We start from the raw sequence: 57,671 nt of genomic DNA, 5'->3' as shown, positions 1-57,671 counted from the left end.
CAAAATTCAGTTATGGCGCACCAATCCAGATGGTCAGCAGACTCAAATGCAGGCCTTCTGGCCCCTCTCGCTTACTCCACGACTGCTGCTATGGTCCCCTGATGGGACGCAACTGGCTATCGTTGTAAGTGCTGCCGGATCAGTAAGTCCGACGACACTGACCCAACCTTGCCTTGAGATCTATCTTTTACAAATGCACAATCTGCACTTGCAAAAACTTGTTCAAGCTGGTGACTTTAGCATTGGGGCATTGGCCTGGTCACCCAATAGCCAGTCCCTCACATATGAAAAGATTTCAGCGACGAAACAGACTACATTACAAACGCTAAATATCCATACCAAACACATTGAGTTTGAGGTACCGATTAAGGCAACGCTACAAGGCTGGAGCTGGTCACCAGATGGTCGAGCTCTTATCTACAGCGATGGGGGGATCTTACGAATATATGAGGCCCAAACGGCTCATATTACATTGCCGAAGCTTACAGGTATTCAAGACACGCCTTTCTGGCTAAAAGATGGGCGTATTCTCTTTCTCCAGATTATCGGGTCCTCCTCCCAGTTAGCATATCTGACTCCTGATCACTAGCTCATCAGGCAGCTATGCAACAGTTAAAATCAATTTCTACTGTATGAAATCCGTCGATCTGAGGAGTGCTAGACGCAAAATGGAGTCTATAGGAAGCATTCCCTTGAGAAACAAGAAAGGTCATTGTCCCTCTGGTGGTGGTCGCTGGTTCAAAGCTCACTGGTATTGTGCTGTTCTGAAGATTAAACGTTGATGCTCCACTCTGCAAATGGGCATAATTAAAAGCTGAGCCAGGGATAACTACTTGTGTAAGAGAGTTTCTGACCGTTAACACGACAGTAAGTTCCCATGAAGTGGATGTCTTCGGGTGCAGACTGACTGTGGTCAGGATCCAATCCAGGCCAGCATAGCTAAAGGGTCTTTGCAGTGTGATAGTTTTTGTATCTGTGACTGTAGGTTGCGTTTGCGATGGCTGTTCTTTTACTTGCATATTTGATTGTACAGATACATCGGAAACCTTTTGCAGGGTAAGCCATAGAGTCCATCCTAACGAGGTTGTGAGGGCAAAAATAATACCTATCAGGCAGAGTAAGAGGAAGAACTGTTTTCTCTTGAGATGGGGGAGAGGGGACCGCAAACGTCGGGAGAGGGGATGGCCGGTGCCAGAAGGCAAAGGCTGGTCTTCTGGAATAATCTCTGTTTCCAATTGCTGTTCTGGTGGGGATGAATTGAGCACTGTTTGAGAAGGATGGATTGGGAGAGAAAGAGAGATAAACGACTCGGAGAGAGCGATAGGCTGCCCACAATTACGACAAAATCGTTTGCCACGCCTGATCATTGCCCCACAGTAAGTGCAGGAGGGAAAGGGCTCCTGAACCATGCTCTACACTCCTCTTTACTATGCACAGATTGCGATATACCACAGAGCAGTTCTTCAAAAAACACTTCTATAGATGCTCTCTGTCGTCGCTCCATTATAGCGCCTTCTGCCCTCCAATGAGAATGTATCGCGCCAGAAACCCTATCCCTTCAGACTGCTACAGATCAGCACTACGTGAGCTTTCCCACTGTATCTGCAAAATCAGGGAGATTCAATGTTCCCAGACCAGTTGCATAATCCCAGCCCGAAGTTGCTTTATAGTACAGGTTATCGCCCTGGGTCACATCATAGTAGGGATGCTTGCCATTGTTTTGCGTTGCCGCTTTATAAAAGAGATCGGGTGTCGAACTTACTTTATGGCTACGCTGAGCAAGCTGCTGATTCACCAGAGCCAGTCCGGTTGCCCAGATCGGCGCAGATGCACTTGTGCCTCCCACGGCACCCCACTGCCCCTGGAAGTAGACTGCCAATCCATAGGCCACCGCTGAGACATCTGGAACCTGACGTCGTCCTTGCGAATAACGATTATCGACGCCAGGGGCTTTCTGCCAATTTGATCGCTGGTACAGCTTGCTGTTACCACCACCACTTCCCCAGTTATTTTGACATTGTGACCCCGCCTGTTCCGACCAGGCCCCTTCGGAGACGCGATTCGCATTCTGGTCAATGCGCAGAATGGTTCCACCAACAGAAATTGACCAGGGATCGCTAGCAGGAAAACTGACTGAAAGATCACCATAACGTCGGCTGGTAAAAGCTCCACAGTCCCCACTCGCCACAAACACCGCAAGGTGTTCTACCTGTGACAACTGACGCAGACTGCTATCAATCGCTTTTACATCACTCGTGGTCATCTCTCCTTCTGCCGCTCCCAGACTAATACTTACAACATTCCCAGAATTTGCGTTATTTACGTTGTCATTCAAGAGCTGCTGGAGCTCATCATTAACATTCACCCAGACATCACTATTCTGATCGCTAGCATCAGTCTGATAGACTTTAATATTGCTAGAACGAGCCAGTCCCGCAACCATCTGAATATCTAATGTTGACTCACCCAACGCTTCCTTTGGAGAACCATCCACATTGACTGTAGTTAGCTTCCCTTTAAATTGGATACAATCAAAGTAATTTTGAATATCGTCTCTATATGACCCATCAATCTCTACAAGGTTAATGGTCATGTTCTCTCCATGCAGGCCACGATTCCAGAGCTGATCAAAACCATAGGTATGAGCAATCTCTTTGGGAAGCAGGGTCTGATCCTGAGGCGAACAATCGGCTGCTGGCTGCGCGGGCTGCTGAACATTGAAATGAAGATCTTGCTTTGGCACAGCACTGTAATTATCCAACCCTGTAATTGCATCAATAGAATTCGCTAAAAACTGTGGCACTTTCGCAGGTTTGTTTGTATCTGGAGCGTAAAAACTTTTTCCATTATAGTTATGGACGACAAAATCTGTCTGTAACAATCTGGCAAGAGTACTGGCTTTTGCTTCGATCGCCAGATGGGTGCGTAATTGACTTAAATTGATATCGATTCCCTGGGTATGAAAAAAGGCTTTGATCTTCTGATATTTGGCATCATCAATACCAATTTTATTGGCAAATTGTTCTAGATGAGAGCTCTGTCCCGGCTGCATTGTCTGCTGCTGAGACTGATTGAGAAGGTTTGGATCAATTTTAAAGGTAATGCGTACATGTAATTTTGTATCGCCAGCCAGGGGTCCTGTAACTGGTGATTTTAACGACTCGGCTGGAATACCCAGATCCAGGGGCGTTGGCTGTAACGAGGTATCCGGACCTTGTGGCGTGTTACAACTAGCAAGAGGCACTAACAACAGGCAGCAACATATGACGCCAGTCAGCCAGCTTCCTATGGCCCGACCTGTACGTGCAACTTTACTCATAGATGGGTCTCCCTCCAATCAACATCAGCAAAAAATGATCGATTCGAACTGATATTTGCTTCTATCAATGAAATGGCATAAGAGCATTATGGTTATTCGCTCTCTTCTATCACGAATCATCAACTCAAATCAATTCAACATCATCGTGGGCACCACCTCCACGCTCTTTTCGCCTCAACTTCTAGAGGTTTTCAAGATATACTTGCATCCAGCCCTGATGAGGACCTCTCTCTTCAATACAGAGAGGTCGCTGCCGACACAGAAGGTTAGCTATATGACGTCCCACAGTGAGCACAGAACAATGCACCCTCCAGCGTCGGACGTGGTGTCCCACAATGGGAGCAGACCCTTGCCTGTGAAGCTCCACAATACATGCAATAGGACCATCCACTCTGTAACTCTCTTCGGCAGGTTGCGCAAAAATGCTGCAACTCAGATCCAGAGGCCAGGGATACGTTGGTGATCTGCTGTTCAAATCGCCCTATCTTTAAGAGGACGGGATCAACCAGATGTGGGTGCTCGGTTGATGCAATCACGACCATGCGATAGTGTTTATCTATGCTCTCCAGTTCAACTCCCAGTTGACTGATCAATTCTGCTCGCCCTTCTCCATGTTCCAATCGTGTAAGAGCATCCAGACCTTCTAATGCAACAATCACGGGAGATAACGTCTTCGCCTCCTGAAAAATATGTTGCAGATAGCGCTGCCCTCTCTCAGCACTTCCTCCTTTGCGTAGAAGCACATATTCGCGGCCAGGCAACTCCAGGTCATCAAGCTGAAGCACTTGCGCCTGGAGATCAACCAATAATTCGACCAGAGCAGTCAATGAGAGGGTAAGCAATGGCACCACGGCCTCTCCTGCGGTTGCACGTACCAGAAGACGGCTCTCATTTATTGATGTCGTCGCTAAGAGGATACCACGAGGAAAACGTCCAGCACTCGCCTGAAAAGATGGATACCCTTTAAGAAAGCCAACCACATCCATTAACGCTCGCTTCTCTGCTTCCATTCCCTCGATATCAACGAAAAGCTCGGTTGGCCGCTCTAGCTTGCGTAACACTCTGCGACCGGGCCCACGCTGATAATAGACCAGGCTCTGCTCGCGTGCGCGGCTCTGGATTAACTGATCCATATAACTGCTGTAGGCCGGTCCTACAGCCTCAGAGATTCGCGTCTGAAGCGTTGCAACTTCTGGTACGAGAAAAGAGAGTAATGGTTGTGTGCGCGGGTGACGTAACACTCCTAACAAGAGGTGTTCAGGCTGAATAGTAGAGGTATGCATCTGTGAAATAAAGCAGAGCGTCCATTCAATACATTCACGGGTTTCTCGCGATAGTGGCAATGCAAAGAGAGGATCATCCACTTCAACACTTTTCTCCATATGTGGCTGGATCAGAGCCTCACTCTGTGCTCGCAAAGATGAGAACTCCATGCCAAGTTGATTCAGCGCTTTTAGCACTCGCTCATCCGATTGGAGAACAAGGGCCAACAACATATGCTCTGGTGCAATACTACTTGCTGCCATCTGCATTGCTTGCTGTTGCGCTAATCTGATAACTTGCTGAGTGGTAGGGGCAAAGCGGTCCAGCTCCTGGGGTTTGCTAATTGTGCTCATAGCATTAACCGTTCCTTTCCATCCTATTGAAGCAAGAGAAGAGGCCTCTCACATTCAGCACCACGACCTGACAACACCAAGTGTTTCAACTTGTACTCGATAGTCAGAGAGTGCCGTTATCCATTCAGGATGCCTTCAGGACGCTGACCACAGGAACTACAAAATTGTTTCATTCCCTCTAAGATGAGCTCAGAACCACAGACGCTACAGACCCTCTTTAAGAGGTGACGACAATAAACACAGTAGCGCCAGTCCCTTTCAATATCAGATCCACAATCTGGACATTGTATATCTTGCGCTCTCTCACATGGGCTGTTCGATGATGTCATGAAAAGGTGCTGCTCAAAATGGGGTCCGCTGGAGGATGTGCGTGAAGGAAGATTCACGTCCCTTTCCTGCGAAGTAGTGGCCAGGAGAATACTCCGCCGACCCAGGCGGGACTGTTCAATCTCTCCAAAAAGGCTATCCAACAATTGATCGCGGACGCTATGAATGCGTACACGGTCAATATATTCTCCACCATCCAGCTCTTCCCACAATACAACGCAGGGGGAGATCTGCCGAAGACGAACAAAGAACCGCTGGATGATGCACCGGGCCAGGAAGAGACCATGAGGAGAAAACTGGCGCTCACGACCACTCAAACGCTTATCGTTATAATAATTCAGGGTCGGGTAGGTTGTAAAAGGGAGGCACATGGCAACAAGTCCAGCGAATGAAAAGATGCAGAGCCGCCGTCCCAGTGCAAATGCAACCCCTTCAGCCAATTCTCGACCAAGGGTACGCTCAGCTCCAATGAAGAGCAACTCCTGAGGCCGCCGACGATCGGGAGAAGCCTCCGCAATCTGGACGACGTCGCAGAGCTCTCTCTTCACCTCTTCATAGCCTGCGATATGATTAAGGGCAATGGACGGCTCCCGTACACTGCTCAGAGAGTGCACCAGATTCTGTATATATAACAACATTCTGAGCTCCTGTTGAGCCAGTTCTGCGCAAAATTGCTGGAGATCAGACCACTCACGACTCGTGCCGAGCTGCTCAACGACCTTATCCAGGGTCATCTGCCAATGATGATTCAATATGCACAACAGGAGGTGCTCAGGAGTAACAAACATTTTCCCGGTACTGTGCACACCTGCTACTGATAGTTCTACACATGCTTGTAGCTCCAATGAGAAAGGAAGCTGAATACGCTCAGGCATCTCATCCCTGGAAAGGCCTGGTCCAAGCCGCATCTGAAGCCGCTCTTCTAATATAAATGGCTCTATTTTGAGAAACAACAAAAGCTCTATCACACGGTCGTTATTCTGCACCAGCGCTGCCAGCAGGCAATGCTCTAACAAGACTTCAGTACACCCACGTCCAGCCGCTTCACGCTGCGCCAACAATAAAAGGGCATGCACCGAATCCTCTAACCAACCATGTTGAGGCCCCCTCATACCAAACACAAATGGATTCATACTCCCCTCCCACAAAACAGCAATCCCATTTCCCGCTCTTAAAGTCTCGCTCTACAAACATAACAGAAGCAAGCCAGTTCTCTATCTGTCCTGCTAGAGTCGCGCTCTACAAACATAACAGAAGCAAGCGAGTTCTCTATCTGTCCTGCTAGAGTCGCGCTCCACAAACATAACAGAAGCGAGCCAGTTCTCTATCTGTACTGCAAAATTCGCCACATTGACTACAGGCTTTACGCAATTCATACCCACAATACCTACAGTAATTCCAGATCGCTTGAATCGAGCACTGACAGATGGGACAGCCCTGTTCCACCGGCCAGAGCTGTAATGGTTGATAGGGAACACGTGTTTCCGCAACAACATTCCCCACATGCTTCTCCGATTGTAAAAAAGTCTGTGAGGCCTCATTCTCTGGTTGTGATCTCCCTCCCTCCTGTTGCTGCCCATGCTGGAAGGCTGCAAGGATTAAGTCCTCAATCACCTGGCTCTGCCTTCGCCCTTTCCCTGGATAACGCTGAGACGTAAGCTCTTCTAACATCTGCTTCGCGCTCTCACTTAACTGGATATGCTGCCGATGATGCTGTGTCATGTCATACAATGCCTTTCGCTTTTTTTAGTAGTATAGCCCATATTGTGGGCTTTTCATAGGCCTTAAAATAAAGATCGCATTAAAAATAAAAATAGCTCCACAGAATGCTTGTAGTTATACTCTGCATTCTTTGGAGCCTCTCCGGTTCTCTTCAACCTACATCTTCACGGCTAGCCTTCTCGCGATACGCTATTTAAAGATGAGACAGGGCTGGCCTATCGAACTCCGGAGGCGATGAAAAGGCCACTCTCTTTTGTGATATGGATGACGCCATGGGCAGACAGTTCTGCGTCGATAATGGCACGTAGGGCTGCTAATTGGGCCTCGCTGATGCTTTCAGCAGCTCGAATTGACAGTATGAACGCAACAAGTGGTTCAGCCTCTGTAACGGCCAGACCTCCTTCAAATCGTCTGCACTCGATCTCTGAGAACCAGGGGGCCAGTTGGGCAGCACCATTTTGCAGGCTAAAGGCAGAGCTGGTAGCCACTCCCAGGATGCCACTCTCATCCAGACCAGCTTGTTGGCGGAGAAGATCCATTTCGCGCAGATGCGCTTCGCCATTCGTTGCTGCATAGAAACGGCCCTGCGGTCGGAGAACGCGACGAATCTCCGCCAGAGCCTGTGCGCGATCAGGTACATGGTAGAGCATATGGTTCGCAATCACATAATCGAAGGTGTTGTCAGAGGCAGGAATGGACTGAACGTCAATGACCGCAAACTGAAATTGCGAGGCATGCTCTCCCAGATTCGCACGTGCGGCCTGAAGCATACCCGCCGAGAAATCCGATAGCGTAATCTCGCAGCCAGCGGGAATGTGTTCTAGATTATGCACCCAGAGTTGGGCAGAACCGCTCCCTATTTCAAGAATGCGACTCCCAGGAGAAAGCTCAAGCTGATCAAAGACCCAATGCTGCCAATTTAGAGGATTCGTACTAAAAAGTTCATGAAGACGTATGCGGGCATCAAGATTTTTTGATGTATTGTATTGCTTGTCCAGAAGATATTGCTGATGAGAAATCTGTGTCATGATGAGATACATATCCTTTCTCATACAAAGAGGAGAAAATGCTTATTCCACTTTTCTACAAAAGATTTCCAAAGATAATTATACCATATTAAAAGCTTTATCAACAGAATAAGCATGACCTCTGCAGGGCGTTTCAGTTCTTGCAGAAGAGGCCATGAGCCAGGAAGAGCAGCATACTACTCGGGTCATTGAAAAATATATTCTCTCTCATGAGGATATAAGGAAGCAGCACATGCCAGAATTTGTGGTATAATACTCAGGTCATTGGAAAAAATATTCTACCTCATGAGGATATAGGGAAGCAGCGCATGCCAGAATTTAAAGTAGAAGCCCCCTTTGAGCCAACTGGCGATCAGCCAGATGCGATTACTCGCCTTGCCGAAGGCATCAAAAATGGATACAAGTATCAGACATTACTCGGTGTAACTGGAAGTGGTAAGACGTATTCAGTGGCCAAAATTGTGGAGCAGGTGCAGAAACCGACTCTCGTCCTGGCCCCCAATAAAACGCTCGCCGCTCAGCTCTATAGCGAATACAAAGAGTTCTTCCCTAATAACGCCGTCGAATACTTTGTCTCTTACTACGATTACTATCAGCCAGAGGCCTACATTCCCCGCAGCGATACCTACGTCGAAAAAGAGAGTATGCTCAACGAGGAGATCGAGAAGCTCCGCCTCTCAGCCACCCGTAGTCTCTTTGAGCGCAAAGATGTTCTGATCGTTGCTTCAGTCTCTTGCATCTACGGTCTGGGAAGTCCAGAGGAATATGGCGAGGTCGTTCTTACGCTCAAAGTTGGCGAGGAGCGCCGCCGTGATCGTATTTTACGCCACCTGACCGAGATCCTCTATGAGCGTAACGACGCCAATTTTATTCGTGGCCGCTTCCGCGTTCGTGGCGATGTCCTCGAGATCTTTCCAGCCTATGAGGATGTTGCAGTCCGCATCGAGTTCTTTGGAGATGAGATCGAGCGCATGACCGAGATTGACCCCCTCACCGGTGAGGTCCTGGGCAAACGGCAACGACTGGATATCTATCCTGCAAAGCACTGGGTAACTACCAAAGAACGCTTAAATACCTCCATTAAATTAATTGAAGAAGAATTGGAACAACGTCTCGCCGAGTTGGAGACGGAAGGCAAACTTCTAGAGGCTGCTCGCCTCAAACAACGCACAAACTTTGATATTGAGATGTTGCGTGAGACTGGTATCTGCTCAGGAGTCGAAAACTACTCTCGCCACCTTGCAGGTAGAGGTCCAGGCGAACAGCCGTGGACGCTGCTCGATTATCTTCCTGAGGATTTTCTGCTGGTGGTCGATGAGTCACACGTTGCCTTACCGCAGGTCCGTGGAATGTTTGCTGGCGACCGTTCTCGTAAGCAGGTGCTGGTCGACTATGGTTTCCGGCTCCCTTCGGCACTGGATAATCGACCTCTGATGTTCCCAGAGTTTGAAAAGGAGCTCAATCAGGCTCTTTTTGTCTCGGCAACGCCTGGCCCCTTTGAATTCGAACATAGCGATGCAATCGTTGAACAGTTGATTCGTCCCACAGGGCTGATCGATCCAGAGATCAGCATCCGCCAGACACAAGGGCAGATCGATGATCTCCTGGCAGAGATTCGCATACGTATAAGCAAAGGTCATCGCGTTCTAGTCACAACCCTGACAAAAAAGATGGCCGAAGATCTTGCAGACTATATGCAAGAGCTCAATATTAAGGTCCATTATCTCCACTCAGAGATCGATACCATTGAACGTGTTGAGATTCTTCGTGACCTCCGCCTGGGTGTCTATGATGTCGTTGTTGGTATCAATCTCCTGCGTGAAGGTCTGGATCTGCCAGAAGTCTCGCTTGTAGCGATCCTGGATGCTGATAAGGAAGGCTTCTTACGTTCTGAAGGGTCGCTCATTCAGATCATTGGCCGCGCCGCGCGCCACGTTGAGGGAAGCGTCATTATGTATGCCGATAAAATTACACGCTCGATGCAGAAGGCCATCGATGAGACCAATCGTCGCCGCGTTCTGCAGGTTGCGTATAATGAAAAACATGCTATTACCCCTCGTGGCATTAAAAAGGAGATCAAGACGCTCTCTGAGCGCTTGAAATCCATGGCCGGCCAACAAGAGTCTACTGCTGCTGATGTCACTACGCTATCAGGGATTCCAAAAGATGAAGCATTACGGCTGATCAAGGACCTTGAGTCACAGATGCGAGCAGCAGCCAAACAGCTTGAATTTGAAAAAGCTGGTCAATTACGTGATCAGATCATCGAAATTCGTCGTATGATGATCGAATAGAAGCTCTCTCTCAATAGATCCGCTCAATAAGGGCAAGACTCCTCATCTGTCTTGCCCTGATTTGTTATACTTGGAACAGTTGAACTCTATTGCTTGCTCAAATGGTTAACTCATATGTTAGCTACGAGGATCAAAAGACGTTAGCTAGCTACGGTGTCTTTCCTGCGCAAACATTTTATACTGCAAGTAGACCTTATTTTTCAGCACAAGCGAGGAAACTGTGATTCAACAGAATAACAGAGAAACAGAGATTGTTCAAAAGGTTATCAAACCCCTTCTCCGTGGTTGGTTCCATGCTTTTGCAGCCGGAGGGGCGGTCGTCCTTACGATCATTCTCTGCTGGTTAAGCAGAAATGATATGCCACGACTCTGGTCAATGCTCATCTTTGGCTTGAGTATGGTTGAACTTTACACGGTGAGTGCTGTCTATCATATCGGTAACTGGCGCCCTGGCCTGAAAAAGACATTACGTGCGTTTGATCATTCAAATATTTTTATCCTGATCGCTGGCACCTATACGCCGCTCTGCTTTAATCTTCTTACTGGCTGGGTGCGGATCGCATTGCTCATTACGATCTGGATACTGGCAATCCTTGGCGTCAGTCTGACGGCTATTCCTCTGACGCTACGCTTACCTCGTTGGGTCAATGCCATTCTTTATATTGCAATGGGCTGGGTAGCGGTTCTTGCCTTTCCAGCTTTCCTGGCGGTTCTCCCCTGGACGTTTGTAGCAACGATGGTTCTAGGTGGGGTCCTCTATACCATTGGTGGCATTATTTATGCACTCCGCAAACCAGATCCTATTCCACATATCTTCGGCTTTCATGAGATCTTTCATCTCTTTGTGATTGCTGGAAGTATTGCCTTTGCAGCCAGCGTCTGGATCTGGGCCCTTCCTTTTCCGCGCGCCTGAACAACGCTGAAGACAAACATTTGGCCTGTTGAGGATTTACACAAGACAGATTCTTCTCGAGGATCTGTCTTTTTGTTTGTCCACGAGATTACCTATGAGCTCAAGCCTCTTGACTGCTAGTGCGAATATAAGAGTGCGTCATCTGACGCTGTTAGAGAAAGGACGACCATCTGAATGTTTCATCATCACGACTCAGAAGCCAATGACAACCAGGAACCAACACAGCATGAGCTGTTGAGTGGTCCTCAGATTATCCCTCACCGTGTCCGTCCCAATATGACGGTAGCAGAGCTTGTCGATGAGCAGTTTCAAGCCTACAATTCAGCACGCTTGAACGAAGCCGCTCGACTTTTTGTTGAGAAAATGCTTGTTCCTGAGCAAGATGTAACGATTGGCATGACCGTCGCGGGTGCCCTTACTCCTGCTGGCCTGGGTGGGTGCCTGCTTACATTGATGGAGTATGGCTTTGTGGATTTCCTCATTAGTACGGGAGCCAATCTCTACCATGATATCCACTATGCTCTTTCTATGTCACTCCATCGAGGCGATTTTCGCTTAGACGACATCAAATTACAGGATGAAGGTGTCATTCGTATCTATGACATTCTCTTCGAAGACAAAGTCCTCCTCGATACCGATGCTTTTGTCCGCGAAAGCCTGAAGAGCCTGCCTGAACGCCCTATCTCAACCTCTGAACTCCATCACCATCTGGGAACACTCCTGCTCAAGCTAGGTGTGAAGCCTGAATATTCCGTCCTGGCTCAGGCTGCGGCCTGGAATGTACCGATCTACACGTCATCCCCTGGTGACTCTTCCATTGGAATGAACGTTGCACGCAATGCTCTGGATGGAAGCAAGCTTACGCTCGATCCGCTCGCCGATGTTAACGAAACAACCGCAATTGTTCACCATGCCACCCGCAATGGCGTGATTATTCTGGGCGGAGGAAGTCCAAAGAACTTTTATCTCCAGACCCAGCCTCAATTATGGGAGGTGCTGGGTATTCAAAAAGGTGGTCATGACTACTTTGTGCAGATTACCGCAGATGCTCCCCATTGGGGCGGCCTCTCGGGGGCAACCCCCTCAGAAGCTGTCTCCTGGGGAAAAATCAAGCCAGATCAACTCAAAGATGCGGTCGTGGTCTATGGAGATTCGACGATAGCTCTTCCCCTATTAACAGCATATGCCGTGAGTAAGGCACAACCACGACCACGCAAAGAACTGTTTGCCAAAAGAACAGCTTTGCTTCAGGAACTGCAAGAAGCCTACGAAACGGGAAAAATGGTCCGTCCATAAGGTTCGACTCGATCTAATCCAAAGTCACCTTTCCCATTAGATAGACAGCTATCTGCCAATTAGGTTGATAGCTGTCTTGCGTTTAGGTTGATTGGCAGGTGGGTATTAGATAGAAAAGAGCTTGCTATTAGATACAAATTCAGGCAAAAGATTGGCATTAGCTTGACAACCTAATGTATAATATCAAACAGTGTGCAGGATTGAGAGCACAGAAAAAACATTGCAGGACATAGCCTTTTTACGGGGCAGCAAACTGCACAATTGACACCTTAGGAGGAAGAAGCATGCTTGTCCACTTGATGTTAGAGCTTTACAATATCGATCGTGAGATTCTGAGCAACGAGCCACTCTTACGTCAGGTCCTGGACCAGTACCCAGAGCGCGTCGCAATGGAGAAGGTCAGCCCCGTTCACCTCTACGATATCGAAACATCGAACCCGCTGGACGCTGGTATGTCTGGTTTTGTTGTTATTGCACAGAGCCACATTAGCCTTCATGCCTGGCCTGAGTACGGCGAAGTTGATATCGATATCTGCTCCTGCAAAGAGTTTAGCCAGGAAGATGCCATCAATTTTGCCAAAGAGATCTTTAAGACAGACGATGTAGAAGCACACTTTGTCGTACGTGCAACCCGTTCTCTTCGCCCAGAAGAGCCCGATCCCGTTCGTTTTGCTCAGGCAATGGAAGAGCGTCGCCTGGCCAAATCGGGGGTGCGATAAGGGCAATAAGCGCAAGGCGAAAAGTACAGGCGCCATAGATTCAATTAATAGTGGAATTTGACAGCAAAAATCACCCATGTGAGAAGCCTGTCATCTTCCACTATAATTTTAATTAGTCCGCGAGATGGCATTCTTCTTTTTGTATAATTATTGTTAAATAGAGACTGGTTACACACTGCTATTTTTGTGATTCTTCGAAAAATACATGTACTTCATTCCGCTATACGCGTAGTCCAGACTGGTCTTCTTTCTGCCGGATTCATGGCTGGCTTCGACCACTCAAAGGGCTCTCCTCTCTATGTGATACAGTACACAAAGATTGGCCTGAACAGACCAATCCTCTTTGCCTTCTTACTCTCCGGACTGGCACATCTCCTGGTGAGGGGCTTTTTCTTGTAGGATTTTCTTGTATAAAAGGAACAAGGACTCAATGGAGCAGATACATACGACTGAAACTACTCAGTTTGGGGCGCCAGATGCCCCGTTTTGCAATCGCGAGACCGCTCGCTTCACGATTATTCCCGCTCCTCTTGAATATAGCGTCTGCTATATGGAAGGGACCCGTCATGGACCACAGGCAATTCTCAATGCTTCCAGCCAGATGGAACTCTACGATGAGGAACTTGATTGCTGTCCCATCGAGGTTGGAGTCTATACACATCCGGTTCTTAATTATCAAGGGATGGATCATGCTGCCGCTCTTCACCATACAGGAGAAGCTGTACGCGAGGTTCTCGAGCGTCATCAGATTCCTCTGACTCTGGGTGGCGAACATTCTCTGTCCGCTCCTATCATTGCTGAAGTGTACAAAAAATATCCCGATCTGACGGTGGTGCATATCGATGCTCATGGCGATCTGCGCGATGAGTATGAGGGCACGCCACTCTCTCACGCTTCGATTGAGCGTCGCGTGGTCGATATGGGGATTCCATTGCTCGAGATTGGTATCCGCAGCTTTAGCCCGGAAGAGGCTGCATTTTTAAAGACTGGCCCCAATGTGGCTGTGGTCTGGGCGTATAAGATTGCGCGTGGGCTCGCCAGCATTCCCTGGGAGCGGCTCAGCCAGCATACGTATGTCACGATCGATCTCGATGCCATTGATCCCAGCGAGATGCCCGCAGTCGGAACACCCGAACCCGGTGGCCTCTCCTGGTACCAGGTGCTCGATCTATTCAAAGAGATCTGTCAACGTACAACTGTTGTTGGAATGGATGTCGTCGAATTATGCCCCATGGAAGGCCAGACACGCGCCGATTTCCTGGCCGCGAAACTGGTCTATAAGCTCATCGGCTACCATTCGTCAATCAAATAATAATGCAATAGTCCTGAATGACTCTTCTCTTCTGTACAAATAAACAATAACTGGTTACACTCATTGAGAGAATTTGCGACAGAATGCGCTTTCTAAAGCAGAGCTAGAATGCGATTGTCACGTGTACCAGGAGAGGTTATATGCAACAGAAGAGAAGTATCATTCACTATTCCTGGAGAGGGCTCCTCTCAGCTGGCTTGAGCTTTCTCTTATATGCTTGTCTTGTTAGTAGCTGTACAACGGCAACGGACAGCACTCCCCTTCCACCAACTTCATCTCATCAATCGCTTACGGTGAGCTATCGCCATGATTCCCATGCCCTTATCATGCGTACATTTGTCGCAGGTGGAGTCTATGGGACGCTTAATCTCGCTCCTCAGATAAGCCTCTATGGCGATGGAACCTTTATCTTCGGCACGCAACAGCAGGGACAATTAACCGGGGCACAGCTCCAATCAGTCCTGACGACAATGCTTCAGACTGACGGCCTTTTAACCTTCAAGCGTCACCAATTTTCAGACCTTCCTGATCAAAACGCAACCTTTTTAGAGCTCAACGTGAATGATAAGCCGCTGGAGCTCATGTATGGGTCCTTTGGCAATCAGAGTGAAAGCGATCAGGACCTCACAGAATATCATCAACTTGCTCATGCACTGACAACTCTGACAGAGAGCCTTACCGCTCCTGTTCATCCTTATACAAGTAACCAGGAGGCACTTTTCGTGCGCCGCTCTTTTAGTCCAGACCCCGCTCATACCCGGCACTATGCTGATACAAGCTTATCTCTTGCTCAGCTCGCTGACTTTGAATGTGGTCCACTGCCCAAAGACGAGGATCTCAATCCCGAGGGAAACTGTCTCAAATACACCATCCCCGAGCACGCATTTATCCCAGATACACAACAGCTTGCGTCCATAAAGAACACATTACAGAACGAACTGCATGGTGAGTTGAATGAAGATGAGCTCTTCTATGAAGTCACGCTCAGGCCTCTTCTCCCTGATGAAACAGATCAAAAACAGGTCGCTATGTTTGGGAGCGCCCAGAATACCTATCGTGCAGTTCCATTGCAGATTGGTGAGCTCCCACGAAGTTGATGGCTCTGTAGATCATGAGCCAGAGTATTGAAATCTATTGGACACCTACCTTTTTGGGAGTGAATTGAAAGGCCTGGCTGGCACCCTCCTCTATAAAAGATACAGACAAGGTCGGGCAAAATATGGTATACTACAAGAGACGCGTCCCCATGAAACAACGCATTATGCAGAATGCAGCGCGTCATCATTTGAGAGTAGGGCGGACTGACCGACGGGAGGAAGTCACAAAAGATCTTATCGATCTGACCACTACTTAGAAGTACCATCCCCATACTGCTTAATTGTGAAAGGAAACATGACCAGAGAATTCAATAATCAAGGCAGAGATGACGCGCGTCCGTCATTTCGCAATCAATCCTCCAATCGATACGGAGAAGAGCGATCACCACGTCCAGCTCGTCCTCGCCTCAATCGAGAGACAGTAGATCGCGCCTGGGAGAACGGTGCCCCACGGGTACATGGGGATTACCACCCACGCAATACACATTCAAATGGGCCAGCCCCCAGAAACAACTGGCGCAATAATCAAAACAATGAGTATTCTTCGCAGAATGGTCCGCAGGGCAACCGCTCCTATAGTTACCGTCAGGGACCACCACGACAGAACGCGCCACAACGCCCATTTACTGGTAATCCAGGCACTCGACCTTATGACGCAAATAATCGAACCTTTAACAACTCTTCACGCTTCGATAATCAACGTGGCGGCAATGGCAGCTATGGATATAATGGAGATCGGGGTGAGCGCCCATCGTTTCGCTCGCCTTCATCCAATACACCGCCTTACGAACAGCGTGATCGTGGCTATTCACAGCGTAACTCAGGACCATCCCGCCCTGAGGGCCGAAGCTTTCCACCACGTGGCAACAACGGCCCGGCACGTCCCGAAGGGCGTGGCCCACGCCCTTCTCGGCCTGAGAATACCTATGGCAGCGAACGACCTCAGAATCGTAGCAACACCACCCGTGACCAGGCCAATGGTTTTGCCCGCCGTGGCGCTGAACGTCATGAACGCAATAATCCACCAAAACCATACTTTGACCGCAACCGCTATAATCGCAACCATAACGATGAGCGTCCCGCCCGCCCATTAAATGCACGCGCCCAGAGCCGTATGTGGATCAAACAGAATCAGAATGAAGAGCCCGTCGATGAACAGTTCGAAGGAGATTATGAGGCGCTCGGCAACGATCGTGGACCACGCAACTACGATCGAGATGCATCTCCTCGCAACTATGAAGATCAACGCCGCAGCCCTCGACGTCCTGAACGCTCGGCCCCTGAAGAGCTCCACGTTACCCGTCTACCCGACGGTCGCGTTCTCAAGGGCTCGCGTCCAGAACAACGCAAAAAAGCTGAGTTCTGGAATGGTGTGACGGAGAGTACCGATACGCTTATCGGTGGCATTCACCCCCCTCAGGAGACTGAGGCCGAGGATTCACAAACGCCCTCTCCTTCACGTCGACCAGTGAAGCGAACCGCCAGCGCTGTCCGCAGAAATAAGGCCGACAAAGGAGCTGTCAAAAAACCCTATCATGCTGGCGGCCCTAAACCATCACAACGTGGTTTCAAATGGCCCACTGGCGCTGAATAAGCTGTTCGCTTATGATCACTTGTGTGTCCAGTTTTTGCGAACTGGACACATTTTGTGAGTGGTCCCATCTGTAACCACCACTTTGCTTTCCGGAGTAGCTCGTTATGTCTTATCCCAGCTATCTCAATCTGTATGCAACGGGCGAGCTCGCAGCGCGCGCAGAAGCGGCCTGGGAGGTCCTACGCAGTTGCACTATCTGTCCTCAAAATTGCCGCTGTGATCGTGTCGCTGGCAAAACCGGTGTGTGCCATTCAGGAACTGAGGCTATCGTAGCCTCCTGGAATGTCCATCGTCGTGAGGAACCTCCTATCAGCGGGACCCGTGGCGCTGGCACGATCTTCTTTGGATATTGTCAGGCTCGCTGCACCTATTGCCAGAACTTCTCTCTGAGTCAGGGTGGCCTGGGCCATCGCGTTGGACCCGAACGTCTGGCCGACATGATGCTCTACCTTCAGAAGAAACGCTGTCATAATCTGGATCTTGTTACGCCAACTCACTTTGTCCCCCAGATTCTGGCGGCGCTGGTCATTGCCTGTGACAAAGGACTACAGCTGCCTCTCGTCTATAATTGTGCTGGCTATGAGAATCTTGAGACGCTGAAATTATTAGATGGCGTGGTGGATATCTATCTTCCCGATGCCAAATATTCAGATAACAAACATGCTCTACGCACGTCCAAGATGCCACGCTACGTTGACTATAATCAGAGTACGCTGCGTGAGATGTACCGGCAGGTCGGGCCCTTACAGATGGATGATGAGGGCATTGCCCGTCGTGGTCTGCTGATTCGCCATCTGGTTATGCCCGAGGATATCTCTGGTACACGCGAGGTCTTACGCTGGATCGCTGATGAACTTGGACCCGATACTCCTATTAGTCTGATGGATCAGTATTTTCCAGCCTGGAAGGCTGTTAATGATCCTGTCCTCAACCGCCGCTTAACCTGGAGTGAATATCGTGGCGCTCTGGATGCTCTGGATGAGTTTAATCTCACTGCCGGCTATGTCCAGGAGGACCTGATCGAGGTAGACACAACGGCTGATCTTTGATCAGCCCACTCGAACAACGTCCATCAATGGTAGATAGTGCATTCTCCTTTCTCCTGCAAAGGAGATACTCTACCAGGACATGGACATGGCACGGTATAATCTGTAAAGGATGATGACACGTCACACTTGCAGTCGGCGTGTGTTCTTGCTCTTGCGCTCTTTTTAATGATGCGAGCAAAGATGTGACCTAGCGACGTGCCAGAAGATATGCGAAATGGAGAATCCTATGAACACTACGGCCACGTTGAGCCGACTTTTTGCAGGAATCCAATCTGATATGGATCAGGTTGATTCCCTTTTCCAGGAGCGTGCAACTTCTGGACTGCCAATTCTTAACTCTGCATCAATGCATGCACAGGGCTCTCCTGGGAAGCGGCTACGTACAGCTATTACGCTTCTCTCCGGAAAGCTCAAACACTATCGCTTCGATAAATTGTTGTTACTCAGTGTCGCATATGAAATGCTGCATCTGGCTACACTGGTTCATGACGATATCGTTGATGAGGCCACGACACGGCGTGGTAATCCAACCGTCAATGCTCTCTGGGGCGATAAGATCGCTATCTTACTCGGCGATTACTTCTTTGCAAAAACCGCTGGCTTGATTGCTGATATTGAAGACCCCCGCATCGATCACCTCTTCTCCGATACGGTCGCTACCGTTTGCGAAGGCACGATTCTCGAGATTATGACCGCTGGACGCATCGATCTGACCATTGAGACCTATTATGAGAAAGTGAAAAATAAGACTGCTTGCCTCTTTGCCGCTTGCTCTAAAGGCGGTGCGATCGTGAGCCAATCCTCACCAGAAGAGATTGAGCTCCTGTATACCTATGGTATGAATCTTGGCATTGCCTTCCAGATCATTGACGATATTCTCGATTATACTGAAGATCAATCAACTATTGGCAAACCTGCTGGCAATGATCTGCGTCAAGGAATGGTTACATTGCCACTTATCTATGCATTGCAAGAACCAAATACCTACCAGGAGCAGATTCAGCATCTCTTAAACGGCAGCGCCCGCACAGAAGAGGAGATCCTGGCCATCGTCGATTGGGTCAGTACTGGCTCTGGTGTGAAACGCTCACTGATGGATGCCCATACCTATGCCAATAAAGCACGCGAAGCTCTGTATCATTTTCCCGCTTCTCCCGATCGCGATGTCCTTGATGAACTCATCGATTTCGTGGTGAGACGCAATCGCTAAGTTACACGCAGAAGAAAATATAAACGAGAAACGTTCATGAAAATATCTTTAGAAGAAAAGTTCCGTGAGATGGGCGGCAAACGCCCGTATGTTCAACGCTTGTTTGGACGCATCGCTGGTATCTATGATCTGATGAACCGCTTAATGAGTCTGGGTCTGGATCGCTCATGGCGCAAACAAGCTGCTCGCTATCTTGCTCTGAATACGGGTGAGACAGGACTGGATCTGGGGACTGGAACGGCTGACCTCTGCATTGAGGTCCTCCGTCAGAGTGGCCCTGGCACACGCATGATTGGGATGGATATTACGCCCGAGATGCTTGATGAGGGTCGTAAAAAACTGACGCGGATGGGCCTTCAGAAAAGTATTGAGCTACGCATTGGAGATGCCGAGCATATTGATCTCCCAGATAATAGCGTCGATGGTTGCTGCTCTGCTTTCATGGTCCGTAATCTGTCGGATATCCGACAGGGCTTCCGTGAGATGCTCCGCGTTGTCCGCCCGGGCAGCCGTGTGGTCTGCCTCGAGATCAGTCATCCTCCCGGCAAGATCTTTGGTGCACTGTTCTACTTCTACTTTTATCGGCTGGCTCCTCTCTTTGGCACCATTATTGGAAAAGCGTTTGAAGAGTATAACTACCTACCAAATTCTTTAACGACCTTTCCTAAGGCCCCTGCCGTAAAGGCTATTATGGAAGAGGCAGGCTGGATGGACGTACGCTATTACTATCTCAATGGTGGTATCGTTGCGCTCCACGTTGGCACCAAACCTGATCCTAACGCAGCATAGAGCTCATCAAGGCCAGCACAAGAATAAAGACGACAATTGCAATGATCCAGGCCAGCAAAAAACTTAGCTTCTGTGGCCTGGGCAGATCCTCATTCTTCAAGAGCATCGCGCGCTCTTTGTCTCGACCTTTTATATTTGAGGTCAGGAGATCAGAGGGGGCAGATGCTGAAGAGGAGGTCGGAGCCTGGCTTGTGACGATAGGACTCTGCTCTCCCCACTCTATGGCTCCCTGCTGGCCAGATCCAAGTTCTATCTGTAAACGCTTGATAGCTAAATGCACCTGCACCAATGCTTGAAAACGCTTCTCCGGCATGACGTGTAAGCCCCGACCTAACAGTGCCGAAAACGAGGCTGAGAGTGCAGGATTACTCTGCTGGGCTGCTGCGATAAAGCCACTTCCACTATCAGGAACGGGAAGGTGTCCCGTTGTCAGGTGGTAGATCGTCGCCAATAAGCTATAGATATCAATGCGCTCATCGATAGCGGTCCGACCCAACTCTGGCACGCTGTATGGAGTAAGCAGACCCGGTTCAATTCCGCGCCACAAGGCTGGCACTTCACCAGCAAAGACGAGCGAAGGATGATGAAGAAAATAGTTTTGTCCTTCTACATCAACGCGAATATGTTCCGGTCGAATCAGGCCATGCACCAGTGGTGGAAACTCTTGAGCTAGCAACTGAAGCTGTTCAATGATCTGCACCATACACTGCAGAGCATCTTGTTCAGATAACAGGTTCCCCATTCGTCTGCAACGATTAGCAACTGTTTCAATTCCTGATCCATCAAACACAAAAAAATTCCGACCTGCCTCAGCAAAAACATCTATGAGCGTGGGCATCTGTGCATGACGACCTGCCGATAAGAATGACCGCGTGGCTTTCCGCAGAAGTGATGGTTCAATCTCGCGTGCCACCTCTGGCATCAATAATTCGGTCAGAAACAATGGTCTCGCCAGGTTATTGCGGAGATCCTGGACCGTCCACACAATCTCTGTCACTCCCACACGCCACTCCTGAGCACTTATCACCTTGATCAATTTATACTGTTGCTCATGTAATAAGATCCCTGGCGGGATCTGCGATGTTATGCTCCTCTTGTAAGGCACGAAAAGAGATGAAAGGGTGGGGCGCGCAAAAGGTTGAGATGGATATTTCGTGGTGAGTGGGGCTGTCACAAGCCTCTTCGGGCGCAAGGTCGCTACTGCAGGCACTGGCATAGAAGGGGCTCGCTGCGATTCTGACCACTGGGGCGAAAATCCACAACGAGAACAAAGCATCTGGTCAGTATTCCCATCCTGACCACAATGTGGGCATGTCATAGAACATTCCTCTCACTTTGCTTAAATAGGTGCTGTCCCACTCCCCAAAATGTTGGATGCACTACCTGATTGTGAATCCAGTATGCATAGATTCTATAAAAAGAGAATGCTTTTTCAGATTAACAGAACGCTTTTTCTAGCTATACACATCACGATTCAGAGACTGATGACTCCATACACATTCTCTCTATTTACTCTGTTTATTGACCATTGGGACAAATGATTCTACAAAAATGATGACAGCACAGAAGAAGCAATTTTACCAGGATAGTATAATCGAATGCTCGCTTTATGTCAATATTCTTAAAGGAAAGCTATTCTTCGATAAAACTACTTCTTCTGCCCATACTAAGCAAATTCTAGAAGATTTGCCTCAACTTTTCTTACGACCAAACAATGCAAGATCCCCCAGAAAACCTTCAATGGTTCTGGCCAGATCTTGTAGTTGGGCTGCTTCGCTGGCCGAAACTTCGTGTCCAATATGCCCAATACGATATAAAAGCTGCACAACTCCTGGCTTCCCTGCTGAGGCCGGGGCGTCTGGATTTGCTGTGCCGAAAAGGGAGGCTCGCATCGCATCGACATTGGCGTTGACTTGCTCTAGTTGGGCGATATCAATAAAACTAGGGGGTCTGCCTGCACTCTTTCCCTGCGTCGCTTCCCATTGCCTGCGTCCGCTCTTTCCAGCAGCACAAAAACAAAACTTTGGATCATTGGCATCTGTTGATAAGATACCTGTGTCATCACAAAGAGGACAGATTGGCATCGGATTGCTCCTTCGTATGTCTCTATTCAGTGATCTCTTCTGAAAATGACGTTTTTATTCTGGATGGTGAAGCCCTTTCATGAAAGTCTCCTCTCCTGAAAATGACGTTTTCATTCCAGGTGCTGAAGCCCTTTCATGAAAGTCTCCTTCCCTTTGTCGTTGACTTTACCTTGCTCCTACTGTTAAGACAGACATTGTTGCCCACTCAGATAATCTTTGAGCATCTTCTCACAGTCAAAAGCCATCTGGCCAAAGACTGCCTCTGGCTCACGCCAGCAGGTCTCTCCTTCGCTCGAACCTCTTTCCATGCCCGCCAGGATGCTGCCACGATAGGCAATGGAGACTGCACGAAAACGAGGATCTCGCTCGATTGCTGAATAAATACCAACCAGACCGTTGATCTGGATGCGGTAGCCAGTCTCCTCTTCGGCCTCGCGTATAACACACTCTTCGACGGTCTCTTTATAACGCACTATCCCTCCTGGTATGGTGTAGCCCAGACCATCTGAACGTTTAATAAGCAAGATCTTTCCTTCATGCTCAACAATTATACAGGCACTCAAAATTGGAGAGATCTGGCCTAATGTACAAAGAGCGATGAAGCGAAAGATCAGTCCCGCCAGCAGGCCTTTTATCTTCTCTTTCATCTCTGTGGAATCCTTCCTGTTATGAGCATATACCATCTTCAACTTTCACAATCTAGTATAGAAAGATTGTACATGCCTGACAAGGCTTCGATAGATAAAGCCGTAGATTTTTTCTACCAATCGATCAATCACTGCAAAAAAACTTGTCAGAATGGAGCCTCTCCCCTATACTAAAAGGACTTCTTTCTCACCAATGTCTATCGAGCGAGAACTTTTATGCATCTACTCAATCAATCAGCGAGGTGGTTGCGAGACGCGATGCAACTCTAACTGAATTCTTTATTTCATAGGAGATCCCCACACACCAGCTCTCTATTCTTTACTTTGCCAACGAGAGGATATATCTATGACGACACAAGAACCCTGGGATATTGAAACTATCCTGGTCCATGGTGGCCGCAGCTCCTCTACAGGACCTGCCAGCGGAAAACCCACTGTCCAGCCCATTTATGCCAGCACAACGTACCTGCATGACAGTGTTGAAGCGCTCGATCAGGCCTTTAGCGGCAAGACCCCTGAGGGGGAGCCTGCTTTTGTATACGCTCGCCAGGCCAATCCCAATGCCAATGCCTTTGAGGAAACGATGGCGCTGGCCGAAAAAGGGGTTGGAGCCGTCGCTTGCGCTTCCGGCATGGCCGCTATCCATGTTGCTCTTTTAGCGGCTGGTCTGACGACTGGTACAAAAATTGTGGCCTCGCAGGATCTTTATGGGCCGACCATTGGTATTATCCGTAAGCTCTTCCTTCCTATCGGGGCCGAGCTGGTTCTGGCTGATCTCTGTACACCTGAAGGCATTGCCGTCATTCAGGAGGAACAGCCTGATGTCGTCTATGTGGAAACGGTCTCTAATCCGCTCACCAAAATGGCTGATCTGGCAGCTATCAGCGCGGCTGCTCAGGAAGTTGGCGCTATAACGATTGTCGATAGTACATTCAGTACACCGTATCTGGTACGACCAATCGAATATGGCTTCGATCTGGTTCTTCATAGTGCAACGAAGTATATTAGTGGACATGGCGATAGTACTGGTGGCGTGGTGATCAGCGCCAAAAATACGCTGCTCGATCAGTTACGCAGCTATAGCATCCTCCTGGGCGCAATGCTCAGTCCCTTTGAATCTCACTTGCTCCTTCGTGGTCTCCGTACGCTCTCGTTACGCATGGAGCGACATTGTAGCAATGCTTTACACGTTGCTCGTTTCCTTAAAGATCATCCAGCTATTGCACGCGTCCATTATCCTGGGCTGGAGGATCATCCTCAACATGAGCTCGCTAAACAACTTATGGGCTCATTTGGTGGTCTGCTGGCATTTGAGTTGAAGGAACAGACACGCGAGGCAGCATTTCATTTTATGAATGCGCTTCAGTTGTGCTTACCTGTAACTTCGTTGGGCGATGTGTTCTCTCTTGTCAGCTATCCAGCTATCTCTTCACATCGCACGCTAAGCCCTGCTGAACTTCAACATATGGGGATTACTGAAGGTTGTATCCGTATGTCGGTTGGAGTAGAACATCTGGAAGATATCCTTCAGGATCTCGATCAGGCCCTGAACCATTAAAACAGCCGTTTTGCCAAACGATAGGATTGCAGAATAGAGAAGATAGTGGAGGCTTTATACAGAGGACAAGAGGGGTACAGATACGTCCTCTCTCTTGCCCCTGTATAAACCCTCCACTATGACAACGGCGATAGCAGAAGCCGCAGACTACGGTTTTTTTCCAAAGAACCCTGCACGCTTGCGCACTGAGGGAGGAAGGAAGCGATCTGTCTGTGTGGCCAGCGCACGACCATTCAGGATAATCTCATGGGCCCAGAGCAGATCATCGCGCTGAATCTCATCGCGATCTTGATCGAGCGCACGCATTGCCCCGGCAATACAGACTTCGCGGAAATGACTGCCTGGCTGCCCTACCAGCAGAGGGGCCACCGAGGCATGCTCTTCTTCTTGATAGGTCGAGCCCAGAAAATGTTGTAAGAACCTCACTGCCAGTTCAACATCCTCAACTGGTCCAATCTCAATCAGGACGTCAACGCGTCCTGGCCGATCACGAATGCGATGATCGATCTTTTCAGGATCATTGCTGGTCGCCAGTAATAACGTGCCTGCCGGATTATCAGGGGTCGCCACTCCATCAAGGGTATTCAATACCATCTGAAGCTCATGGGGATCGGAGACAAACATCTCGAAATCTTCTACTAAGACCAGTGTTGGTAGATTACTTTCGGCTGAGCTGCGAAGTGCGTACGAGAGTTGCTGCCACGACGTTGCACTCTGATTCTTTGGTGGCGCACACACGTAAAACACCAGGCCGCCCTGTTTCACATGATGAGCCCCCTCAGCCTTTAAGAGCGTCGTCTTCCCCGTCCCAGGCGGGCCGATCAGCAAGACTTTCCGCAGACGTGGCACACGCAATGATGCATACCGGCTTAACATTTTAGGATCAAAGATGCGGCGCTGAGCTACCACCTGAGCCAGTGTGGCCTCTGGCAAGACAACATCATCAAAGGTGGTTCGTTCAATCACCTCTATCAGGTCATCGCTTCCGCCGATAATCTCGATGCGACCATGGCGCTCACGGCTGGCAATCTCTGTATGCAGATTGTCCAGAAGCTCAATAAAGGCCAGCCAGTCATCTTGACGTCCTGGAGGAAGTGCCACCAGACGCCGCGACTGATCGCTTTCATTAGGATCATAAAAGTAGACCGAAAGAGCGCTCCAACCAGCGACAAAGTCCTGTTTAAGCCAGCCCATCGCTGTAGCGGGCACCGTTCCACGATCTCCTGGCTCTGCTTCCCGCAGGAAATTGGCTTTATAGAGAAAATTGGCCTCTTCCGTCGCTCCAATACCATGAGCAGCCGCTGGCGCCTCCAACCGTTCCCAGGCAGCCAATTGACCAGAACGCTCGCGTTGCCCTTTCTGACCTTCCTCGATCAAGAGATGTAACAAGGTAGGATGATGCTCTGTGTACATACGGCCATGGACGGGCGGAATAAAGATGAGGGGCTCACCCTCCAGCTCTAGCTCATGCCAGAGACTTCTCAAAGCGGCCGATACCACCTCTACACGCAAAATCGGCATAGCTATCGAAAGATCTTGAAACACAGCGTCTCCATGAGAGCCTGCCAGTCTACCATTCAAAGAGGGAATATGCTCAAATTTTTCCATTATGCTGCTTTGCCCTGGCTTCAGTCCAGCCAGCAGGACACTAGAGGTAGATCTTAGAGATTTCCAATGTAAACGATTCTTCTACAAATAGATCGTTTTTTACGGGATGATGGCATGATTACTGTTCAGGTAGGAGGTCCTTTTAATACTATATCACTTCTTTTGCTTTATGCAAAAAAAGGTAAAATGGCCTCCAAAGAGGTGATCTGTGGGACTCTTCTCAAAATACAGGTTTCATACAGGGTGGTGAAACCCTTTCAGGAACGTCTACTTTGAAACCACTTTGAAACCACTCTGAAACCACTTTGAAAGAAACATGAGCCCTGCATCCTTGAATGATACAGGGCTCATGTTTCTTTCAAAGTTTATTTTGTATGACGTGTATAGGTACCAGGAATGATATCTTCTGAGTCGCCTCCAGCAGGAGCGGACATGACTCCCAAAAGGTCGGTCTTCGCATTGATAACCAGATCATTGTTCACGCTACGAACATTGGGGAAGTTCTCAGCAATCTCAGTTGCCGCAGCTTTCTGCTGGGCATTATGAACTGCTCCACTCAAACGAACGTTTCCCAGACGTGGATAGACACCAATTGGCAGGTCTCGGGTGCGCTCATCACGTCCTAACGCCTCTGCCAGATCAGCCGCAAGCATATCATCGCCCACGAGATTATTCTTGACCTCCAATAATCCCTGAACCCCCATCACCTGACTTTGCACCATATCGCCGCGCAACGAGCTCGAAATGTTGCCATCCAGGTATAGTACACCATCCAATACGCGCGTAGTCATACCAGGGAAATCGATATGAAGGGGAGCCAGGTCAAACAAAATATCTTCAATCTCGCGCTGTAATTCTTCATCCGAGCGGTAAGGAGGTAACGTCTGCAAAGTTGCCTCTGGCACATTAATAGTAATCTGGTCAGCACTCACACCTGTGACAAATTCCTCAGAAATGAGGAGATCCATAGTAGGACGCAGATTCCGTACGATAAGATAGGCCAGTTCGCCCGTCTTTGGATGGATCGCAATCACTTTGACTGTTCCCTTCGCCGCCGTAGCTGTGTTCTGTACGGTGCTGCGTTGATCAATAATTGCCGCCGCTGGAACGTCTGTACTGCTAGCAACCAGTTGATCATGGGTCAAACTAAGATGAACACCGCTCGCAGCAGCATCCACCAGGATAGTTAAGGGAACAAAGACCGTCTTGCCCCAGAAACGACCAGTTTTAACTCCGATATAGGTCACGCGACGAGATGCAGAATTAAATCCTACATGCGTTACTATCGCTTCCTCACCATCGGCACAAAAAACTTTACTGCCAAAATGAAATTTTTGCATTTCTGCAATTGATGTTGCTTTTTCCATCTCTCAAACCAACCTTATAAGACATAATGAATCAAGAGAGCATGCCAATTGGCCTACTTTCTACTAGCAAGAGTGTAGCACTTTCTGCTTACGCCTGACAAGACGCCTTATCACCACCTCTGTGGATAACCTCCCAATGAGGTGGGCGGCTGCTGATTTACAGCCAGCTTACGCTGCTTGCGCCGCTTAAAAATTCGAATGAAGCGTGGCAGCAGCAAGGCAAAGGTGAGGACGAATAGTATGACGACACCAACCATAATATAGGGGGCCAACAAGGCCAGGAAGACACCAATCACCGCCACAATATCTTCAATAATACTTAACACAATATTTCCACAACCCGCCGTGGTGACAGTGGAGGTCACACGCGTCGCGGATTTCGTGATATGGGTCGTTGTCGCCAGACCAGCCCCTACGGCTAACAGGACGGGCATCCAGGCGCCTGTCGCATGCGGATCAGCGGCAGCCGAAACAATTGCACCTGCGGCTGGACGCAATACGGTATGAATGAGATCCCAGACATGATCAACACCTGGAATCTTGTCTGCCAGGAGATCGGCCAGCGTGAGAATAGCTAAAATGGCAATCACCCATGGCGAACCCAGAATGGAAAAGTCCGGATTGAGTTTAAAGCGATCCGGCCAGAGATCTGCGGCCAGAGCCAACGAAAGCAATGGCAGATACGCGTTTATCCCTGAGATAAATGCCAGGCCAGAGGAGGTACCAAAATCCATTCAACAACTCCAAATCCGCATTCCTTGTCGTCTCTCGTTGACGCGAATGCACATAGCTGAAAAGAACTGAAAAAAGCCCCATAAGTTCCTACTGCTATAAACGAATAAGGAGCGGATTTTCACAATCTATCGGGGCTTCCTGTGGCCTCTATCATCTCGCCTTCGCTATGCACGAGCACATATACCTAAGACCAGATGATAGAGGCGAGTGGATACGTTGCTTTTACGTCGTAGTAGACACGTTCTACTTCTTCCTTACGTTTCAGAATGCAAGGAAGGGACAGAGCAGAGAGGCATTGATTGCCCACAATTTTGTACCAATGTTGTAGGAGTACGTTCTACACGAGAGAGGAGATGCTCATGCAGCTTCAACTCGCCAATCAGAGGCAGAAGCTAAAGAGGGCCCCGCTTGCATGAAACAAAGCGGGGCCCCCTACCTACTTGAACGAACAGAATTAGTCGCGGATACTGCGAGCTGGCAGCGGGCGAACCAGCGGGCTCATGACCGGAAGGTCCTTCTTGCCGCGTGGCAGGCGCTGACGCACCAGGTAATCTGGAGCATTAGCCAGATCGTTCTTCTCCAGCGTCACATCATCGCCAAAGCGATTGAAGAAGGAGAGCTCAAAGTTTGGCGTCTCGCCCAGAGCACCGTGAGGGCAGACCTCGACACAGTCGCCGCAGAAGATACAACGATCCAGTGCGAAGGCGTAACGGGCCAGTTTGCGCTCAGCCATCATCAGTGATCCAGTCGGGCAGACCTGAACACAGGCACCGCAGGAGACACAGTCCGTATCATGCAGGCTGACGTTGAAAGGAGTCGATACAATCGTATCAAAGCCCTTACCAAACATACCATAGCAGTCAGGACCAATCACATCATGACAGACGCGGACACACTGTGTACAGTTAATACACTTGTTGGGATCGCGCAGAATAAAGCTGTGCGACAGATCCGTATCATAGTCATGATAGTCACGAGCCTCTCCATCATGGAAGCGGTTGTCGGCCAGACCATGCTCAATACTATACTTCTGGAGATCGCATTGACCAGCCGCAGGACAGGCGCACTGTAAGCAGCGAGAAGCCTCGCGCTCAGCCTGCTCTTTGAGATAGCCCATCTCGATGATGCTGAAATTACGATGGCGCTCTTCATACGGCAGCATCGGCATCTTTACTTTAGGCTCGACCGGCTTATACGGCACGATATCAAAGAGGTCGGGACGACGCTCTTCCAGTTCCAGACGGCGAGCCACCTCGTTCATATCCTCGCCCATCAGGTAGGAGTGAATCGAGCGAGAGCCGAGCTTACCTTGAGCCACACACTCAATGATCGTCTTCGCGCCCATCTGACAGTCACCACCAGAGAAGACACCCTTGCGATCAGTCATAAAGTTGTGAGGATTGGTCTGAACTGTCTTCCACTTCGACCACTTCACGCCAGAGGTCTCATCCAGGACGCTGGTATCAACCGCCTGACCAATGGCTGGAATAACCGTATCGCACTTGATAATAAACTCAGAACCAGGGATCGGCACCGGACGACGACGACCGCTGGCATCTGGCTCACCCTGCTTGGTGCGCTGATACTCAACACCGACAACCTTGCCATTCTCAACCACAACACGTTGCTGAGCAATGCGCAATTGGAGATCGGTTCCTTCGGCCTCACCATCCTCAACCTCTTCCATCGTAGCACCCATATCGCTACGAGTACGATAGTAAGAAGTATGAACTTTCGCACCCAGGCGGAGCGAAGTACGTGTACAGTCGAATGCAGTGAAACCACCGCCAACGACAATGACTTCCTTCGTATCATCCACCGGCACTGGCTTGCCTTCAACCTTTTCGCCGAGGAACTTAATCGCGTTCACTACGCCTTCAGCATCCTCGCCGGGGATTCGCATCTTATTACTGGTCCAACAACCAATCGAAAGGTAGACGGCATCGAAGCCACTGGCAAAGAGATCATCAATCGTAAAGTCTTCGCCCAGCTTGACATTGGTATGAATATCAACACCCAGTTGGGTCAACTGATTGATCTCACGATCCATCATATCCTTCTGCAAGCGATATTCAGGAATGCCATAGCGCAACATGCCACCAATCTGAGGCTGCATGTCAAAAATTTTACAGTAATGTCCACGCAGTGACAGGTAGAACGCACAGGTCATACCAGCAGGGCCGCCACCAACAATCGCGACGCGCTTACCTGTTGGAGCATCCTTCACATAGGGAACCGGAGGATCGAGCAGCGAATACTCAGCAGCATGACCATGCATACGGCAGATGGCGATCTCTTCGTCCACCAGCGTACGACGGCAGGCCTTCTGACAGGGGGCTGGACAGGTCAGACCCAGAATAAATGGGAAAGGCAGCACCTCTTTAACTAAGCGGGCAGCCTCAGTCATCTCGCCCTGCGCAATTAATTCTAGATAGCCAGGGATATCGATATGCGTTGGGCAATCGACCTGACAGGGAGGCTGACAATAGGCATTGTGATCGGAGAGCATCATCTCCAGATTGGTACGACGAATATGGAAAAGCTCATCAGAGTTCGTCGTCACCACCATGCCTGGCTCAGCCGGTGTATTACAGGAAGGCAGAGGACGCTCGGCACCTTCGATATGCACCAGGCACATACGACAGGCCGAGGTTGGCTCTAGCTTTTCATCATTACACAGATTGGGGATATCGCTAATCCCGTTATCAATCGCCACGCTCAAGATCGTCTGGCCCTCATAGGCCTGCATGACCTTGCCATCGATGGTGACAGTAAAGCTGGGATGACCAACTTCATTGCGAACCAGAGGGCTACGTGGCTCCTGAATAGAGGGAGAGAAATTATCTCGGATTGATATTGCCATGTACTTCCTCTTCCGAAGCTCCTAGTTTTGTCTGTATTCTATCCGTAGATGATACGATCTATGGCAGAACATGTTTCGTAACGAAACGATGTGAGCGGACAGGAACGCAGGTGCCTGTTGGACACTGCAACTCCTGAATGTGCATCGTAAAATGCTCAGGCCAGTAGCGTTTAGCAGTCTTAAGCGAATTGGGAGCCTGGACGCCAAAACCGCAGATTGAGCCATTTGAGACATATCCGGCAAACTCATCGAGCACATCCAGATCTCCGTTCACACCGAGATCACTGACAATACCCTCAAGCAGACCCGTGATACGCTTGACGCCCAGACGGCAGGGGACACACTTTCCACACGATTCTTTGCTTAAATAACGACTACGCTCCATAGCCCACGAAACCATACAGGTAGTAATAGGAAGCAACTCAATAATACCAGAGCCAATAATGGCCCCCGCTTCCTCAATTGGATCAAAGTCAAAGGGGGTATCGAGCAGCGTTGGCGGCAAAGCACCACCCTCAGCACCACCAACCACAATCGCACGAATATCTTGTGGAGACCGGGTCAGACCAGCCTGCTCCAGGATTGCGCGGAGTGGGGTTCCGAATGGGACTTCAATTACCTTTGGCTCAGTAGATTCCGGGCTGGAATAGACCGTGACAATCTTTGTGCCGCCCGTGGTCGCAGAACCAACCCGCGCAAAGGCCTCAGGACCCTCACGCACCAGCGTTGGCACATTGGCCAGTGTCTCCACTGAATTGATAGCCGTCGGTTTATCCCACAGGCCATATTGAGCAGGGAAAGGGGGGCGCTGCTCAGGCATACCACGACGCCCTTTGATCAGTGCCATCTGAACGGTCTCTTCACCACCCATAAAGCCCGCATCAACACCCAGCACATTAATCGTGCAGCTAAAATCTGTGCCGAGAATATCTCGACCCACAATCGTAGCATCAAGCGCTTCTTGCAAAGCCTTCTGGACAGCCGCAATACCTGCGGTATAGAAACTCCTCGTAAACAGGTACGCCTCAGACGCACCAACCGCATAGGCAGCTAACAGAATACCTTCGATTACCTGATGCGGATTCTGCTCTAACAATGTTCGAGCAGCAAACGAACGATTATCGGCATCGTAGGCATTGCAGATGACGTATTTCTGGTCATCTTCGCTCTGACGCACAATACGCCATTTCTCACCAGTCAAGCGGCCAGCACCACCCAGGCCGCGCAATCTGGCGGCGGTGACCTGCTGAATCACCTGTTCTGGTGTCTGCTCGCGCAACACTTTTTCTAGCGCGGCGTACCCATGAGCACCACGATAGGCGCTTAGAGCGCTGACATTTGCAGCATTAGGCTGTCGCAATACGCGATACGTCTCTTCAAAATTAGGCATCGGGCTGCCTCACATGATTAATATTACCCCATACTCCGCGCTGGCTGGCGGCACGACCACGTACAGGTTGATCGTCGCGCATAATACCTCTGGCGGCGGGAGCAGGTTTAAATTTTGGACTCATAGTAGCAATACCATAGATATCGCTCAGATCAACGCCACGAGCCTGCACGATTCGCTTGGCCACTGGCAGGGAGAGATAACCATAATGGTCCATCACTGCATCCAGCAGGCCAGGAAGAGCGCCAGCTTCATGCGACCAGGTCCCCAACAGGGTATCGACATAACTGAGGTCAATCGCCGGCTCCAGGTAATCCTTCACAGGAGTTGCCACACAGGGTGCAACTGGACGATTGACATAGTCGACCGCATATTCGGAGATACGGGTCTTGTAAAAACCAGCCTTGGGTGAGCCTGTGGCGGGTGCAAGCTTACGGGGAGTAAACTTCTCAGAGCCCTCACGGATGTACGATTTGTACCAGGGGCGCTCTTTCCACTCGTTCAGTGGCTCATATTCGATTGTGATCGCACGAGGAGGACAGGCCTTCTCACAAAGAAGACAGGATTCACACTTTAAGTTGAACTCTGTCTTCAGACCTTCCTGGGCGATCAGTTGAATCAAACCTCGGCTCCGTGGCGGCAGTTTTGGCTTCTCATAAGGATAGAGGCGAGTTACCTTTGGCCGAAACATATGGCTAAAGGTCAGGCCCAATCCTTCCAGAATTCCTCGCATAGACTATACCTCGATCTCCTTCTCGCCGCGCACTTTCAGTCCTTGTTTGGCAATCTTTTCGCGTAATTTCAGAATACCTTCAATAAGTGCTTCTGGACGTGGCGGGCAACCAGGGACATACACATCAACGGGGACAATGGTGTCTACACCCTGGACGGTATAATAGCTATCATAAAATTCACCGCCAGAATTGGCGCATTGTCCCATACTGATAACCCACTTGGGTTCAGGCATCTGCTCCCACAGAAGGCGAAGGCGCGGCCCCATCTTCACAGAAACAGTACCAGCCACGATCATCAGATCAGCCTGACGAGGGCTAGAACGGAACACTTCGGAACCGAAACGCGACAGATCATAATGCGACTGCGCGGATGCCATCATTTCGATGGCGCAACAGGCCAGGCCATATCCCAGCGGCCAGACCGATTTGGAACGTGCCCAGTTCTGTGCCCATTGCAACATATCGGCCAGGCTTGTTAGCTGGACAGGAAGCTCCTGATCTCCTGGAACATACTCATGAGGACCAGCGGCCATTACAATGGGAACTGGCTTACGACGTGTCCCAGCATCTTTTATTTCGCTGCTCATATAAAATTCTTACTCCTGTGCAAAGGTTCAGCAGCACCTCTTGCTCGGTTTTGGATTGTTGTAGGGTTCTCTGGTGACGGGGGGCGATGTATCTACACTCCATCATCTTGGACCTATTATAGCACGTTTCCCTCGAGCGTGCTATAAAGACAGGAGCCAGTCCAGCCGCTTCTCTCTTCCTATCAAAACAGCCAGACTACGAAAAATTATCGCTCCACCCGCCACAATTTCAGTCAGAATGATCTTGAACGAACCATTATGAGACGCGCTGCGCCGCCACAATGGGCCCTAGAAATGCTCTCTCAATTCTCTGAAGCTCTGAATGGTCAGTAACTGGCCCGATCCCTGAGGCTGAAGCTCTTCATGCTCTAACTGCCACGTATGAGGATGAGGGATATAGATGGCATGCAGACCCGCCGCCTGCGCTGGATTGATATCAGAACGCGGTGAGTTACCAATCATCCAGGTAATGGCAGGATCGAGGCTGAGCTCCTCAATCAGATGCAGATAGGTGGAGACGTTTTTCTCAGGCACGACTCTCACATGTTCAAAATAGTCTTTGAGGCCCGAACGCTCTATCTTTAGCTCTTGCTCCTGGGTGTTTCCTTTGGTTAAGAGCAAGAGATGCTGTCGCGGCTGAAGGATTGCAAGTGTCTCTTCAACACCAGGCAGCAGTTCCATTGGTGCATGGAGGATCAGATCGGCAAAGGCTGCAATCTGTTGAAGATCTTTATCGCTGATCTCACGCTCGCTGAGTCGATGATAGGTTGCCTGAAGGCTACGAATATAGCTAGCTGTTCCATAGCCATAGGCCACCATCTCTCGCTCAACTTCACTTAGAACCGCACGTATCTGCACTGGTGTCAATGTAGAATGGTTCAGGAATTCAATAAAATTATGGGTTACCTGCTCAAAATAGATATTGTTCTCCCACAAGGTATCGTCGGCATCGATGATGAGGTATTGCTGTTGCATAGATGTACCTTTTTCATGATAGGCTGCTTGCTTCTGCTCCGTCTGTTCAGAAGCAAGCCTGGTCCATTCATAGGATGATGGTTGGTTATACGATGATAGATAAGCTAGTGCTGTTCAGCCAGCCTGGCCTCAAAGCGTTGCCGAAGCTCCTGCTTCTCTGGCTCTGCTAAGAAGGCCGCGTTGATGGCATTGAGATTGGTCTGCACAAACTGTTCATACCCCCAATCAAATGTATGAGCCAGCCGACTATATTCTTCGCTCAGGGTGATTGGGGTCACGGTACGAGCATCAGTATTGACATTGAGCAAGACTCCCTGGGTGTAGAGGGAGTGAATTGGATGGTCAGCATAGGTATCACAGATATCAGTCTGGACGTTAGAGGTTGGACAGATCTCTAGATGAATAGCATGTGCTTTGAGATATTCTACGAGCTCTGGATCTTCGCTACTACGAGCCCCATGCCCAATACGTGAGGGTGCAAGATGCTGTAAGGTCTCCCAGACGCTATGAGGACCACTGGCCTCGCCAGCATGCGCAGTGCAGAAAAGGTTATGCGCATGTGCATATTGAAAGGCTGGAATATGCGGAGCCAGGGGCTGACCTGCTTCGTCACCAGCAATATCTAATGCCGCGACCAGGGTCCCGCGAAATTGCTCGACTAAACGAGCCGTTTCTAAGCTCTGCTCCTCTGAATAATGACGAAGGGTGCAAAGAATGAGCCGCGCCATTACTCCTGTTCGCTGGCTTGCCTGAGCCGCCGCCTCTTCTACGATCCGGACCACCTCGTAGGGCGATAATCCCTGCTCCGTATGGAGGATGGGAGCAAAACGCAATTCTGCATACAGATGATGATCCCGTCTGAGCTGCTCAAACACATCCTCAACAGCCAGTCGCAATTGGTCCTCAGTCTGCATCAATGCCACTTCACGTGGTGCTCGCGTCAGATAATCGACCAGATTGGTGCACTTGCCGGGGGCCACAAAGTCTCGCTGATAGATCTCTTCTGTCACTGACGGATCAAGCTGATGAATCGCTTGATAGCTCAGCGAGCAGTCGAGATGAAGGTGCAATTCGATCTTGGGAAAGGTCTGAAAATTCATTGTTCTCTCTCTTATTGTTTCCTGGTAACCTGTGCAGTAGATGCGCGGATGATAAGCTGAAGTGGAACTGGCGGAGGGACCTCACACGCTCTCCCCTCTAGAAGTGCCAACAGCATGGCAAAGGCCAGTTCACTCATCTGTGCAACGGGAATTGCTACAGTCGTTAAGGCCGGTGTTAAGATTTGTGCAATTAAACTATCGTCAAAACCAATGATGGAGAGCTCCTCAGGAATGCGTAGCCCACGCTCTTGCGCAGCCTGATAGGCACCAATGGCCAGGAAATCGCTATCACAGAGAATAGCGGTTGGCGTTTCTGCTGCTGCTAAGAGCTGTCGAGCTGCCTCAAGGGCTGATGGGACGGTAAAAAGCGCCGCACGCTGCGAGGTTTCATCCAGAGGAAGACCAGCTTCTCGCAGTACTCGCTGGTAGACTTGCTGACGCACGCGAAAGGTCTCTTCCTCTACGGCTGCCGCTAAATGAACAATCCGCCTATGCCCTAGCTGAATAAGATGGACCAGCGCAGCATGCATGCCACCCGTGATATCCAATTGAAGGATAGATGGCTGGCGATGCAAACCGTCTGGAGCATCCATTAAAACGGTCCTCTTCTTGATGGCTGGCGCAAGCTCATCAAATGAGAAATTCAGGCCACAGAAGAGAAAGCCCGAGAGCAGGTCGGCTGCAAAATCCTTGACCAATAATTGTTGCCAATCAGGCACATTCTTTGTGTTAAGCAGCACGACTGTATAGCCATGACGGCGAGCAATCTGCTCAACTTCTGCCAGTAAGGCTGCAAAAAATGGGTTGGTGATATCTGGCACCACTAACGCAATGACCTGCGAATAGCCCAGACGCAATGTACGCGCAGCTATATTAGGACGATAGCCAAGATCCTGCGCAATCTCAAAGATCTTTTCTTGCAGATCAGGTGAGACGCGGCCCGCAGCCTTTCCAGCCAGTACAAGCGAGACCGTCGATTGCGAAACTCCTGCTCGTCTGGCTACATCAATACTGGTTGACCGGCGGTCTGATTGATACGACATTGCTTTAAGCTTCCTTCTTAAGATCTTCGCGTCATACGTATGACTCTTTACTAAGAATACCACGCTGAAGAGCTACACACAAGAGGAAATTATGTCGTTTTTTCCTACTCTTTTCCCTTGCCGATAGTTCAAATCCTCTGTTACACTAAAACACAGAGGCTAAAGGGAACTATTGTGAACGCTCATTCAGACAGTAGCTATTCTGCATGTCATAAAGTGCTCTCTACTAAAGACAGAGCGTTCATCAAGTATGAAGGAAGGTTGGCGTAGGTTATGATACAAAAGCTGCCTGATAATCGTCCTCTTATTTCTTTTATGAGTGCTAATTTTGTCGCCCGCCAGATCAATTTTCAGATGCACAACTGGAACGAGGGTGATAACGCAACCAATGCGTATTTTCAACCGCTTGAAACCTTTCGCGAGCGCTTTGCTCACCTCCTCCAGGAGATTCATACGATGGGGTTTCGGGCCATGGATCTCTGGCTTGCTCACCTTCATTGGTCATGGGCAACACCACAGCATATTGCCATCGCGCAGGAGCTCCTGGCTGAATTTGAGATCTCTATTACTAGCCTGGCTGGTTCCTTTGGCAGTAGCCCCGACGAGTTTGAAGCCACATGTCGTATCGCTCAAGCTCTTGGAACTCGCATCCTGGGTGGTTCAACGGCACTGCTTGCATCTAATCGTAAGGAATTAGTCCGCTTACTGCATAAATACAATGTTCTCCTTGCCATCGAAAATCATCCAGAAAAGAACGCAGCAGATATGCTTGCACTCATCGGAGATGGTGGTCAGGGCACCATTGGAACGGCGGTCGATACGGGCTGGTATGGAACAAATGGGTATGATGCAGCTCGCGCCATCGAAGAATTGGGAGAGAAGGTCTTCCATGTGCACTTGAAAGATGTGCTTGCTGCAGGTGCTCATGATACCTGCCGGTATGGGCGAGGCATTGTCAATATCCCAGCTTGCCTTACAGCGCTACAACAGATCGGCTATCAGGGAGATTATAGCGTCGAGCACGAGCCTGAGACTTTCGATCCCACTGAAGATTGCATTGCTATGCGCACTATGCTGACCGATTGGTTAACTGCACAATAATCCCTCTTGTTAGAGATAATCTTTTATTTTAATTATGAAAAGAGAAAAAAAGCATGGCAACAGAGAAAAAAACACTGAACATTGTCATCGTAGGCTGTGGAAATATTGCGGGAGCCTATGCCAAAACCTTACAGCCCCATACGCATATCAAATTGCTTGGAGCAACTGATATCGATTACACACGCGCCCAGGCCTATGTTGAGACCTATGGCGGCTACGCCTATGAATCGCTCGATGCAGTGCTCGCTGATGAGAACGTGGATCTGATTGTGAATCTGACCATTCATCACGCTCATGCTGAAGTGATTACCAGATGTTTAAATGCTGGGAAACATGTCTATAGCGAAAAACCACTGGCTCTGACCTCAGAGGAATCCTGGGCGCTGGTCAGGCTGGCTGAAGAGAAAGGCCTGCGTTTAGCCTGCGCTCCCATCACAATTCTTGGAGAGGCCCAACAGACGGCCTGGAAGCTTATTCGTGATGGAGAATTAGGGACTGTTCGCCTTGCCTATGCAGAGTGCAACTGGGGCCGCATCGAGTCCTGGCATCCTGCTCCTGGTCCTTTCTACGCAGTTGGACCACTCTTCGATGTTGGCGTCTATCCACTGACCATCTTGACCACCATTTTTGGCCCTGCCAGACGCGTTACTGGCTTTGGCAAAGTTCTCTTCCCTGATCGGGTGACAAAAGAGGGCATACCCTTCCATATCGAGACCCCCGATTTCCTGACAGCAGCCATTGAATTTGCCAATGGGTCCGTTGTACGGCTCACTACCAACTTCTATGTGGGACATCATAATAAACAAAAAGGGATCGAGTTCCACGGCGATCGCGGCTCGCTCTATCTCAATGATTGGCAGAACTTCAATGGCACCGTCTCCTTCACTGAATTTGGCAAGGAGTATCAGCCAGTCCCGCTGGTCAAAGAGGGCTATCCTGGCACTGAATGGAGCCGGGGAGTACTTGACATGGCCGATGCAATTAACGACAATCAACCACAACGCATTACTGGCGCTCAGGCCGCTCATGTCGTGGATATTATCTGTGCCATCAATTCCTCCTGGCAGGAGGGCCATCCTGTAACAATCACATCAGAGTTTGCACCACCAGCACCCATGAGCTGGGCCCAGTAAGGCAATACAGAACCATGTCAGCAGAAGAGCCTTCTTCTGCTGACAGACAGAAAGGCTTAGAAACATCGTGGGAAATTATACGCTTACAGTCTTGCCCGGTGATGGAATTGGGCCGGAGATTGTCAAACAAGCGGTCCAGGTCTTACAGATCATTGGTGAACGCTATCATCATACCTTCACCTTTCAACATGGATTAGTTGGTGTAGCCGCCATCGAAGCTGAGGGTGAAGCAATTTCAGAAGCTACTCTTGCGCTCTGTCAACAGAGCCACGCCATTCTGTTCGGCGCAGTTGGAGCTCTTCCTACCTACTATGGACAACAGCCGAAAGTAAAACCAGAGCAGGCGCTATTTAAGCTCCGCAAAGGCTTACAATTCTTTGCCAACCTGCGTCCTGTTCAGACGTATGCTGAACTTCTCAATGCCTCAACCATTAAACCTGAAGTCTTAGATGGGACTGATCTGGTGGTTGTACGCGAGCTTACTGGCGGGCTTTATTATGGACATCTAGAGCCTCCAGTGCCGGGCAAACCAAGTGAAATTCGCCAGACTGAGCATGGCTTAGAGGCAATTGATACCCTTCTCTATACCGAAGCAGAGATTGAGCGCATCATTCGGATGGCATTTGAGATTGCACGTGGTCGCCGCAAAAAGGTGACGTCGGTTGACAAAGCCAATGTTTTAAGCTCTTCTGTTCTCTGGCGCCGTGTTGCAGAACGTGTGGCAGCGGACTATCCTGATATTACCTTTGAGCATCTGCTCGTCGATGCCTGTGCGATGCATCTCATTCGCCGTCCCACAGCCTTCGATGTCATTGTGACGGAGAATCTCTTTGGCGATATTCTCACCGATGAGGCCTCCATGCTGGCGGGATCAATGGGCATGCTTCCATCTGCCAGCCTGGGAACGCGCCGCACGGAACATGGACAATTTGGCCTCTATGAGCCTATTCATGGGTCAGCCCCTGATATTGCTGGTCAGGATAAAGCCAATCCAATTGCAACTATTCTCTCAGCCGCTCTACTACTGCGCTACTCGTTAGGTCTGGAGAAGGAAGCCTATGCCATAGAGACGGCTGTCAGTCATGTTATTAAAGCTGGCTACCGAACGGAAGATCTGAAAGAAGAGGGGAAAACCTTAGTAGGAACGCAGGAGATGGGTCAAAGAATTGTTGATGCCCTGGTGCAGCTCTCACTTTAGCCCATCATGGGCTTAGGGCAGGGTCCTAAAGCTCGTAATTTTGCCATTGCTTTTAGCAATTGTGCATGCAACTCTCCATCAGCCTGACTCGCATTCCCGGTTGATGGAGCGATCAAACTATCTTGCTGTGCCTGTAAGAGTGCAATCTCTTCCAGTATAAATTGCCGTTGAATATACCAGAGCGTTACCGCGCGTTCGACACCCATAGATAAAAGACTCCTTGGAAAATCTGCATCCAGACTCCAGTAGAACCTCTGTAGTATAAACATATGTTTTGTATGTTTATACTACAGAGGTTCTATGTTAGCGTGCACATAACACAGAGATTCTATGTTAGCGTGCAGTACCGTAGACGAGCGCTTTAATGGTATTCAGCAATTCCTCATCCTGATAAGGCTTCACTACATAGGCACTCGCACCCAACGCGATAGCGCGTTGCTGGTGCTTTGCAGCCGCTCGAGAGGTCAAAACAATCAAAGGCAAGGTTCGATACTGCTCCTGCGCACGCACCGTAGAAGTCAGCTCGTAGCCATCCATACGTGGCATCTCAATATCCAGCAAGACAGCGGCTGGCGTCTCAGCAGAGATCATCTCAAGAGCCTCGACACCATCACGAGCCATCTGCACTTCCCAACCATGCTGCTTCAGCATACTGCTGACGACACGGCGAACGCTCGGGCTATCATCCACAACCAGGATATGTTTCCCACGTGGTGGAGTAGCTGCGGCCTGAACAGGAGGCTTGGAGATTGCAGATGCCTTACGGTTAGCTGAAACGTCCACACGCTGCCGAACTGTGGCGGCATTCACAGGGACATTGGCAGCATCCCGTCGAGCCGAAAGGGCATTGGCGATCTCTACGCTTTTTGCGCGCTCCGAGAGCAAGCCATTCAACTCCAGGATCAGCACGACACGTCCATTACCAAGAACCGTTGCTCCGGCAATACCATGAACTTCTCGCAGATGTGGTCCAAGGTTCTTCATCACAATATCGGACTTACCAATGATTTCATCAATCACCAGTGCGACACGATACCCGCCAGCATTCACGAGCAACATCTGAGCTTTATCATCCAATACCTCATTCGCTGGTAACGAGAGGTAGGGAGCCAACAGATGCAATGGATAGAGATCGTTACGCACCACCACTGCTGGTTGCCCACCAATAGTGCTCCGTTTAAAGTTATCCAGACGCCCAATAGATTCTACGTGTACCGTTGGAATACCAAACTGTTGGCCACCAACTTTAACCATCATTACGCTCTGGATAGCCAGGCTGGTGGGGAAGGTCATTGTAAAGGCGGTTCCATGACCCGGGCTTGACTCTACAGCCAGGATGCCACGCAGTCGTGAGACACTATCCCGTACCACATCCAGTCCTACGCCGCGCCCACTCTCCTCACTCAGAGACTCTGCGGTCGAGAAACCAGGATGGAAGATCAACGAAACCAGATCACCCTCAGATAACTGTTGATCAGCTCGGATCAAGCCACGCGCAATAGCAGACTGACGAATCTTCTCATGATTCAGACCAGTTCCATCGTCACGCACCGTGATCACAATCTGGTTCCCTTCATACGCAGCTGACAGCTTGATCTGTCCGCGAGGATTTTTGCCCCTTTGGATACGAACCTCTGGCCTCTCTAGCGCATGATTGACTGCGTTACGAATAAGATGCAGCAGAGGCCCTGCGATCTCTTCATAAACCGTCCGATCAACCTCGGTTGTCTCGCCTTCTAATAGGAACTCGAAATCTTTCCCCTGCTTCAAAGCTACTGCGCGACCAGTACGATAGAGGCGCGGTGCCATTGTAGAGAGAGGAACCAGACGAGCTTTCATCAAACGATCCTGGAAGGTTGTGCTGAGCCGGTTTTCACGCGCAAACACACTTTCACATTCACGAATAATGGTATCCATCTCAGTGCTCAGGGTCGCCATGTCCGAAATACCTTCGCTTAGACCACGAGCCAGCTGGTGGAACTCGGTATAACGATCCAGCTCGAGTTCATCGAATTCGGAGAAGTGAGCGGGAGTGTTTTTCCCATTTAAAGCGACATGGTTGGGAGAGCTTGTCAGAGCCATACTCTGATTTCCTTCTCCAGGCATAACCTGTACCGAACGTCCGCTGGGTAGAGTGGCCGCTTCAAACCTGCTCTCTAGCTTCTGACCCACATCGCCTAAGCGATCACTACTGACACCTACATCAGCGACCAGACGAACAAGACGTTGAATGCGTTCTTCGAGAACACTACGATTAACTAATAGCTCACCAAAGAGGTTAACCAATTCATCCAACCGTTGCAGACGCACCCGGACACTCAAGTCTGGTTGTGCTGTACGAGCTGTCCCACCTTCGGCCCCACCTGAGACCACGCTGGCGACCGGAGCCGCCTCTTCGTCGTCGTTATCCTCAACCGACTCAACCTCAAGATCGCTATCAATCGCATGAAGAGCAATCCCCTGCTCTCCTAACAGATCAGCATACCGATGTTGAAGCACGCGTACACGAGCCATCTCATCAGCAGGATCGTTGCCACGACCAGTAATCAAAATATCCAGTGTCTCGGCAGTATCAAGAATAATACTCAGGATGGCAGGCGTGATCAACATCGTGCCTTCCATAATCGTATCAAGCAGATCTTCAGAGATATGGCACAGATCAGCAATCGCTCGGAAATTCATCATCGCAGCCGCACCCTTAAGGGTATGTGTAGCGCGACGAATCCCCTGAATCAGTTCTCGATTATTGGGGTCCTTCTCCAGAGCCGCGACCCTCATGCTAATGGTCTGGAGATGCTCTTCAGCCTCTAGACGAAAAATCTCAGCAGCCTCTTCACCAATATCACCACTATAGGTGGTAACAGTCGAGGGAGCCGCCGTCGATTTCTTCGAAGAAGGAGTAGGAAGAGGTGTTCTGGCTGCCGGTATCTGTTGTGATGGAACAACCGATGGAGTGGCAGGAATCGCATCATGAGAGCGATCAATCACATTCGTCGTCGTCTGATTCACAGCACGATGCTGAGAAGCCCCATCAGCCTCATTCGTCATAATCTGCTTTAAAAATTCTTGACGGACCTGAATCTCAACCTCGCTACGGATGCGCGCCTCTAACTCACGCAAGACATCCTGGCTTACAACCCCTGAAGTATGGGGAGGTGGAGTCTGTAAAATCTGTTGTTCTCGGAACTCCTGCCGCACCTCTTCACGGATCTGTGCTTCCAGTTCAGCCCGCGAAATAGAAGCATTTCGCTCGTGACGCAGCTCCTCGCGCACATTTGCTTCAATCTCAGCACGAATAGCAGCCAGATCCCCTTGCCGCTCAAACGTCACCCTCTCACGAATCGACTCATTATCTCGGGCAACGCGCATCTCCCAGGGGCCCCAACCTGCATCTTGCCGCAAGGCTGGTACTTCCTGTAACTGCTGGAACGTCTCCCCACATGCTTGAATTGACTGCTGCAATTGCTGCAACGTTGAGCTCATCTGCTCATCATTTACCCCCACCCCAGCAGTAATCTGGTTAAGCTGATCAAGAACCTTCTTTAACTTGCTATTAGAAACCCACATTACTGAAAGAGGAAGATAACGCCGCACCTGTTCAGGGCTATTGCGAAGATTCAATCCCATAGCCTGTCCAGCCCAGGTCTCCATTCGATCAAGAGCATCCTTAGAGCCATTTAAGAAACCCTTAAATTCTCCACGCTGTTCCTCAATAATCGACATCGTATCGCGTAATTGAGTAACTACACTGCGTAATGAAGAGAGTTGAGCATCAAGCGTCTGAGCGTCTCTCTGCAAATCTTGATAGAGAGGAGAAAGGTTCTGCACAAGAGCCTGCGAAGGCCTGAGCTCTGCAAGCTCTTGCTGAGCATACTCTGGCTCCTCATAAGAGTAGTAGCTTTGCTCGCTCTGAGCATTCGGATGATAGCTTTGCTCATTCTGGGCATTTGGATAGTAGCTTTGCTCGTTCTGAGCATTTGGATAGTAGCTTTGCTCGCTCTGGGTATTTGGATAGTAGCTTTGCTCGCTCTGGGTATTTGGATAGTAGCTTTGCTCATTCTGAGCATTTGGATAGTAACTTTGCTCGTTCTGGGCATTTGGATAGTAACTTTGCTCGCTCTGGGCATTCTGGACAAGAGGAAGTTCATACTCATCTTCCTGAACTGGCTGAGGAGCAGAGAATGAAGAGAGATCCCAGGCTGGAGAGGGAGCAACTTCGGGCTGTCGCTGTGTCGATGCCACTAAAGCATCTAAGGCACTTGATGAAAACGCATTCCAGATCGTTGAGTTTTCATTGAATCCGCCTGAAAAAGGAGGTTCAGACGAAGGCGAAACAAACGGGGTTACAGGCTCTGGTGCTAATGACACAGGGTCTTCAGGCCAGGCTACGTCTTCCCCAGGCTGAACAACTGGAGTCCGGAAGGAAGCCAAGACTTCATCAAACGATGGCATCGCAGAGGGCATAACACCTGGCTGCTCAAGGAATGGCGGTGGTGAAGCGGATGCAAATGGTGCAGTTGGCATCTCATGCGCGGTGGGCTGCCTCTCCTCCATAACAGGAGCCGATGCGGCCTCTATTAACGCACGATAACTTGTATAATCTGCATCATCTTCCGCAATCACAGACTCTTCGTCTATGCCATTGCGAACACCCTCCAAAAGTTGATGCAAGCGACCAAGAGAACGCTGCAAAAGGCCATGGGCAGGTCCATCAAGAGTGACTAACCCATCCAATGCATCAGCTAGAATGTCTTCCATACCGTGGGCAACGTGGGCCAGGCCAGGAAAATCCATCATGGAAGCAGCGCCGCCAATAGTGTGAGTGCGGCGGTAGGTTCCTTCGAGGGCATCCATGTCGCCAGGTGACTGCGCCAGACGTTCGAGATTCGCCTCGATTTCTGGCAAATAGCTATTCACCTCTTCGATAAACGAATCGAGGACGGATAGTTTATCAAATGTATTCGACATGCTGCGCGTACTCACTTAACTTAATGGAGGCAAGCGTAGCCAGGAACAGCTCTTCACAGCTCTTCAAAGAGAGAATACGCTCACCTCGAACATTTACGAATCAGTAAGATCTGGCATCTACAATACTATTGCATCAACCCGATCTTACTGATAAAGGACTTTAACTCACTCTACTGATTCTGATCCTGCCACCGTGGGCGAGAAGGCTGTCCGCCCTGCTGGGAGACAGGACCGCCATTGGGTATAGGATGTTGGAAGTCTGATGGTGTATTAGCTGGATAAAAAGGCTGCTGACCACCAAAAGGCTGCTGACCGCCAAAAGGCTGCTGGCCGCCAAAAGGCTGCTGACCACCATAGTTTGGATTTGATCCAAACTGTTGACCACTGCCAAATCCGTTGCCATACGATTGTCCAACCTCGAACGAGCCCAGATCACTGCTCTCTGCCGGATTACCAAAGAACTGCTGGCCCATTAAAGACTGAGGGCCACCGAAATTTCCCTGACCTGGATAGGGCTGATTCGAAAAGGGTTGACCAGAAAATGGCTGATTCGAGAACTGCTGGCCACCTTTGCCCGCATCCTGAGGCAATGCATTTGAAAACTGTCCCGGGCGAGAGGCCATAACAGGAGCCGATGTCGCCCCTGGCTCTGGCAATGGGGGAAAGCCATTAAATCCCTGACCCCAACCATTATCCGAACCAACACCAATTGCTGCTGGGAAGAGCTGACTATTACGCCCATCTCCAACCTCAGAAATCGATGTCATTGGAGAGAACGAACCAAGCATGTCATTTGTACGATCTGGAAGGCGGAAAGTTGACACCGAAGCACGTAGCTGCTCCGAAAGTTCTGCCAGATAACTTACACTCACTGCAGCTTCCTGCGTACCTGCATCCGTCTGTCGTGTAATCTCAGAGATACGGCCCATCGCAATAGCCACACCTTCTGAAACTGGAGTCTGCTCATTAGCAGCGCGTGCGATACTTTCAATCATCTGAGCCTGACGCTCTACCGCAGTATAGATAGAGTTCAACGAACGACCGGCTTCATCAGCAAGTTGAGATCCCTTCACCACCTCTTGTGTGCTATCTTCCATAGCCACAACTGCTTCATAGGTATCGCCCTGAATACTCTTAACCAGCGTAGCGATACGTTTGGTCGACTCTGTCGAACGTTCTGCCAGCAACCGGATCTCATCGGCAACGACCGCAAAACCGCGTCCATGCTCACCAGCCATCGCCGACTGAATAGCAGCGTTAAGAGCCAGCAAGTTCGTCTGATCAGCGATATCTTCGATGATACGAACGATCTCACCAATTTCGTTTGAGCGCTCACCCAGGCGCTTAATTTTCTTTGAGGTTTCCTGCACGTTTTCGCGAATCAGCATCATCCCATCGATCGTCTGACGCACCGCCTGCTGACCATTCGCAGCATTACGCAACGCATCCTGAGCTGCTTCCACGCTCATCTGAGCATTACGGGCCACGCTCTGAATAAAGACAGCCAGAGCTTCAACCGACTCAGTCGTTTGCGCAATCTGTTTCACCTGCGTCTCAGTTGCTTGTGCCAACTCTGCTGAACGATCCAGAATACGACGGGTCGCATTCGTTACCTGCACAGCCGTTGATTGAACACGACCCACAACCTTCGCCAACTCTTCAATCATATAGTTGAAGGAATCAGCCAGCACACCGAGCGTATCAGGCGTCACCTCAGCCTGTACCCGCAGATCTCCATCACCAACTGCACTGACCTCCTGGAGAAGCTTCTCAATCTGCGCCTGTAGAGCCGCAGCGTCACTACCAATCGACCCGATTGGCGATGCCCCACCAGACGATCCCTGCCCCTCCAGTAACAAGTTCAGTGACAGCGCGAGCTTGGAAAACTCATCGTCTCCATTTACCACAGCGCGTACCGAACGATCGCCACTGAGAAACTCCTGACAGACATCATTTACCGAATTAAAACGCTCAACAATCTGCCTCTGAAGCACGTAATTGGTCACAATAATAATTAATAATACAACGATAGCTGCAATAATTGCACTAAAGACAAATGTTGTTGGGTTTGAGAGCAGAGAAGAAGAGAGCGCTGCCAGAATACCAATCGCTGCAACGGGCACCCCTGCTGAGATCAGAAGGCTCGTCCACAGCAGCGAGTGGACAGTCATACCACTTCTAGTTTGATCAGGATTCATCCGCCAGACCTCCGTTGATAAAAATAAATCTATGTCAAGCTATGATGGCGAAGAGCCACCACTTAATTATCATAGGACCTTAAAGCATAGTTCTGCATTTTTTCGGAGAAAAGTAACCGCGCCACATCGAGAATCACCAACATCCGATTGGCCAGGGTGCAGCTCCCAGTCATATAGGGGAGGGCCCAAGAGGGGATAGCCGCTTGGCGTGCATTATCCTGGGTGATGGCTGTAGCGGGGATGGGAAGCATTTCACTCACCCCATCCACCACCAGACAGATCACGAGCTCATTATATTGAAGAGAAAGTAAGCGTGTGCGAGGAGTAGTTGGGAGGGACTCTAGATCCAAAAATTGTCGCAGATCTACCACCGAAACGATTGACCCACGGAGATTAATGACTCCTTTGACCCAGGGAGCAACATTTGGCACCAGTGTGCATTCTGTCAAACGTTCAACGCCTTGCACCAGTTCAGCCTTTACTGCCAGATCTCGATCAGCCAACGAAAACACAAGATACTGTTCACCAGCCAGAGCTGGCGGCACGTCAGCCGTCCCCTCAGTCCGAAATTGCCCTTGCATCAATTGCATCTGCATTGCAGCCATCGAAGGAGACTGTTGCAACGACGACATCGAGGGAGACTGAGCAATCAGCTGTTGAATAGCAGCAAAGGTATCCTGCTGCAACGTTTTTAAATCATCACTGGACACGACGTTTACTCCCCATTTGCGGGCCAGAGAATCCTGTAGACACCTACCATGTGCTGGTGCTACTCCAGAATCCTGCTCGAGACCTGTACACTACGACGCCTCATACGAGGCGTCGAACACTAGCAACCAATTCCTCAGCATTAAAGGGCTTTGTAATAAAGAGGTCAGCCCCCTGGCGCATCCCCCAGGCCTTATCCATGGGAGTATTTTTACTCGTCAACAAAATGATCGGAATATGTCGACTCATATCTAAATTTTTCAGCTTCCGGCATACCTGAAACCCATTTTGCTTTGGCAAGACCACATCGAGAACGATACACTGGGGATGCTCACGGAACACCTTCTCCACAGCCTCATCGCCATCCACCGCGGTTACCACCTCAAATCCACTATTACGCAAAGGAGCGACGATCATCGTCAACTCAGTCCAACTATCGTCCACAACTAGAATTTTTTGCCCAGGCATACGATTATAACCTTTCCTAACAAGCCACGCCAAGCGAAGTGGGAATGACAGGCTAAGCCAGTAAGCGGAGCACTTGCAAGGTGTCAGGCGGCGGAGAATTCTTTGTTAGCCTAGCCTCGATACCTCAGGCGATGGCGGGCTCCCTCTTGTTGTGAAGGGACTCTCTCCTGCCAATTCGCCAGATGCTTCTTCACCGTTTGCACCAGTTCTACGGAATCAAAAGGCTTGGTGAGATACTCAGTAGAACCAGCCAATCGGCCACGCATCTTATCAAACAAGCCATCCTTCCCACTCAGCATAATAATGGGAATTTGTCGAAACTGCAAGTTTTTACGTATTATCTGGCAAATTTGGTACCCATCCATCCGTGGCAATTGGATATCAAGCAGAATGACCGCCGGCATCTCATCGGCCACGGAAGTCAAGGCGCTCAGCCCATCACCGACGGTGATCACCCGAATATGTTCCCGCTGCAACGTCATCTGAACAATTTTGCGTACGGTAGGACTATCGTCTACTACTAACACCGTTGGTTCTGCCATTACATTGACCTCCTTCGCTCATGAGACCAGAAATCCCCGTTCGGTGGCTCGGATGATCCATTCCAATTCTGGACGATCCCAATTGAGGGCGAGGCGGATTGATCATGGCCGCGAGCCATCTGTGCATTTCGATGAGCGCGATAGACCTGATACTGTTGAACCTCATGATCGATTTCAGACAGAAAAATCTTCCAGGCAACCGTTAATTGACGACCAGTATGCGAATTGCCCACTTCATCACGCAGCAATTCGGTAAATATCATTCGTAAAAAAGCTACCAGACCCTGGACGGCTTCCCAGTAAAACTCCTCGAGCTGCTCACCCTTGACAAGTTTATGAAGTGTAAGTATATCATTACAATCCAGTTGCCCATAATGAAATGTCGCTGTCTCCAGGATCGGAAACTGCTGCTTCGCTAACATCTGCAAATGAGGAAGAAAGCGACGCTCAAGATACCGAACAATCTCCATTGACGGGATATGCCCCCTCCCACGCAGATGACGAGCATAGGACCCATGATGGATCAGGAGATTATTGATACACTCTGCAAGGGTGGTGATCAGCCCCAGGAGATGCTGATCTGGTTGTGAGGTCTGTCGCTGCTGAGCCAGAGTATATTGACATTTGATAATAATATTGGAAAGATCCTGCTGGAGCTCTGTCTCTAAAGCCGTATCCACTACTTCAATCAGATGGAGCTCCAACAAACGCGCCAGTAATGCTGCAACACGCGCTTCTGGCATCATTAAGACTAACGATACCGCCTGCAAGGTAAGCTCACCGTTCGCCAGGCATAAAACCTCAATACTCTCTTGATTTAGCCCCAGCCTCCGTACGTCGTCGCTTACCTCTGGCTGCCAGCGGGCTACCGTCGTTCTCGTCAGATGCGTCACTCCCTCCCTGGCAATCTCTTCCCATTCATCTGCCTGCCGTAAAGCCTCTAACAACATTGAGTCGACATCCAATGGCTGAAGCTTGCTCTCCATCGGCAGAAGCTGACGATGAAAAGCAAAACGCCCATTTACCCAGCGTAATGCATGGCTGATCGACTGCGTGACCGCAAACTCGAGGCGGCGCTGCATCTCTGCCGCACTCATCCATCCACGCTCAACCAGCATCGCCAACGCCATCTGCATATCACCCTGCGAAAGCTCTCGGACCATCTGGGCACGCGGCGGATCAAGCTTGTTAATCAGGCAAAGCATTCCCAGAATATCCGGTTGTGGGACACCGTCCTCATGTAACCCCACGATCTGCCCTTTGCGCAAACTAATCGATAGCGTCTCTGGCCCCGATGACACAAAGAGCTTCCCGGTCTTTCCACTCAAGGCAAGCATTTTTAGAATGGATTGAAGACCTAACGTTTGCAGGTCCCCATCCATGATGCGGTCTTGCTGCTCCATTTTTTTTCTAGTTCCTTTACCAGACTAGCTTGCCTTACGAAGAGCCAGAAAAGCAAGCGGTCTTGTAATCATTGTGTGCAGAGTGGCACCCTCTGACTCTGCACAGGTGTGCGGGTTTACAGAGAGCAGATACTCAATTAAAACATCTTATTGTATAAAATGAGGCGAGAAAACGAGCTTCGTGCATGAATCGCCAGGCCTATCTTTCCCTAAAAAGCATACAACAGACCCATTGACTCAACAAACGCTGCTTGCACAGGTGGTACGTATCGCTCCGCTGCAACCACACAGAGAGTCCAGCCTCATCTCGACAAGGTCCAAAAGGCTTGTTGGGCCTCGATCCCCGAATCTTTCCTCAGTCCTTCTGAAACCCAGACGACAGAACTACGGTCTGATGCGTCAACCGCAGGTATTATGACCAATCGAACGGAGCTCCCACTTCTGGGGCTGAGCCCGGTGAACGCACCCTCGCTGCGCGAAGTGATTGAACGAAAATGCAACTGCCCCCAACGAAGCCCCTGCGTCTTCAGTTCAGTGGTAGTTCACCTCTATTCCATTTCGTGACCCCTACCAGTCATATAGCTAACACAGCATTGCCCCCCGGCTTTTCGCTATGGGGGTCCATATGACTTTCCCTATCATAGCAGATCTGGCACATTGAAGAAAAGCTTTTGTCCTTTTGTGTAAGAAAGCCCTCATTGGAATTGTACGTCTAAATGGGTTAGATAGCGATAAAAAAATCCTCATAACCCATTAAGAAGTTATTAAAATTCCCCCTGAGAACGAAACACATATCCGATCCCTGGTTCCGTCAAAATATATTTAGGATGTGAGGGCTCCGCCTCGACTTTTAGCCGCAGTTGCCGCACATAGACGCGCAAATAATCCGCTTCTTCTCCATATTCTGGACCCCAGACCGCTCGCAGCAAGGAACGATGCGTTAATACTTTCCCTGCGTGCAACATGAGTTGACGCAAAAGCTCAAATTCGGTTGGGGTTAAACGCACCTCGTTTGCTCCTGCTCGCACGAGTCTACGCGCAACATCCATGTGCAGATACTGATCTTCGCTATTTAAAATCTCGGGTTCGCGTTCATTTAAGACCTCTTTGGTGCCTGCACGCCGTAAGCAGGCTCGCACACGCGCCTGTAACTCATCATTGTTAAAGGGTTTCGTCAAATAATCATCTGCACCCAGATCTAATGCTTTGACTTTCTGTTTCTCTTCGGTGACCGCTGAGAGAACAATGATCGGTGTATGCGTAAATTGGCGCACCTGCACACAGACATCAACTCCATCCAACTCTCCTGGCAGACACAGATCGAGTAAGATAAGGTCTGGTTGATGCATCTGGACCATCTCTACCGCTTGCTTTCCTGTATCTGCGACAAAGACCTCATAGCCTCCAACAGACAGATTCCTCCGTAAAATACGCTGAATAGGTGCTTCATCATCAACAACCAGAATACGTTTGCCCTTCACTCTCATAGCAGTTCCTCCGACGTAGATGCATGAACATACTAAGATATAGCCCCCTGATCAATCTGGCGACCAGATCGATCCTCGCTTCCCTGCTCAATCTTACTGCGACTCCCTACGCGCCTTCTCTGATCCACTCAGGAGTGTCTGCGCATGAAGAGGGAGGGTAAATACAAAACATGATCCGATATTCTGCTCGGGTGCCTCTGCCCAGATCGCCCCTTGATGAGCCTCGACTATCCCACGGCAGATCGCTAATCCCATGGCATTACCATAACTACGAGCGCAATAAAACGATTGAAAGACCTGCTCACGCTCTTCTTCTGGAATAGAAATTCCCTGATCACTGATCTGAACACGTAGCTGATTTGGCCCATCGCCCGTTGTGATAAAGGAAAGAAAGATCTCACCCTGCTCAGGGCTATGACGTGCAGCATTCTCTAGCAAGTTGTAAAATACGTGTTCCATCTGCACAAAATCGGCATAGACAAGGGGGAGGGTGGCATCAGCCTGGACTCTCACTGGGCGGCCTGCTAAGACGCGGGTCAACTTTCCTAACGCACGATAGCCTACCTCAACCAGATCACACCACTCTTTCTCTAAGATTAAGGCTCCCATCTCGATCCGCGACAGGTCAACAAGCGCGTTAACTAGAACGGTCAGGTGGTCCGCTTCTATATCTATATCCACGAGCATGGCCCGCCGATCTCTCTCGTCCCATTCTACCTCTGTCTCTAATAATCCTGTGACTGCCGCCTTGATGGTGGTTAAAGGCGTCCGTAGATCATGGGAGACGGATGACAGTAAGGCGGAACGATTCTTTTCATCGCGCACCTGACTGGTGATGTCCTGCATCTGGAGTGCGATAGCCTCCAGTTGTCCTTGCGGATTATACAGCGGATACCGTGTCAATTGATAGTAGAGATCGGTAGACACGTTGCCGCTCTCTTTTAATGTGCGCTTCTCTTGCTGTTCCTCATTGGCGATATTCTCAGGTGCCAGAATACAACGCAGCTCAGGTCTGCTAAGATTCCCCTGGGTACTTTCCCTGAAGTAGCGCTCAACCTCTTTCCGGTTACGCATACGCTGCCATAGTTGAGCAAAGGTCTCTTCAATCTTCAATTGTCTTCTTACCCCATAGGGAGAGGCTAAGGGGGCAAGACGTAGATCACAGAAAATTTCTGCTGCGTGATTCATATACAAGCAATATCCCTGCAAATCAACAATAAACCATGGGTCTCTCCCCCAGTTCGTAGTCTGTTGCAGTTGCACTAATAGTCGGCTCAGTTCTCCAAGCATTCCCGTTCGGGTCAGCGCCGTCTCTGTATTCTGTTCAAAAAGCGCAAGCGTTCTGGCAAAGGTGATAGGGCTTTCACGAATGATTCCACCCATCTCTTCTGGCTCTATCATCTCTCCATCCCCTTTGTATCCACCCGCGAGCCTGGTCTCTCGGCTTGCAATGATGTTCTGCTCCAATGCCTCATTATGCTGCATCATGGCGTTTAATGCTTGCAAGTCTTGTTCGCTCTGTGTTAATAGATAATTACTAATAAAACGAAGCAAGCTACTAAAATTTACACCGAGCGTATGCTCTGTCTCCAGTCTCACATGTTCTAATAGCTCTAAATCTTCTTGATCGCTCTGCAAAGGGTCTGTACGTACTTTCTCAAGTTGTTCTATCACCTGCTGAAACTGGCTCCTCCGTTGAGCCGTTTTGAATAAGAGCTCATTATGAATTGCGACAGTTGCTTGATTGGCAAAGAGGGTCAGAATATCCACCTTTAAAGGGGTAAAACCACCTGGCTCCGATGAACAGAGCAGAATAACGCCATAGACTCGCGTGTCTGTCTCTAGAGGGGCGCAACAGACTGAGTGCACACCGACCTCTGCAAAAAAAGGGCGGCTCGCTGAAAAATGTTCGTCGCTCTGGATATCGTGGGAAAAGATCGGTTGGCGGCGATGAACTGTCTGACCAATAATGGAGCGCTCGGAGAGCAGGATAGGGTAGTTCTGGCAGGCTCTCTCTAATGCAGCCTGATCCAATCCTGCCTGTGCCTCAAATCGAAAGCGACCCTCCAGAGGATCAAGGAGCGCAATACAGGAGGCTGCATTCAAGGCGGTTGCAATGCCCTGAACAATCCGCTGCAAAATAGTGATCAGGTCCGCTTCTGAAGTCAGGGCGCTGGTGACATCTTTTAATACCTGGCGCTGCCGATCCTGCATCGCGGCGTTCCCACCCAATTGAACGCTCTCGATGGCGGTTGCGACGACGTCTACGACGGCACTAATCAGACGCTGGAGCGTCTCATCTCGATAGGTTCCAGGCTCGACGCTGCCCAGTTCTAGTGTTCCCAGGACACGTTCTTCTACGATTAATGGTGCAATAATCGTGGAGCGGAGTTGATGATAGCCACTTAATGCATCGCCGCTCGTAGCTGGCAGACCATCAAGGCCGTGTGGATAGTCCTGAACAATAATCTCTGGATGTGTCAGCATCTGCTCCAGTTTGGAGTCTGCTAATGGATGCTGATGATGATATGGAACCCAGCCATTGGCCTCTTGACGACAGACGGTGACTCTGACTGCCTGGCGATCATGCCGCAAGAGCACGATTCCAAACAGATCAAAAGGTACTGCTGGCCGCAGTTCGCTGGCAAGACGTGTATAGTCTGGCTTTGAGCCACGTACGCTAAAAACGATGCGTGCAACACGCTCGATAATTGCGGATTCTGCAAGCGTAGAAGTGTGTGTGTTCGCTTCCATAATGCGGCGACGCGGGTACTCCCTCCTTCAGGTGGGAGAGGATACGTCGTTCTCCTTTCTGGTGTGCTCCAGGTCAGGCAGTCGCACCCTCATCCAGCCCTGGCCAAAAAGCGCGTTGCCATTCCCCCCACTGAACACGTTGACAGGAACATGCTCTCGCTTCTCCAAAAAGCACTGTATGATAAGTAGAGTGGAAAGAAGGCAACAGGTGGTATGCTTCAACTTCTCCCTGACCATCATCCCTACTCTGCTAGTAGATTGTGCTTTATGCAGAACATGCTTTTTACATGTTGAACAAGATGTACCTGATACATGCAAAATATTCACTTAATATTGCAATAAATTATACCATATTAACGCATCATAACGCCAATGGCTGAGTACTTTCTTGTCCTGCTCGCTGGCTCGGGCAAAAAAGGGCTGCCATGCCGGGTGATGCGCAAAACTTGCAGGATACACTCAAAAACAGTACACTTTTCATACGGTACATGAAGGTCGTTCTTTTTTCTTATACAATTTCATCAGACAAATTTCATCTTATAAAAAGGATCTGCCATATGCTATCACTTCGTGTTGGTCCACTGGTACGGGCAGTCAGCGAATCCAGTGTAGTGATCTGGGCTGAACTAACAGAATATTGTCTGGTTACTTGTAGTGCACTCTCATTGACGGATGCATCTACTGATGAGTGCCTGTTCCGCGCCCCAACGACTCAGGTTGGAGAACGCTTCTATGTTGCTATTCAACTTACCAATCTCCATCCCTCTACCTGGTACAGCTATACGTTGAGTTGCGCGGCCAGCGAAAGTGAACCGGCTCTTCTTTTTACACCTGAATGTCAACAGTGCTTCCGCACTCTGGATCACAGTCTTCTGCCCGATCAACGCCATCCTCTACGTATCGCTTATGGCTCTTGCCGCAAGGCAAATCTTCCTGCTTCCGATACCTTCAATGCTCTTGGAGAATGGTTGATTGACCACTATGAGCAACGTGACACAATCTGGCCTCATCTCCTGCTGCTGATTGGCGATCAGATCTACGCCGATCAGGTTCCAGATCAGATACTACTGGAGTATCCCCATTTACAGCAGGGAGCCAGTACTTTTCATGATTTTGCGCTTCTCTATACGTATGCCTGGAGCTATCATTCTGGAGCACGCCAGGCTCTGGCCTGCCTCCCGACCTATATGATGTTCGATGATCATGAGATTACAAACAATTGGAATACTGAGCCCAATTGGCGTGATCATGCTCTGCACAATGGTTTAGAACAGACACTGGTGGATGGCGAGGTGGCTTACTGGGTCTATCAGGGCTGGGGCAATCTTGATCAACAGACAACGCGACAGTCTCCACTCTTCACTATTATGCAAGAGGCTGCGCTCCGACAGGAGGATGCTCTACCAGCTTTACGAGATTGCATCAAAGCAGATGTCTATCGCAAACAACTTCTCCGCTGGCACTATGAGATTCCCACACAGCCTCCTCTCTTTGTGGCCAATGCTCGCACCGAACGCACTGCGCTCTTTCCTGAAACAGATGGGGAACAGACACGGACGATCTACGATCCAACCCGTATTATGAGCCCTGAACAACAGGATGAGATTGCTCATTGGCTGGCTGCCCATGATGACGGTCCCGCCATTCTTGTCTCTTCGGTTCCTGTTCTGATGCCACCTGCCATTGGTATGGCGGAATACCTTATGGGCAAACGGCTCTGGCTCCAGGCTCCCCAACCATTCCAATGGTTAGGCAAGCAGCTCGCTCTCTTTCAACAAAAGGTCTCATCACGGATGAGCTTCGATCACTGGCCTTTATATTCGGAGAGTTGGGCGGAGATGGTCTCGCTGCTAACCAGACATCATGGTGATATTCTTCTGCTCTCTGGCGATGTGCATTTCTCATATGCGATCGAGGCTCAACAGGCATTGAAACGGCGTCAGAACAGACGGATCTTGCAGTTTGTCTCAACACCCATGCAAAATCAGCTTGATGCCGATAGTCAGCAGAAAATTCGCTTGCAATCACGGCTCTCTCAAACCATCTATGGTGGCTTATGGACGCATACGCTTCCTTTGCAGTCAGTCCGAGAAGAGGCTCAGATCTATGCCAATCTGCTCTTCCAGAATACGCTGGCTCTTCTGACGATTCAGCCAGATACACACAAAGGGTATACATTCTCTCATGAGTATCTGGGTATTGTTGAAGAAAAATTAGAGATCATTGCTCGCACACAGTTGCCCGCACAGCAAGCATCACCTTCCACCATGCGATCAGAAGATCGTAGCGACCATAGAGAGCTCTGATCACTCTCTCAGAAGCAACTGACCAGCGTCTGCTTGTGCTGGTCATGGTCAGTTGCTCTACAGTTTATACAAGTGCGGCGAGAAAACCGCGAAGTCTTCAGCTTCGTGGATGAATTGCCGCTTCTCACCCTTGACTCTCAATGTAGTGGCGAATTGCCTCCTCACTAGCATTCCCAATAGCGCAGCAAAAATATCCATCACTCCAAAATGTTCGTTCTTTCCAAAAATGTCTGCTCAATTCACGTTCATGCCTGAGCCAAAGCTGAACCGTCGATTCTTGTTTTAACCTGCGCACAATCGCCAGTGGAGATATTCTTGGCCCGCTTTTCACCAGAGAGTGAATATGGTCCTGATCAACCTCCATCGTCTCAAAAGAAAAATCTGAGTGTGTAGCAATGCTCTCGAATATCCCTTTTGCCTCATCCCCAT

General features: G+C 49.7%; 45 protein-coding genes (2 of these 45 running past the window's edge). 16 read left to right on the top strand and 29 right to left on the bottom strand.

Features of this window, described 5'->3' with window-relative positions:
* On the top strand, window positions 1-589 hold the final stretch of the coding sequence (locus EL628_RS08725) for a TolB family protein (RefSeq protein WP_126579569.1). The gene continues 674 nt to the left of window position 1, outside the view; only the last 589 of its 1,263 coding nucleotides appear in the window; its start codon lies beyond the left edge, outside the window; the stop codon is at window positions 587-589.
* A gap of 4 nt (window positions 590-593) precedes the next feature.
* Here EL628_RS08725 and EL628_RS08720 read toward each other — a convergent pair whose 3' ends face one another.
* The 6 genes from EL628_RS08720 to EL628_RS08695 all read right to left on the bottom strand — a co-directional run bounded on the left by EL628_RS08720 (window position 594) and on the right by EL628_RS08695 (window position 8,012).
* On the bottom strand, window positions 594-1,409 hold the full coding sequence (locus EL628_RS08720; RefSeq protein ID WP_126579568.1) for a zinc ribbon domain-containing protein: 816 nt from the start codon (window positions 1,407-1,409) through the stop codon (window positions 594-596).
* 170 nt (window positions 1,410-1,579) lie between these two features.
* Window positions 1,580-3,319 (bottom strand): S53 family peptidase, encoded by a 1,740-nt coding sequence (locus tag EL628_RS08715; protein WP_126579567.1) that lies wholly within the window; start codon window positions 3,317-3,319, stop codon window positions 1,580-1,582.
* A gap of 266 nt (window positions 3,320-3,585) precedes the next feature.
* Window positions 3,586-4,935, bottom strand: coding sequence for a Clp protease N-terminal domain-containing protein (locus EL628_RS08710; protein ID WP_126579566.1), 1,350 nt, complete (start codon window positions 4,933-4,935; stop codon window positions 3,586-3,588).
* A gap of 116 nt (window positions 4,936-5,051) precedes the next feature.
* On the bottom strand, window positions 5,052-6,395 hold the full coding sequence (locus EL628_RS08705; RefSeq protein ID WP_126579565.1) for a zinc ribbon domain-containing protein: 1,344 nt from the start codon (window positions 6,393-6,395) through the stop codon (window positions 5,052-5,054).
* Between the two features lie 148 nt (window positions 6,396-6,543).
* On the bottom strand, window positions 6,544-6,984 hold the full coding sequence (locus EL628_RS08700) for a zinc ribbon domain-containing protein (protein ID WP_126579564.1): 441 nt from the start codon (window positions 6,982-6,984) through the stop codon (window positions 6,544-6,546).
* Between the two features lie 215 nt (window positions 6,985-7,199).
* On the bottom strand, window positions 7,200-8,012 hold the full coding sequence (locus EL628_RS08695; RefSeq protein ID WP_161975362.1) for a class I SAM-dependent methyltransferase: 813 nt from the start codon (window positions 8,010-8,012) through the stop codon (window positions 7,200-7,202).
* Window positions 8,013-8,320: 308 nt separating this feature from the next.
* On the opposite strand from EL628_RS08695, the gene uvrB reads away from it, so the two are divergent.
* The 10 genes from uvrB (at window position 8,321) to EL628_RS08645 (ending at window position 20,285) form a co-directional block, all read left to right on the top strand.
* Window positions 8,321-10,306 carry an excinuclease ABC subunit UvrB gene (uvrB, locus tag EL628_RS08690; protein WP_126579562.1) on the top strand — a complete coding sequence of 662 codons (1,986 nt, stop codon included), beginning with the start codon at window positions 8,321-8,323 and terminating at the stop codon, window positions 10,304-10,306.
* Between the two features lie 220 nt (window positions 10,307-10,526).
* A complete protein-coding gene (gene trhA / locus EL628_RS08685) occupies window positions 10,527-11,219 on the top strand; it encodes a PAQR family membrane homeostasis protein TrhA (protein ID WP_126579561.1) in 693 nt (230 codons plus the stop codon).
* 174 nt (window positions 11,220-11,393) lie between these two features.
* Complete coding sequence (locus EL628_RS08680) at window positions 11,394-12,515, top strand: homospermidine biosynthesis protein (protein WP_126579560.1); 1,122 nt, start codon at window positions 11,394-11,396, stop codon at window positions 12,513-12,515.
* A gap of 284 nt (window positions 12,516-12,799) precedes the next feature.
* Window positions 12,800-13,234, top strand: coding sequence for an S-adenosylmethionine decarboxylase family protein (locus EL628_RS08675; RefSeq protein WP_126579559.1), 435 nt, complete (start codon window positions 12,800-12,802; stop codon window positions 13,232-13,234).
* 430 nt (window positions 13,235-13,664) lie between these two features.
* Window positions 13,665-14,546, top strand: coding sequence for an agmatinase (speB, locus tag EL628_RS08670; protein WP_126579558.1), 882 nt, complete (start codon window positions 13,665-13,667; stop codon window positions 14,544-14,546).
* Between the two features lie 140 nt (window positions 14,547-14,686).
* Window positions 14,687-15,643 carry a hypothetical protein gene (locus EL628_RS08665; RefSeq protein WP_126579557.1) on the top strand — a complete coding sequence of 319 codons (957 nt, stop codon included), beginning with the start codon at window positions 14,687-14,689 and terminating at the stop codon, window positions 15,641-15,643.
* 295 nt (window positions 15,644-15,938) lie between these two features.
* Window positions 15,939-17,237, top strand: a complete 1,299-nt coding sequence (locus EL628_RS08660; RefSeq protein WP_126579556.1) for a hypothetical protein — start codon at window positions 15,939-15,941, stop codon at window positions 17,235-17,237.
* A 104-nt stretch (window positions 17,238-17,341) separates the two neighbouring features.
* Window positions 17,342-18,286, top strand: coding sequence for a radical SAM protein (locus EL628_RS08655; RefSeq protein WP_126579555.1), 945 nt, complete (start codon window positions 17,342-17,344; stop codon window positions 18,284-18,286).
* A 226-nt stretch (window positions 18,287-18,512) separates the two neighbouring features.
* On the top strand, window positions 18,513-19,496 hold the full coding sequence (locus EL628_RS08650; protein ID WP_161975361.1) for a polyprenyl synthetase family protein: 984 nt from the start codon (window positions 18,513-18,515) through the stop codon (window positions 19,494-19,496).
* A 36-nt stretch (window positions 19,497-19,532) separates the two neighbouring features.
* Complete coding sequence (locus EL628_RS08645) at window positions 19,533-20,285, top strand: ubiquinone/menaquinone biosynthesis methyltransferase (RefSeq protein ID WP_126579553.1); 753 nt, start codon at window positions 19,533-19,535, stop codon at window positions 20,283-20,285.
* Here the strand turns inward: EL628_RS08645 and EL628_RS08640 are convergent.
* From EL628_RS08640 to EL628_RS08630, 3 genes are all read right to left on the bottom strand, one after another.
* Window positions 20,272-21,603, bottom strand: coding sequence for a serine/threonine-protein kinase (locus tag EL628_RS08640; RefSeq protein WP_126579552.1), 1,332 nt, complete (start codon window positions 21,601-21,603; stop codon window positions 20,272-20,274). The two genes, EL628_RS08645 and EL628_RS08640, sit on opposite strands and share 14 nt — an antisense overlap.
* Window positions 21,604-21,976: 373 nt before the next feature.
* Window positions 21,977-22,369, bottom strand: a complete 393-nt coding sequence (locus EL628_RS08635) for a hypothetical protein (protein WP_126579551.1) — start codon at window positions 22,367-22,369, stop codon at window positions 21,977-21,979.
* 182 nt (window positions 22,370-22,551) lie between these two features.
* Window positions 22,552-23,016: an NUDIX domain-containing protein gene (locus EL628_RS08630; protein WP_161975360.1), complete on the bottom strand. Its 465-nt coding sequence runs from the start codon at window positions 23,014-23,016 to the stop codon at window positions 22,552-22,554.
* A 346-nt stretch (window positions 23,017-23,362) separates the two neighbouring features.
* On the opposite strand from EL628_RS08630, the gene EL628_RS08625 reads away from it, so the two are divergent.
* Window positions 23,363-24,574 carry a trans-sulfuration enzyme family protein gene (locus EL628_RS08625; protein ID WP_126579549.1) on the top strand — a complete coding sequence of 404 codons (1,212 nt, stop codon included), beginning with the start codon at window positions 23,363-23,365 and terminating at the stop codon, window positions 24,572-24,574.
* A 147-nt stretch (window positions 24,575-24,721) separates the two neighbouring features.
* On the opposite strand, the gene EL628_RS08620 is transcribed toward EL628_RS08625, so the two are convergent.
* The 10 genes from EL628_RS08620 to EL628_RS08575 form a co-directional block, all read right to left on the bottom strand.
* The gene (locus EL628_RS08620) at window positions 24,722-26,119 is read right to left on the bottom strand and encodes an AAA family ATPase (RefSeq protein WP_161975359.1); all 1,398 of its coding nucleotides are present in this window, start codon (window positions 26,117-26,119) and stop codon (window positions 24,722-24,724) included.
* 428 nt (window positions 26,120-26,547) lie between these two features.
* Window positions 26,548-27,549, bottom strand: a complete 1,002-nt coding sequence (locus EL628_RS08615; RefSeq protein ID WP_126579547.1) for a BON domain-containing protein — start codon at window positions 27,547-27,549, stop codon at window positions 26,548-26,550.
* A 110-nt stretch (window positions 27,550-27,659) separates the two neighbouring features.
* The gene (locus tag EL628_RS08610; protein WP_126579546.1) at window positions 27,660-28,283 is read right to left on the bottom strand and encodes a DUF4126 domain-containing protein; all 624 of its coding nucleotides are present in this window, start codon (window positions 28,281-28,283) and stop codon (window positions 27,660-27,662) included.
* A gap of 455 nt (window positions 28,284-28,738) precedes the next feature.
* Window positions 28,739-31,147 (bottom strand): FAD-dependent oxidoreductase, encoded by a 2,409-nt coding sequence (locus EL628_RS08605; protein ID WP_126579545.1) that lies wholly within the window; start codon window positions 31,145-31,147, stop codon window positions 28,739-28,741.
* Between the two features lie 58 nt (window positions 31,148-31,205).
* Window positions 31,206-32,537, bottom strand: a complete 1,332-nt coding sequence (locus EL628_RS08600) for a complex I 51 kDa subunit family protein (protein ID WP_126579544.1) — start codon at window positions 32,535-32,537, stop codon at window positions 31,206-31,208.
* Entirely contained in the window at window positions 32,530-33,270 is a 741-nt protein-coding gene (locus EL628_RS08595; protein WP_126579543.1) for a hypothetical protein, read from the bottom strand. Before EL628_RS08595 ends, EL628_RS08600 begins: the two co-directional genes overlap by 8 nt.
* A gap of 3 nt (window positions 33,271-33,273) precedes the next feature.
* Window positions 33,274-33,732, bottom strand: coding sequence for an NADH-quinone oxidoreductase subunit B (locus tag EL628_RS08590; RefSeq protein ID WP_218028966.1), 459 nt, complete (start codon window positions 33,730-33,732; stop codon window positions 33,274-33,276).
* Between the two features lie 414 nt (window positions 33,733-34,146).
* On the bottom strand, window positions 34,147-34,833 hold the full coding sequence (locus EL628_RS08585; RefSeq protein ID WP_126579541.1) for an HAD family hydrolase: 687 nt from the start codon (window positions 34,831-34,833) through the stop codon (window positions 34,147-34,149).
* A gap of 104 nt (window positions 34,834-34,937) precedes the next feature.
* Window positions 34,938-35,933 (bottom strand): adenosine deaminase, encoded by a 996-nt coding sequence (add, locus tag EL628_RS08580; RefSeq protein WP_126579540.1) that lies wholly within the window; start codon window positions 35,931-35,933, stop codon window positions 34,938-34,940.
* Between the two features lie 11 nt (window positions 35,934-35,944).
* Window positions 35,945-36,976, bottom strand: a complete 1,032-nt coding sequence (locus EL628_RS08575) for a LacI family DNA-binding transcriptional regulator (RefSeq protein ID WP_126579539.1) — start codon at window positions 36,974-36,976, stop codon at window positions 35,945-35,947.
* 273 nt (window positions 36,977-37,249) lie between these two features.
* On the opposite strand from EL628_RS08575, the gene EL628_RS08570 reads away from it, so the two are divergent.
* The 3 genes from EL628_RS08570 to leuB all read left to right on the top strand — a co-directional run bounded on the left by EL628_RS08570 (window position 37,250) and on the right by leuB (window position 40,408).
* Window positions 37,250-38,077 (top strand): sugar phosphate isomerase/epimerase family protein, encoded by an 828-nt coding sequence (locus tag EL628_RS08570; protein WP_126579538.1) that lies wholly within the window; start codon window positions 37,250-37,252, stop codon window positions 38,075-38,077.
* A 53-nt stretch (window positions 38,078-38,130) separates the two neighbouring features.
* On the top strand, window positions 38,131-39,210 hold the full coding sequence (locus EL628_RS08565; RefSeq protein ID WP_126579537.1) for a Gfo/Idh/MocA family protein: 1,080 nt from the start codon (window positions 38,131-38,133) through the stop codon (window positions 39,208-39,210).
* A gap of 67 nt (window positions 39,211-39,277) precedes the next feature.
* Entirely contained in the window at window positions 39,278-40,408 is a 1,131-nt protein-coding gene (leuB, locus tag EL628_RS08560; RefSeq protein ID WP_126579536.1) for a 3-isopropylmalate dehydrogenase, read from the top strand.
* Here leuB and EL628_RS08555 read toward each other — a convergent pair.
* The 9 genes from EL628_RS08555 to EL628_RS08515 all read right to left on the bottom strand — a co-directional run bounded on the left by EL628_RS08555 (window position 40,405) and on the right by EL628_RS08515 (window position 54,936).
* Window positions 40,405-40,614 carry a hypothetical protein gene (locus EL628_RS08555; protein ID WP_126579535.1) on the bottom strand — a complete coding sequence of 70 codons (210 nt, stop codon included), beginning with the start codon at window positions 40,612-40,614 and terminating at the stop codon, window positions 40,405-40,407. The two genes, leuB and EL628_RS08555, sit on opposite strands and share 4 nt — an antisense overlap.
* Window positions 40,615-40,741: 127 nt before the next feature.
* On the bottom strand, window positions 40,742-45,376 hold the full coding sequence (locus EL628_RS08550) for a response regulator (RefSeq protein WP_126579534.1): 4,635 nt from the start codon (window positions 45,374-45,376) through the stop codon (window positions 40,742-40,744).
* Window positions 45,377-45,546: 170 nt separating this feature from the next.
* Window positions 45,547-47,574 (bottom strand): methyl-accepting chemotaxis protein, encoded by a 2,028-nt coding sequence (locus EL628_RS08545; RefSeq protein WP_126579533.1) that lies wholly within the window; start codon window positions 47,572-47,574, stop codon window positions 45,547-45,549.
* Window positions 47,575-47,636: 62 nt separating this feature from the next.
* Window positions 47,637-48,284 (bottom strand): chemotaxis protein CheW, encoded by a 648-nt coding sequence (locus tag EL628_RS08540; RefSeq protein ID WP_126579532.1) that lies wholly within the window; start codon window positions 48,282-48,284, stop codon window positions 47,637-47,639.
* 100 nt (window positions 48,285-48,384) lie between these two features.
* Window positions 48,385-48,750: a response regulator transcription factor gene (locus EL628_RS08535; RefSeq protein WP_126579531.1), complete on the bottom strand. Its 366-nt coding sequence runs from the start codon at window positions 48,748-48,750 to the stop codon at window positions 48,385-48,387.
* Between the two features lie 110 nt (window positions 48,751-48,860).
* Window positions 48,861-49,292 (bottom strand): response regulator, encoded by a 432-nt coding sequence (locus EL628_RS08530; protein ID WP_126579530.1) that lies wholly within the window; start codon window positions 49,290-49,292, stop codon window positions 48,861-48,863.
* Window positions 49,292-50,695, bottom strand: coding sequence for a DUF4388 domain-containing protein (locus EL628_RS08525; RefSeq protein ID WP_126579529.1), 1,404 nt, complete (start codon window positions 50,693-50,695; stop codon window positions 49,292-49,294). The genes EL628_RS08530 and EL628_RS08525 overlap by 1 nt, the downstream gene beginning before the upstream one ends.
* 764 nt (window positions 50,696-51,459) lie before the next feature.
* On the bottom strand, window positions 51,460-52,182 hold the full coding sequence (locus EL628_RS08520; RefSeq protein WP_126579528.1) for a response regulator: 723 nt from the start codon (window positions 52,180-52,182) through the stop codon (window positions 51,460-51,462).
* A gap of 93 nt (window positions 52,183-52,275) precedes the next feature.
* The gene (locus EL628_RS08515) at window positions 52,276-54,936 is read right to left on the bottom strand and encodes a GAF domain-containing protein (protein ID WP_126579527.1); all 2,661 of its coding nucleotides are present in this window, start codon (window positions 54,934-54,936) and stop codon (window positions 52,276-52,278) included.
* A gap of 557 nt (window positions 54,937-55,493) precedes the next feature.
* Between EL628_RS08515 and EL628_RS08510 the strand changes: the two genes are divergently transcribed.
* Window positions 55,494-57,242: an alkaline phosphatase D family protein gene (locus tag EL628_RS08510; RefSeq protein ID WP_161975358.1), complete on the top strand. Its 1,749-nt coding sequence runs from the start codon at window positions 55,494-55,496 to the stop codon at window positions 57,240-57,242.
* Window positions 57,243-57,366: 124 nt separating this feature from the next.
* On the opposite strand, the gene tnpA is transcribed toward EL628_RS08510, so the two are convergent.
* Window positions 57,367-57,671, bottom strand: partial view of an IS200/IS605 family transposase gene (tnpA, locus tag EL628_RS08505; protein ID WP_126579525.1) — the 3' portion only. It continues 91 nt past the right edge of the window; 305 of the gene's 396 nt are visible here — the last part of the coding sequence; the start codon falls outside the window, past its right edge; the stop codon is at window positions 57,367-57,369.

This window comes from Tengunoibacter tsumagoiensis, from assembly GCF_003967535.1.
GTDB lineage: Bacteria > Chloroflexota > Ktedonobacteria > Ktedonobacterales > Ktedonobacteraceae > Tengunoibacter > Tengunoibacter tsumagoiensis.
Note: the sequence above shows the minus strand (reverse complement) of the source record. Positions and strands in the feature narration are given on the sequence as shown.

Coding starts and splice junctions, on each gene's coding strand:
- EL628_RS08680 (WP_126579560.1), top strand. CDS start 11,394: ATGTTTCATCATCACGACTCAGAAGCCAATGACAACCAGGAACCAACA.
- EL628_RS08595 (WP_126579543.1), bottom strand. CDS start 33,270: ATGCGAGGAATTCTGGAAGGATTGGGCCTGACCTTTAGCCATATGTTT.
- EL628_RS08675 (WP_126579559.1), top strand. CDS start 12,800: ATGCTTGTCCACTTGATGTTAGAGCTTTACAATATCGATCGTGAGATT.
- EL628_RS08550 (WP_126579534.1), bottom strand. CDS start 45,376: ATGTCGAATACATTTGATAAACTATCCGTCCTCGATTCGTTTATCGAA.
- EL628_RS08665 (WP_126579557.1), top strand. CDS start 14,687: ATGCAACAGAAGAGAAGTATCATTCACTATTCCTGGAGAGGGCTCCTC.
- uvrB (WP_126579562.1), top strand. CDS start 8,321: ATGCCAGAATTTAAAGTAGAAGCCCCCTTTGAGCCAACTGGCGATCAG.
- EL628_RS08570 (WP_126579538.1), top strand. CDS start 37,250: ATGATACAAAAGCTGCCTGATAATCGTCCTCTTATTTCTTTTATGAGT.
- EL628_RS08700 (WP_126579564.1), bottom strand. CDS start 6,984: ATGACACAGCATCATCGGCAGCATATCCAGTTAAGTGAGAGCGCGAAG.
- EL628_RS08610 (WP_126579546.1), bottom strand. CDS start 28,283: ATGGATTTTGGTACCTCCTCTGGCCTGGCATTTATCTCAGGGATAAAC.
- speB (WP_126579558.1), top strand. CDS start 13,665: ATGGAGCAGATACATACGACTGAAACTACTCAGTTTGGGGCGCCAGAT.
- EL628_RS08645 (WP_126579553.1), top strand. CDS start 19,533: ATGAAAATATCTTTAGAAGAAAAGTTCCGTGAGATGGGCGGCAAACGC.
- EL628_RS08575 (WP_126579539.1), bottom strand. CDS start 36,976: ATGTCGTATCAATCAGACCGCCGGTCAACCAGTATTGATGTAGCCAGA.
- EL628_RS08615 (WP_126579547.1), bottom strand. CDS start 27,549: ATGGAAAAAGCAACATCAATTGCAGAAATGCAAAAATTTCATTTTGGC.
- EL628_RS08545 (WP_126579533.1), bottom strand. CDS start 47,574: ATGAATCCTGATCAAACTAGAAGTGGTATGACTGTCCACTCGCTGCTG.
- EL628_RS08535 (WP_126579531.1), bottom strand. CDS start 48,750: ATGCCTGGGCAAAAAATTCTAGTTGTGGACGATAGTTGGACTGAGTTG.
- EL628_RS08520 (WP_126579528.1), bottom strand. CDS start 52,182: ATGAGAGTGAAGGGCAAACGTATTCTGGTTGTTGATGATGAAGCACCT.
- EL628_RS08720 (WP_126579568.1), bottom strand. CDS start 1,409: ATGGTTCAGGAGCCCTTTCCCTCCTGCACTTACTGTGGGGCAATGATC.
- EL628_RS08705 (WP_126579565.1), bottom strand. CDS start 6,395: ATGAATCCATTTGTGTTTGGTATGAGGGGGCCTCAACATGGTTGGTTA.
- EL628_RS08515 (WP_126579527.1), bottom strand. CDS start 54,936: ATGGAAGCGAACACACACACTTCTACGCTTGCAGAATCCGCAATTATC.
- EL628_RS08635 (WP_126579551.1), bottom strand. CDS start 22,369: ATGCCAATCTGTCCTCTTTGTGATGACACAGGTATCTTATCAACAGAT.
- EL628_RS08585 (WP_126579541.1), bottom strand. CDS start 34,833: ATGCAACAGCAATACCTCATCATCGATGCCGACGATACCTTGTGGGAG.
- EL628_RS08625 (WP_126579549.1), top strand. CDS start 23,363: ATGACGACACAAGAACCCTGGGATATTGAAACTATCCTGGTCCATGGT.
- EL628_RS08600 (WP_126579544.1), bottom strand. CDS start 32,537: ATGCCTAATTTTGAAGAGACGTATCGCGTATTGCGACAGCCTAATGCT.
- EL628_RS08695 (WP_161975362.1), bottom strand. CDS start 8,012: ATGACACAGATTTCTCATCAGCAATATCTTCTGGACAAGCAATACAAT.
- EL628_RS08605 (WP_126579545.1), bottom strand. CDS start 31,147: ATGGCAATATCAATCCGAGATAATTTCTCTCCCTCTATTCAGGAGCCA.
- EL628_RS08525 (WP_126579529.1), bottom strand. CDS start 50,695: ATGGAGCAGCAAGACCGCATCATGGATGGGGACCTGCAAACGTTAGGT.
- EL628_RS08530 (WP_126579530.1), bottom strand. CDS start 49,292: ATGGCAGAACCAACGGTGTTAGTAGTAGACGATAGTCCTACCGTACGC.
- EL628_RS08630 (WP_161975360.1), bottom strand. CDS start 23,016: ATGAAAGAGAAGATAAAAGGCCTGCTGGCGGGACTGATCTTTCGCTTC.
- EL628_RS08555 (WP_126579535.1), bottom strand. CDS start 40,614: ATGGGTGTCGAACGCGCGGTAACGCTCTGGTATATTCAACGGCAATTT.
- EL628_RS08565 (WP_126579537.1), top strand. CDS start 38,131: ATGGCAACAGAGAAAAAAACACTGAACATTGTCATCGTAGGCTGTGGA.
- EL628_RS08710 (WP_126579566.1), bottom strand. CDS start 4,935: ATGAGCACAATTAGCAAACCCCAGGAGCTGGACCGCTTTGCCCCTACC.
- add (WP_126579540.1), bottom strand. CDS start 35,933: ATGAATTTTCAGACCTTTCCCAAGATCGAATTGCACCTTCATCTCGAC.
- EL628_RS08590 (WP_218028966.1), bottom strand. CDS start 33,732: ATGTTGCAATGGGCACAGAACTGGGCACGTTCCAAATCGGTCTGGCCG.
- EL628_RS08655 (WP_126579555.1), top strand. CDS start 17,342: ATGTCTTATCCCAGCTATCTCAATCTGTATGCAACGGGCGAGCTCGCA.
- EL628_RS08715 (WP_126579567.1), bottom strand. CDS start 3,319: ATGAGTAAAGTTGCACGTACAGGTCGGGCCATAGGAAGCTGGCTGACT.
- EL628_RS08640 (WP_126579552.1), bottom strand. CDS start 21,603: ATGACATGCCCACATTGTGGTCAGGATGGGAATACTGACCAGATGCTT.
- EL628_RS08650 (WP_161975361.1), top strand. CDS start 18,513: ATGAACACTACGGCCACGTTGAGCCGACTTTTTGCAGGAATCCAATCT.
- EL628_RS08660 (WP_126579556.1), top strand. CDS start 15,939: ATGACCAGAGAATTCAATAATCAAGGCAGAGATGACGCGCGTCCGTCA.
- EL628_RS08510 (WP_161975358.1), top strand. CDS start 55,494: ATGCTATCACTTCGTGTTGGTCCACTGGTACGGGCAGTCAGCGAATCC.